The sequence below is a fragment of the Kaistella yananensis genome (genome assembly GCF_026107505.2).
Taxonomy (GTDB): Bacteria; Bacteroidota; Bacteroidia; order Flavobacteriales; family Weeksellaceae; genus Kaistella; species Kaistella yananensis.
Genome location: NZ_JAPCHZ010000006.1, coordinates 1 through 57,671, shown reverse-complemented (window position 1 = coordinate 57,671; position 57,671 = coordinate 1). Strand labels below are relative to the sequence as shown.

The 57,671-nt window shown below is 38.1% G+C and carries 47 protein-coding genes, 2 tRNA genes, 2 rRNA genes and 1 riboswitch (1 of these 52 running past the window's edge); of the genes, 21 read left to right on the top strand and 30 right to left on the bottom strand.

All coding sequences use genetic code 11. The annotated features are described in order from the left end of the window. Together OK344_RS11485 and OK344_RS11480 are read left to right on the top strand one after the other, a co-directional pair. Positions 1–149: the 3' end of a hypothetical protein gene (locus OK344_RS11485; protein WP_265144913.1), read on the top strand. 1,021 nt of this gene lie to the left of the window's left edge; the window shows 149 of its 1,170 coding nt (coding positions 1,022–1,170); the start codon falls outside the window, past its left edge; it ends in the stop codon at positions 147–149. Then, positions 133–717 (top strand): hypothetical protein, encoded by a 585-nt coding sequence (locus OK344_RS11480; protein ID WP_265144912.1) that lies wholly within the window; start codon positions 133–135, stop codon positions 715–717. The genes OK344_RS11485 and OK344_RS11480 overlap by 17 nt, the downstream gene beginning before the upstream one ends. On the opposite strand, the gene OK344_RS11475 is transcribed toward OK344_RS11480, so the two are convergent. From OK344_RS11475 to OK344_RS11450, 6 genes are all read right to left on the bottom strand, one after another. Then, positions 654–1,241, bottom strand: a complete 588-nt coding sequence (locus OK344_RS11475) for a 5-formyltetrahydrofolate cyclo-ligase (protein WP_265144911.1) — start codon at positions 1,239–1,241, stop codon at positions 654–656. The two genes, OK344_RS11480 and OK344_RS11475, sit on opposite strands and share 64 nt — an antisense overlap. A 1-nt stretch (position 1,242) precedes the next feature. Next, positions 1,243–1,473, bottom strand: a complete 231-nt coding sequence (locus tag OK344_RS11470) for a ferredoxin (protein ID WP_265144910.1) — start codon at positions 1,471–1,473, stop codon at positions 1,243–1,245. Further along, entirely contained in the window at positions 1,473–2,720 is a 1,248-nt protein-coding gene (locus OK344_RS11465; protein ID WP_265144909.1) for a peptidase U32 family protein, read from the bottom strand. The genes OK344_RS11470 and OK344_RS11465 overlap by 1 nt, the downstream gene beginning before the upstream one ends. Continuing rightward, positions 2,717–4,075, bottom strand: coding sequence for an oxygen-dependent tRNA uridine(34) hydroxylase TrhO (gene trhO, locus OK344_RS11460; RefSeq protein ID WP_265144908.1), 1,359 nt, complete (start codon positions 4,073–4,075; stop codon positions 2,717–2,719). The genes OK344_RS11465 and trhO overlap by 4 nt, the downstream gene beginning before the upstream one ends. Positions 4,076–4,147: 72 nt before the next feature. Beyond that, positions 4,148–5,308, bottom strand: coding sequence for a GlmU family protein (locus OK344_RS11455; protein ID WP_265144907.1), 1,161 nt, complete (start codon positions 5,306–5,308; stop codon positions 4,148–4,150). 95 nt (positions 5,309–5,403) lie between these two features. Next, a complete protein-coding gene (locus OK344_RS11450; protein WP_088469614.1) occupies positions 5,404–5,655 on the bottom strand; it encodes a type B 50S ribosomal protein L31 in 252 nt (83 codons plus the stop codon). A gap of 185 nt (positions 5,656–5,840) precedes the next feature. Here OK344_RS11450 and OK344_RS11445 point away from each other — a divergent pair, with 185 nt between their 5' ends. From OK344_RS11445 to OK344_RS11430, 4 genes are read left to right on the top strand one after another with little or no spacing between them, the layout of a single operon-like run. Further along, positions 5,841–7,226 (top strand): hypothetical protein, encoded by a 1,386-nt coding sequence (locus OK344_RS11445; RefSeq protein ID WP_265144906.1) that lies wholly within the window; start codon positions 5,841–5,843, stop codon positions 7,224–7,226. A 3-nt stretch (positions 7,227–7,229) separates the two neighbouring features. Then, positions 7,230–7,556, top strand: a complete 327-nt coding sequence (locus tag OK344_RS11440) for a nucleotide pyrophosphohydrolase (protein ID WP_265144905.1) — start codon at positions 7,230–7,232, stop codon at positions 7,554–7,556. A 15-nt stretch (positions 7,557–7,571) separates the two neighbouring features. Beyond that, positions 7,572–8,804: a 3-phosphoshikimate 1-carboxyvinyltransferase gene (locus tag OK344_RS11435; RefSeq protein ID WP_265144904.1), complete on the top strand. Its 1,233-nt coding sequence runs from the start codon at positions 7,572–7,574 to the stop codon at positions 8,802–8,804. 4 nt (positions 8,805–8,808) lie between these two features. After that, positions 8,809–9,597 (top strand): SDR family oxidoreductase, encoded by a 789-nt coding sequence (locus OK344_RS11430; protein WP_265144903.1) that lies wholly within the window; start codon positions 8,809–8,811, stop codon positions 9,595–9,597. A gap of 53 nt (positions 9,598–9,650) precedes the next feature. On the opposite strand, the gene metF is transcribed toward OK344_RS11430, so the two are convergent. Genes metF through OK344_RS11400 form a run of 6 tightly spaced genes read right to left on the bottom strand, consistent with a single transcriptional unit; the run spans position 9,651 to position 18,031 of the window. After that, positions 9,651–10,607, bottom strand: coding sequence for a methylenetetrahydrofolate reductase [NAD(P)H] (gene metF, locus OK344_RS11425; RefSeq protein WP_265144902.1), 957 nt, complete (start codon positions 10,605–10,607; stop codon positions 9,651–9,653). Between the two features lie 15 nt (positions 10,608–10,622). Continuing rightward, the gene (gene metH / locus OK344_RS11420) at positions 10,623–13,274 is read right to left on the bottom strand and encodes a methionine synthase (protein ID WP_265144901.1); all 2,652 of its coding nucleotides are present in this window, start codon (positions 13,272–13,274) and stop codon (positions 10,623–10,625) included. Between the two features lie 41 nt (positions 13,275–13,315). Beyond that, the gene (locus OK344_RS11415; RefSeq protein WP_265144900.1) at positions 13,316–14,326 is read right to left on the bottom strand and encodes a homocysteine S-methyltransferase family protein; all 1,011 of its coding nucleotides are present in this window, start codon (positions 14,324–14,326) and stop codon (positions 13,316–13,318) included. A 40-nt stretch (positions 14,327–14,366) separates the two neighbouring features. Then, on the bottom strand, positions 14,367–15,530 hold the full coding sequence (locus OK344_RS11410; RefSeq protein ID WP_265144899.1) for a trans-sulfuration enzyme family protein: 1,164 nt from the start codon (positions 15,528–15,530) through the stop codon (positions 14,367–14,369). Positions 15,531–15,552: 22 nt separating this feature from the next. Next, on the bottom strand, positions 15,553–17,091 hold the full coding sequence (locus tag OK344_RS11405) for an ACT domain-containing protein (RefSeq protein WP_265144898.1): 1,539 nt from the start codon (positions 17,089–17,091) through the stop codon (positions 15,553–15,555). After that, complete coding sequence (locus OK344_RS11400; protein WP_265144897.1) at positions 17,081–18,031, bottom strand: alpha/beta fold hydrolase; 951 nt, start codon at positions 18,029–18,031, stop codon at positions 17,081–17,083. The genes OK344_RS11405 and OK344_RS11400 overlap by 11 nt, the downstream gene beginning before the upstream one ends. A 53-nt stretch (positions 18,032–18,084) precedes the next feature. Next, positions 18,085–18,189, bottom strand: a riboswitch (SAM riboswitch). A gap of 110 nt (positions 18,190–18,299) precedes the next feature. Here OK344_RS11400 and OK344_RS11395 point away from each other — a divergent pair. After that, positions 18,300–20,912 carry an MGH1-like glycoside hydrolase domain-containing protein gene (locus tag OK344_RS11395; RefSeq protein WP_265144896.1) on the top strand — a complete coding sequence of 871 codons (2,613 nt, stop codon included), beginning with the start codon at positions 18,300–18,302 and terminating at the stop codon, positions 20,910–20,912. A 55-nt stretch (positions 20,913–20,967) separates the two neighbouring features. On the opposite strand, the gene OK344_RS11390 is transcribed toward OK344_RS11395, so the two are convergent. After that, entirely contained in the window at positions 20,968–21,387 is a 420-nt protein-coding gene (locus tag OK344_RS11390) for an OsmC family protein (RefSeq protein ID WP_265144895.1), read from the bottom strand. A 66-nt stretch (positions 21,388–21,453) separates the two neighbouring features. Here OK344_RS11390 and OK344_RS11385 point away from each other — a divergent pair, with 66 nt between their 5' ends. Further along, positions 21,454–21,780, top strand: coding sequence for a GNAT family N-acetyltransferase (locus OK344_RS11385; protein WP_330697470.1), 327 nt, complete (start codon positions 21,454–21,456; stop codon positions 21,778–21,780). Positions 21,781–21,824: 44 nt separating this feature from the next. Here OK344_RS11385 and OK344_RS11380 read toward each other — a convergent pair whose 3' ends face one another. From OK344_RS11380 to smpB, 3 genes are all read right to left on the bottom strand, one after another. After that, entirely contained in the window at positions 21,825–22,565 is a 741-nt protein-coding gene (locus OK344_RS11380; protein WP_265144894.1) for a YebC/PmpR family DNA-binding transcriptional regulator, read from the bottom strand. A 69-nt stretch (positions 22,566–22,634) separates the two neighbouring features. After that, positions 22,635–24,092, bottom strand: coding sequence for an OmpA family protein (locus tag OK344_RS11375; protein WP_265144893.1), 1,458 nt, complete (start codon positions 24,090–24,092; stop codon positions 22,635–22,637). A 77-nt stretch (positions 24,093–24,169) separates the two neighbouring features. Beyond that, positions 24,170–24,628, bottom strand: a complete 459-nt coding sequence (gene smpB / locus OK344_RS11370; RefSeq protein ID WP_088469597.1) for an SsrA-binding protein SmpB — start codon at positions 24,626–24,628, stop codon at positions 24,170–24,172. A gap of 164 nt (positions 24,629–24,792) precedes the next feature. On the opposite strand from smpB, the gene OK344_RS11365 reads away from it, so the two are divergent. Together OK344_RS11365 and recJ are read left to right on the top strand one after the other, a co-directional pair. Beyond that, positions 24,793–26,415, top strand: coding sequence for an ABC-F family ATP-binding cassette domain-containing protein (locus OK344_RS11365; RefSeq protein WP_265144892.1), 1,623 nt, complete (start codon positions 24,793–24,795; stop codon positions 26,413–26,415). Positions 26,416–26,524: 109 nt separating this feature from the next. Next, positions 26,525–28,234: a single-stranded-DNA-specific exonuclease RecJ gene (recJ, locus tag OK344_RS11360; RefSeq protein WP_265145126.1), complete on the top strand. Its 1,710-nt coding sequence runs from the start codon at positions 26,525–26,527 to the stop codon at positions 28,232–28,234. Between the two features lie 12 nt (positions 28,235–28,246). On the opposite strand, the gene OK344_RS11355 is transcribed toward recJ, so the two are convergent. Next, positions 28,247–29,398 carry a hypothetical protein gene (locus OK344_RS11355; protein ID WP_265144891.1) on the bottom strand — a complete coding sequence of 384 codons (1,152 nt, stop codon included), beginning with the start codon at positions 29,396–29,398 and terminating at the stop codon, positions 28,247–28,249. A gap of 80 nt (positions 29,399–29,478) precedes the next feature. Between OK344_RS11355 and OK344_RS11350 the strand changes: the two genes are divergently transcribed. After that, positions 29,479–30,000 (top strand): NAD(P)H-dependent oxidoreductase, encoded by a 522-nt coding sequence (locus OK344_RS11350; RefSeq protein ID WP_265144890.1) that lies wholly within the window; start codon positions 29,479–29,481, stop codon positions 29,998–30,000. Beyond that, positions 29,997–31,832: a monovalent cation:proton antiporter-2 (CPA2) family protein gene (locus OK344_RS11345; protein WP_265144889.1), complete on the top strand. Its 1,836-nt coding sequence runs from the start codon at positions 29,997–29,999 to the stop codon at positions 31,830–31,832. Before OK344_RS11350 ends, OK344_RS11345 begins: the two co-directional genes overlap by 4 nt. Before the next feature lies 1 nt (position 31,833). Here the strand turns inward: OK344_RS11345 and OK344_RS11340 are convergent, their stop codons facing one another. Then, positions 31,834–32,319: a hypothetical protein gene (locus tag OK344_RS11340; protein ID WP_265144888.1), complete on the bottom strand. Its 486-nt coding sequence runs from the start codon at positions 32,317–32,319 to the stop codon at positions 31,834–31,836. A gap of 71 nt (positions 32,320–32,390) precedes the next feature. Beyond that, complete coding sequence (locus OK344_RS11335) at positions 32,391–32,801, bottom strand: type II 3-dehydroquinate dehydratase (RefSeq protein WP_265144887.1); 411 nt, start codon at positions 32,799–32,801, stop codon at positions 32,391–32,393. Between the two features lie 187 nt (positions 32,802–32,988). Between OK344_RS11335 and OK344_RS11330 the strand changes: the two genes are divergently transcribed. The 3 genes from OK344_RS11330 to OK344_RS11320 are packed head-to-tail and all read left to right on the top strand — an operon-like array spanning position 32,989 to position 41,311. After that, positions 32,989–37,989 (top strand): translocation/assembly module TamB domain-containing protein, encoded by a 5,001-nt coding sequence (locus tag OK344_RS11330; RefSeq protein ID WP_265145125.1) that lies wholly within the window; start codon positions 32,989–32,991, stop codon positions 37,987–37,989. Beyond that, positions 37,989–40,334 (top strand): translocation and assembly module lipoprotein TamL, encoded by a 2,346-nt coding sequence (gene tamL / locus OK344_RS11325; protein WP_265144886.1) that lies wholly within the window; start codon positions 37,989–37,991, stop codon positions 40,332–40,334. Before OK344_RS11330 ends, tamL begins: the two co-directional genes overlap by 1 nt. Before the next feature lie 17 nt (positions 40,335–40,351). Continuing rightward, positions 40,352–41,311: a YihY/virulence factor BrkB family protein gene (locus tag OK344_RS11320; RefSeq protein ID WP_265144885.1), complete on the top strand. Its 960-nt coding sequence runs from the start codon at positions 40,352–40,354 to the stop codon at positions 41,309–41,311. Between the two features lie 378 nt (positions 41,312–41,689). On the opposite strand, the gene OK344_RS11315 is transcribed toward OK344_RS11320, so the two are convergent. The 4 genes from OK344_RS11315 to OK344_RS11300 all read right to left on the bottom strand — a co-directional run bounded on the left by OK344_RS11315 (position 41,690) and on the right by OK344_RS11300 (position 43,539). Then, positions 41,690–41,761 (bottom strand) — tRNA-Glu (locus OK344_RS11315). Between the two features lie 15 nt (positions 41,762–41,776). After that, on the bottom strand, positions 41,777–42,031 hold the full coding sequence (rpsT, locus tag OK344_RS11310; protein WP_265145124.1) for a 30S ribosomal protein S20: 255 nt from the start codon (positions 42,029–42,031) through the stop codon (positions 41,777–41,779). A 92-nt stretch (positions 42,032–42,123) separates the two neighbouring features. After that, positions 42,124–42,195, bottom strand: a tRNA-Glu gene (locus OK344_RS11305). 60 nt (positions 42,196–42,255) lie between these two features. Then, entirely contained in the window at positions 42,256–43,539 is a 1,284-nt protein-coding gene (locus tag OK344_RS11300; protein WP_265145123.1) for an N-acetylmuramoyl-L-alanine amidase family protein, read from the bottom strand. A 55-nt stretch (positions 43,540–43,594) separates the two neighbouring features. On the opposite strand from OK344_RS11300, the gene OK344_RS11295 reads away from it, so the two are divergent. Genes OK344_RS11295 through OK344_RS11285 form a run of 3 tightly spaced genes read left to right on the top strand, consistent with a single transcriptional unit; the run spans position 43,595 to position 47,076 of the window. Continuing rightward, a complete protein-coding gene (locus OK344_RS11295) occupies positions 43,595–46,186 on the top strand; it encodes a putative LPS assembly protein LptD (RefSeq protein WP_265144884.1) in 2,592 nt (863 codons plus the stop codon). 47 nt (positions 46,187–46,233) lie between these two features. Beyond that, positions 46,234–46,614, top strand: a complete 381-nt coding sequence (locus tag OK344_RS11290) for a RidA family protein (protein WP_265144883.1) — start codon at positions 46,234–46,236, stop codon at positions 46,612–46,614. Then, entirely contained in the window at positions 46,615–47,076 is a 462-nt protein-coding gene (locus tag OK344_RS11285; protein WP_088469587.1) for a hypothetical protein, read from the top strand. Between the two features lie 28 nt (positions 47,077–47,104). On the opposite strand, the gene OK344_RS11280 is transcribed toward OK344_RS11285, so the two are convergent. After that, positions 47,105–48,613, bottom strand: a complete 1,509-nt coding sequence (locus OK344_RS11280; RefSeq protein ID WP_265145122.1) for a trypsin-like peptidase domain-containing protein — start codon at positions 48,611–48,613, stop codon at positions 47,105–47,107. 305 nt (positions 48,614–48,918) lie between these two features. Here OK344_RS11280 and OK344_RS11275 point away from each other — a divergent pair, with 305 nt between their 5' ends. After that, positions 48,919–49,833 (top strand): dimethylarginine dimethylaminohydrolase family protein, encoded by a 915-nt coding sequence (locus OK344_RS11275; RefSeq protein WP_265144882.1) that lies wholly within the window; start codon positions 48,919–48,921, stop codon positions 49,831–49,833. A 13-nt stretch (positions 49,834–49,846) separates the two neighbouring features. On the opposite strand, the gene OK344_RS11270 is transcribed toward OK344_RS11275, so the two are convergent. After that, the gene (locus tag OK344_RS11270) at positions 49,847–50,509 is read right to left on the bottom strand and encodes a copper homeostasis protein CutC (protein WP_265144881.1); all 663 of its coding nucleotides are present in this window, start codon (positions 50,507–50,509) and stop codon (positions 49,847–49,849) included. Between the two features lie 72 nt (positions 50,510–50,581). Here OK344_RS11270 and ctlX point away from each other — a divergent pair, with 72 nt between their 5' ends. Further along, a complete protein-coding gene (gene ctlX, locus OK344_RS11265; protein ID WP_265144880.1) occupies positions 50,582–51,508 on the top strand; it encodes a citrulline utilization hydrolase CtlX in 927 nt (308 codons plus the stop codon). Positions 51,509–51,588: 80 nt separating this feature from the next. Here ctlX and OK344_RS11260 read toward each other — a convergent pair whose 3' ends face one another. The 3 genes from OK344_RS11260 to nadD all read right to left on the bottom strand — a co-directional run bounded on the left by OK344_RS11260 (position 51,589) and on the right by nadD (position 55,193). Continuing rightward, complete coding sequence (locus tag OK344_RS11260) at positions 51,589–53,880, bottom strand: TonB-dependent receptor domain-containing protein (protein WP_265144879.1); 2,292 nt, start codon at positions 53,878–53,880, stop codon at positions 51,589–51,591. Between the two features lie 359 nt (positions 53,881–54,239). Continuing rightward, positions 54,240–54,584, bottom strand: coding sequence for a DUF3817 domain-containing protein (locus OK344_RS11255; protein WP_265144878.1), 345 nt, complete (start codon positions 54,582–54,584; stop codon positions 54,240–54,242). 24 nt (positions 54,585–54,608) lie between these two features. Continuing rightward, positions 54,609–55,193, bottom strand: coding sequence for a nicotinate (nicotinamide) nucleotide adenylyltransferase (gene nadD, locus OK344_RS11250; protein WP_265144877.1), 585 nt, complete (start codon positions 55,191–55,193; stop codon positions 54,609–54,611). Positions 55,194–55,445: 252 nt separating this feature from the next. Between nadD and OK344_RS11245 the strand changes: the two genes are divergently transcribed. Further along, positions 55,446–57,005 carry a BamA/TamA family outer membrane protein gene (locus OK344_RS11245; RefSeq protein ID WP_265144876.1) on the top strand — a complete coding sequence of 520 codons (1,560 nt, stop codon included), beginning with the start codon at positions 55,446–55,448 and terminating at the stop codon, positions 57,003–57,005. Between the two features lie 307 nt (positions 57,006–57,312). On the opposite strand, the gene rrf is transcribed toward OK344_RS11245, so the two are convergent. Next, positions 57,313–57,420 (bottom strand): 5S ribosomal RNA (gene rrf / locus OK344_RS11240). 142 nt (positions 57,421–57,562) lie between these two features. Beyond that, positions 57,563–57,671, bottom strand: a 23S ribosomal RNA gene (locus OK344_RS11235); the annotation flags it as partial.

Here is a 57,671-nt window from a genome sequence, read left to right as displayed (position 1 = left end):
AAACAATGGACAAGCAGCGCTATATCAATTTGGTTACGCTGCCCTCGACGTCACTCGAAAAACTGGAAGTAATTGATACACAAACTGATAACTCAGGAAAAATAGTAATGATTAAATTTAAAATCGACAACGATGAAGAAAATAATTAAAACAGTTCCTCTGCTTCTGGCATTGGCTTTTATCGTTTTTTCGTGCAAGAAAGAAGTTACAGAACTTTCGGATCTGGAAAAAATTAGAAACAATAACAACACCGTATCTTACCCGGTAAATAAGATGGACAGTGCGCAGGCCATTTCATTCATTACAAAACAGAAAATCCAGGAATTGCTCGATCTTTCAACGCTTTACACGTCCGGAAACCGCGATACAGAAATCGATTCCGTAATTTATTCGCAAATGAAAAGCTACTTTTCAGAAGACGACTCTACTAAACTTCAGCCTTTACTCAAGAAGCTCGACAGCTTCAAGGTAAAAACAGCAAAAGTTGGGAACATCACCGTCTCAAAGGAAATTATCGGCACCGATACGCTGGATTTTGCGAAATTTGATGTTGAATATTTCGATCAGAAAAATAAATCGATAGGCACTTTTGAAAAAACCGCACAGTATATGCTGAAACTCTTTCCTGTAAAATTCAAAAAAGAATTTAAATTTTACTTTGTTGATTTTGATCCTGTTCCTAGAAAAGACAGCACTTCGGTGGGAGTCACCAAATAATCTAACGGAATATCGTTTTCCCTAAGATCAGCAATTTCTTCATAAGGACCGAAAAAATTTAATCCAATTTTCAGCGTTTTAGGATTTACGGTTTCAAAAAAACCGTCGTAGTAACCTTTACCGTAACCTACTCTATTTCCGTGCTGATCGCAGTAAAGCAAAGGGGTAATTACATAATCAAAATCAGTTTCGCCGGAATCCTCGTTAGATTCAGGCTCTGAAATTCCCCAGGAATTTTTGATTAACTGAGTTTCTGAAGTAATTTCCACCGAAATAAGTTTTTTACGGTAAATTTTTGGAACAAAAACGCGGATATCTCTTTTAAAAAATTCATTCAAAAACAACTTCGTATCAACTTCTCCTTTTTCCGGAATCGAAAGAAAACAGTGAACTTTCTGATTTTCGCTGAGCTTAAAATTATCAGTAAAATTTCTAAAAATTTTTTCTGATAACGACAAAACCTGTTCTTTCGAAAAGCTTTCCCGTTTTTTCAGATATTTTTCTCTGAGATCACTCTTTTTCATCTTAAATTTCTTTTACCGAAATAATCTTTACCGGACAGGCTTTCGCAGCCTTTTCACAAGGATCAAAGGCTTCGTAATTGGGAGTTTTCAAGGTGTAAAAACCTTTTTTATCTTCCGTCTTCAACAGTACAGATTTGCCGTCTTTCTTCGACATTCTAAAATAATCCGGCGCAAATTCGGCGCAGTAATTACAGCCAATACACTTGTCGCGCTGCAGGGTAATGATCACCATCAGTTATTCTCAACAATTTTGTACAGTTTGTCCGAAGGTCTGATTCTGAAATCTGTTTTAAAGGTAATGATATCAGATTTTGAAGCCTTTTCCGCATTTGGTTTTTCATCAACCAGCATCGCTTCAAGAATCATTTCCTGAGAACCGGTCGTAGGTCCCTGAATCAGAACTCTGTCGCCTACATTTACATCATAAGCTTCAATTAAAAACTCTGCAATATTGGATTTTGCGTAGAAAGTTCTCCCTTTTCCGACATAAACTTTTTTCTGGGTTGCATTTGAACCGGAAGTGTCAGACCATTCTCCCAACTTTTGACCCAAATAATAACCATCCCAGAATCCTCTGTTGTAAACGGTTTCCAGCTGTTTCATCCATTCCTCAACTTTTTGCTGACTGAAAGTTCCATCAGCAATCGCATCAATTGCTTCTCGGTAACATTTAGTAACCGTTGCTACGTATTCAGGCGCCCGTCCACGGCCTTCAATTTTTAAAACTTTTACGCCTGCGCCCACGATCTGATCAAGAAAACCAATGGTACACAAATCTTTTGGCGACATCATGTATTCGTTGTCCAGCTCAATTTCGAAGCCGGACTCCTGATCGATGACGGTATATTTTTTACGGCAATTCTGTTTGCACGCACCTCTGTTTGCTGAAGAATTGTGAGAATGTAAACTCAAATAACATTTCCCGGAAACCGCCATACATAAAGCTCCGTGACCGAAAATTTCAATTTCAACCAAATTTCCGGAAGGTCCGCGCACATCATCTTTAATGATCTGATCGCAGATTTTTTTGATTTGGGTAATCGATAGCTCACGACTCATCACCATCGTATCAGCAAAAAGCGCATAGAATTTTACCGTTTCGATGTTGGTGATATTGATTTGTGTGGAAATATGAACTTCCATCCCGATTTGCCTCGCATAAGAAATTACGGCCTGGTCCATCGCAATTACCGCGGTTAGATTGGCGGCTTTTGCCTTATCCAGAAGCGTTTTGATGATTGACAGGTCGTGATCGTAAACGATGGTATTTAAAGTAAGATAAGTTCTCACCCCTTTTTCAGCACATCTTCTGGAGATTTCAGGCAAATCATCGATCGTAAAATTCATGGAAGCTCGTGCCCGCATATTAAGCTGCTCAACTCCGAAATAAATGGAATCTGCACCGTTATCCAAAGCTGCCTGCATGGCTGTGAAGTCGCCGGCAGGTGACATCAGTTCTATTTTTCCGCTTTTTGTCATGATGCTAAAATTTTATAAAGCTTATCGGATAAACGAACTCTGAACGGAACCGAAAAAGTAATCTGGTCGCCGGCTTTGGCTGTTTCACATGGATTTCCGTTGGCGAAAATTTGTGTCAATGTAATTTCCTGCACGCCGGTTGTCGGCCCGGAAATCAAAACTTTATCACCTGCTGAAAGCTCACCATTTTCCAGTAAGAACTGGGCAATTTTCGAGTGCGTGAAATAATGTTCGGCTTTGCCAAGTAAAGATTTTTTCACAGCAATTTTCTGGCGGCTATTTTTGTTTTCAGTTTTTGCCAAAGGTTTATTTGGTAAATCACCGGAATTTTTAAATTTCAGCGCCGGAGATTTTCCTTTTCTGAAAATTTTGTTGCCTACATTAACTCCTTTTCTAATGTTAATTTGTTCTTCTAGAGGCAAATGGATAATATGCTGACATTCTTCTGAACAGCAGTTTTCCATGGCAGCTTTACATTCATCACACTGAATAAAAAGTAAATGACAGCCGTCATTCGCGCAGTTTGTATGATTGTCGCAAGGTTTTCCGCACTGGTGACACTGCGAAACAATATCGTCGGTAATCCGCTCGCCCAACCGGTGATCGAACACAAAATTTTTACCGATAAACTTGCTTTCCAGATTTTCTTCCTTGATTTGGCGCGTATATTCAATGATTCCGCCTTCGAGCTGAAAGACGTTTTTGAAACCCTGATGTTTGAAGTAAGCGCTGGCTTTTTCGCAACGAATTCCGCCTGTACAGTACATCAAAAGATTTTTGTCTTCCTTGAAATCCTGTAACTTTTCATTAATAATCGGCAAACTCTCTCTGAAAGTTTCCACATCGGGCGTAATTGCTCCTTCGAAATGCCCGACTTCACTTTCGTAATGATTTCTGAAATCCACAACAATCGTATTGGGATCTTCGAGTAAAGTATTAAATTCTTTTGCCTTTAAGTGGATTCCTTTATTGGTTACATCGAAAGTTTCATCGTTTAAACCGTCGGCAACAATTTTATTTCGGACTTTAATCGTAAGTTTTAAGAAAGAGTGATCATCATGCTCCACCGCTTCATTCAAGCGGATTCCTTTCATGAAATCATACACTTCCAGTGTTTCGCGGAAGGCTTCAAGATTTTCTTCAGGAATACTCATCTGGGCATTAATTCCCTCGGCAGCTACGTAAATCCTGCCTAATGCATCGAGGGCGTTCCAGGCTATAAATAATTCGTCGCGAAATTTTTTGGGATCTGAGATTTTGGCGTACGCATAGAAAGACAAAGTAAGACGCTGCTTACCGGCTTCATCAATTAACTGAGCTCTTTCTTCTGCGCTTAAAGTGTTGTACAGTTGCATGCTATAAACGGTTTAAGTGAGAAAATTTTTGCAAAGATAAGCAATTTGAGCTACGCTAAAAATCGTGTCGGGTTAATATTCGGTGTAAATATGTTTCAGAATATGTTTGTCTTCTTCGGTAAATGTAACTTTTCTTCGTGCCATTGCCAGTTCGGCAACTTCGTAGGCTTTCTCAAGTTTGAATTTTTCATCACCTTTCATTCCGCCCCAGGAGAAACTTTCAATGAGATTTGGCGGGAAGCCGCTTTTGAAAATATTGGCAGCAACTCCAACAACAGTTCCTGTGTTAAACTGTGTATTGATGGCACTTTTAGAATGATCGCCCATGATTAATCCCGCAAACTGTAAACCTGTGTTTGCGAATCTTTTGGTTCTGTAATTCCAGAGTTTTACCTCAGCATAATTGTTTTTAAGGTTTGATGAATTGGTATCTGCACCCAAATTGCACCACTCACCGATAACAGAATTTCCTACAAAACCATCATGACCTTTGTTGGTGTAACCGAAAATCACAATATTATTGACTTCGCCACCCACTTTCGAATGCGGTCCGACCGTGGTTGCACCATAAATTTTTGCGCCTAAATTAAATTTCGATTCTTCACAAAGGGCGATTGGTCCGCGAAGATTACACCCTTCCATAACTTCCGCATTTTTACCGATGTAAATTTTTCCGGTTTTGGTATTTAAAGTTGAAAATTCAACTGAAGCACCTTCTTCGATAAACAAATCCTGCGCTTCACCCAGAAGTCCGTTGGTGTTAGAAAGTTCAGCGGAAGTTCTTCCTTTGGTAAGCAAATCAAAATCGAAATTTATCGCTTTTTCATTGAAAGAAAATAAGTCTGTAGGCTGTTTAAAGAAAAGTACATCTTCGTGAATATCAGTCATTTTCTCGATCTGATTAAGGGAGAAATTCTTCATATTGATTCTGGCGACGAGCAGCTCGTTTTCATAAACCAAAGCTTCACCCAATTTCAATCTTTTAATTTGCTGCAAAACACTTTCGTCCGGCAGAAAATTGGGAACAATAAACAGACTTTCGATACCTTCCGGTTTCCTGTATTTTTCCTGCAGATAATCTTCTGTAAGGAAAGAGACCTGGTTTATCTCCAATAATTTCTGCCATCTTTCGGAGAACGTAAGGATTCCGCAGCGCATTTCGGCGACAGGTCTTGTAAAAGTAAGGGGTAAAAAATCTTCCCAAAACTGGGCATCAGAAAAAACGATTTGCATATTTCAAGTGCTTAAATTTCTATATTTTCAAAATTACAATAAAAAAAGTCTTTCAGAAACCTGAAAGACTTTAATATTTTCTTAGTCCGCAATAATTATTTTGCGAATTTTTTATATTTGCTCATGAATTTGTCAACTCTACCAGCAGTGTCAACCAATTTCACTTTACCAGTGTAAAAAGGGTGAGAAGTTGAAGAGATCTCCATTTTTACCAATGGATAAGTTTCTCCTTCATATTCAATAGTATCTTTGGTATCTGCAGTAGATTTGCAAAGAAACATCTCGTCGTTACTCATATCTTTGAAAACAACAAGTCTATAGTTTTCCGGGTGGATTCCGTTTTTCATAATAAAAATTTTAATAAATTAAAGTTTTGCTTCAGAAGTAGTAATGGATATTCCTCTGCTAATTTTTTAGACCGCAAAAGTACAATTAATTTTTTAATGTACAAACACTCAATATGATAATTTTAAAATTTTTCCGTTCGACTATTTTAATTAAATTTGAAACTTATATCTATTCAACCTCTTCAATGAACAAATTAAAACTCATATTGGCTTTATCATTTTGGTGTCTTTTAACAGCAGTTTCCTGCAACAGAGACGAAATCAGCTTTGATGCGCCGTCGGAACTCCTGCGTTTTTCTGCGGACACCGTTTTTCTGGATACTGTTTACAACCAGGTAAGATCCGAAACTTATGCCGTTAAAATCTACAACGACGAAGATAAAGATGTGATGATTCCTAAAATCTCTCTGCAAAACGGTTCGTCTTCTCTCTATAGAATCAATGTTGATGGCAAAGCCGGGACCGATTTTACCAACATTCCTTTAAGAAAGAAAGACAGTCTTTATATTTTTGTAGAAATTGCGCCGGTTGCCAACGCACCGGAAGCGATTGCCGAAGAACGTATACAGTTTCAAACTCCGGCAGGAAGCCAGCATGTAACACTGTTTTCCGTAGTTCAGGATGCTGAATTTTTTATCCAGACCGATACCAATCCGAACATTTTAAGCAACAATACAAACTGGACGAACGAAAAAGCCAAAATAATCTTTGGAGATTTAACACTGGAAGAAGGCAAAACCTTAGATATACAGAAGGGAACCAAGATTTATTTCCATAAAAACAGTGGTTTGAATATTTCTAAAAATGCAAAACTCAATGTTTTTGGCGAATTGAATCAGGACGTTATTTTCCGTGGCGACAGAAACGACCCAAGGTACGACACGATCCCGAAAAACTGGAACGGAATTAAATTCGAAACCGGCTCTACGTTAACGATGAACTATGCAAAAGTTTTCGGCGGAACAAGAGGGCTGGAAATGAATGAAACGGAGGCAACAATCAACAACACCATCATTCACACCTTTCAGGAATTCGGAATTTTTGCGGTAAAATCGAACCTCAACGCTTCAAATTTAGTGATGAACAACTGTGGTGAGGCGGCTTTAGGAATATTTAAAGGCGGAACTTATACGCTAACCCACGCAACTTTAGCGAATTACTGGGATTTCAATTCGGCACTTCCAGGACTTGGGATTTACGCTACTAATGAATACCAGAACGGAACTGCTCTGGAAAACGGTCCGTTATCTTTAAAAGTGAATAATTCAATTATTTATGGTTCTGCTGAAAACATGGTTGAATTAAAACCAATTTCCGGACAGACTTTTACGACAGAATTTAACTATTCGTTGCTAAAATATGGTACAAAAGCAACTTACGCAACCGCTAATTCCATTAAAAACCAGGATCCGAAATTTGTAAATTATTTCACGCAGAAAATGAATTTAAGGGTGCAAGAAGATTCGCCTGCAAAAGGAAAAGGAAGCTCAAGTTATGTATCTGGCTCAACCCTAAAAGATATTGTGGGTGTTACCAGAACCAATCCGCCAACTATAGGCGCTTACCAATAAATTATGGAAATTACCCAGCTGCAGCAGGAAGTTGATGAATGGATAAAAACCGTGGGCGTACGTTATTTCAACGAACTCACAAACATGGCCATGCTTACCGAAGAAGTGGGCGAAGTTGCCAGAATTATCGCCAGAAGATACGGTGAACAGAGTGAAAAAGAAAGCGACAAAACCAAAGATCTCGGTGAAGAGCTTGCTGATGTTTTATTCGTAACACTATGTTTGGCCAACCAAACCGGAACCAATCTTCAGGAAGCTTTCGACAGAAAAATGAAACTGAAAACAGAAAGAGATCAGAAAAGGCACCTAAATAATGAGAAACTAAAATAATCTTTAATCCGTACAATGTTTTTAGAACACTCGCAATTAAAAGAAAATACAACCATAGAAATCAGCGGTTCGAAAAGCATTTCGAATCGTTTGTTGATTTTGCATCAGCTCTTTGAAAATATTCTTATCGAAAATCTTTCAAATTCTCAGGATACGCAGCTTCTACAAGCCGCTTTGCAAAGCGATTCACAAATCATCGACATTCATCATGCCGGCACTGCGATGCGATTTCTTACTTCTTATTATGCCATCCAGGAAGGCAAAACCGTAATTTTAACCGGTTCTGAGAGGATGAAACAGCGTCCGATAAAATTTCTGGTCGATGCATTGCAGGATTTGGGCGCAGAAATTTCTTATCTTGAAAACGAAGGATTCCCACCATTGAAGATTACGGGAAAGAAGATTATAAAAAGTACAGTGCGGATTCCGGCTAATATTTCGAGCCAGTTTATTACTTCATTAATGCTCATCGGCGCAAAACTGGAGAACGGTCTGCAAATTAAATTGGAAGGTACAGTTACCTCAAAACCTTACCTCGAAATGACGCTGAAAATCCTTAGAACGGTAGGAATAAACAATTATTGGGAAGGAAATGTCATTAAAATTCAGCCCAACATTCACACCGAAAAGCAATCGCAAAGTATTCCGTTCGTTGTTGAAAGCGACTGGAGCTCTGCCTCATATTATTATTCTCTCGCAGCGATTTCGCGAAAAACGATAAACTTAAAATGGTTTAAACCATATTCCCTTCAGGGCGATTCGGTAATTAAAGAAATTTACTGGAAATTTTTCGGCGTAAATACCATTTCCGAAGGCGCAGAATCCAGAATTTCTCTGCTTCCGGAGCATTATTTTCAGTTTCCGGAAAAAATTGTTTTAAACATGAATGATTGTCCAGACATTGCCCAAACCCTTTGTGTTACTGCAACAGCATTGAAAATCCCGTTTGAAATCACCGGCTTGGAAACTTTAAAAATAAAAGAAACCGACAGACTTCTGGCACTAAAAAACGAACTTTTCAAAATCGGCTGTATTGCAGAAATTACCGATAACAGTATTGTTTCTCAAAAATTTTTCGAGCCTAATGAAAATATTTCGATAGCAACATACAACGATCACCGAATGGCCATGAGTTTTGCTCCGTTTTGCCTTATAAAAAATTTAACCATCGAGAATCCGGAAGTTGTTGAAAAATCCTACACCAGTTTTTGGCAGGATTTCGCTCAAATAACTGAAAAAACTAACTAAAACAATGACCATAATTATTACAGGAACTTCTACAGGAATTGGTTTCGCTTTGGCTGAATTTTTCGGAAAGAAAGGCCACCGGGTTTTCGGACTGAGCAGAAAAAATGTGGAATCCCAATATTTCAAGACGATTCCGACCGATATTACTGATCATCTGCAGGTTCAGCATGCCGTTTCAGAAATTGTAAAGACGGAAAAAAAGATTGATGTCCTTATTAACAATGCCGGTATGGGCATGGTGGGCGCGGTGGAAGATTCGACAAAAGAAGACATTTTAAAGTTATTTAACCTGAATTTGGTGGGCGCTGTACAAATGATGAGCGCAGTTTTACCCACGATGCGCGAGCAGAAATCAGGCAAAATCATCAACATCTCGAGTATAGGAAGTGAAATGGGATTGCCGTTCCGTGGGTTTTACTCCGCCTCAAAATCCGCGTTGGATAAAGTGACTGAAGCGATTCGTTATGAAGTTTCTCCCTGGAACATCGCTGTCTGTACGCTTCATTTAGGCGATATCAAAACAAAAATCGCGGAAAACCGAGTGAAAACAAAAGTTTCTGAACCTTACCAAAAGACTTTTGAAAAAATATATTCCATCATGAATGCTCATGTAGATGATGGCACGGAGCCTTTAGAAGTGGCTGAGTACATTGATAAACTGCTGACCAAAAAATCGTGGAAAGCCCATTATTATTTCGGGAAATTCGGGCAAAAAATCGGTGTTCCTCTCAAATGGATTTTACCACAGAATTTCTATGAAAACTTGATGCGGAAGTACAATCAGATGGATTAAAACAACAAGATTAGATTGAAACAAAAGGTGAATAAATTTTCACCTTTTATCTTTTAAAACAATTCCCGCGCAATTTTCTTAATATTATCACTTTTCCCCATCGAATAAAAGTGAAGCACAGGAACGCCAAAATCAATCAGTTCTCTGCACTGCTGTATTGCCCACTCAATGCCAATTTGTTTTACCGCTGTGTTGTCTTTAGCTTTTTCTACGGCAGAAATCAGTTCTTCCGGCAAATCAATTTTAAAGACTTTAGGAAGCATCTGCAGATGGGCTTTCGTGGCGATTGGTTTAATTCCCGGAATTATGGGAACATTAATCCCCATATCACGGGCCTGCTTCACAAAATCAATAAACTTTTTATTGTCGAAAAACATTTGCGTCACCACATAATCTGCACCTGCATCAACTTTTTCTTTTAGCCATTTCAGGTCGTAGTTCATGGAAGGAGCTTCAATGTGTTTTTCTGGATAACCGGCGACACCGATGCAGAATTTATTGTTTTCATCGCAGGCTTTCTCGTCATGAAGATATTTACCTCTGCCCAAATCGTTGATTTGATGAACCAAATCCACCGCATTTCTGTGACCGCCAACTGCAGGTTCAAAATATTGCTGCCCTTTCATCGCGTCACCGCGCAGCGCCATTACGTTTTCAATTCCAAGATACATACAGTCTACCAAAAGATATTCGGTTTCTTCCATGGAAAAACCTCCGCACAAAACATGAGGCACTGTATCTACATTGTATTTATGCTGTATTGCAGCGCAAATTCCTAAAGTTCCGGGACGCATTCTTGTAATTTTGCGTTCCATTAATCCGTTTCCTTTGTCGAGATAAATGTATTCTTCACGAGAAGTTGTAACGTCGATAAACGGAGGTTTAAATTCCATCAGCGGATCGATGTTTTTGTAAAGATCTTCAATACCTATGCCTTTTTGTGGCGGTACCACTTCGAGTGAAAAAAGGGTATTACCTTTTGCGTTTTTTATATGATCTGTAATTTTCATTCTTCAATATATTTATTAAGCAAGATTAGGACTCAACCATTTTCTGGCAAATTCTGTTTCGATATTTTTTCTGGATGCAAAATCTGCTAACTGATCTTCCGTAATTTTGCCGACACCGAAATATTTGGATTTCGGATGCGCAAAATAATATCCCGAAACTGCTGCAGTTGGGAACATGGCCAAACTTTCTGTAAGTTCTACGCCAATGTTTTCTTTCACCTTTAATAAATCCCAGATGGTAATTTTTTCCAGGTGATCGGGACATGCAGGATAACCGGGCGCAGGCCGGATTCCGGAGTATTTTTCTGCAATCAAATCTTCGTTCTGCAGGTTTTCGTTTTGAGCATAACCCCAAATACGGGTACGCACTTTATGGTGCAGAAATTCTGCGAAAGCTTCTGCAAGTCTGTCGGCTAAAGCTTTTACAATAATCGCCGTATAATCGTCGCCCTGGTCGTAATATTTCTGAGCGAGTTCTTCAGTACCGAAACCTGTGGTTACACAGAACGCTCCTACGTAATCCTGGATGCCGGAAGATTTTGGAGCGATAAAATCACTGAGTGCCAGATATTCTTTTCCATCAGATTTTTTGTGCTGCTGTCTAAGGGTGCGGAATGCAAATTCCTCATGGCCATTTTGCAGAATAATATCATCGCTTTCGTTTGAATTGGCGGGGAAAATTCCAAAAATGCCTTTCGCGGTGAATAGTTTTTTATCCAGAATCATTTTCAGGATTTTCTGAGCATCATTGAAAAGTTCAGTAGCATGTTCGCCCACAACCTCATCAGTTAAAATCTGCGGATATTTTCCGTAAAGTTCCCAGCTTCGGAAAAAAGGAGTCCAGTCTATGAAATCAAGCAATTCATTCAGATTCTGATTTTCGATGATTTGAATACCTAAAGTGTTTGGCTTTACAGGAATTTCATTTTCCCAATCGATTTTATAGTTTTGTTTTCTGGCTTCTTCAATTGGAACATATTCTTTTTCTACCTGCCGGTTCAGGAATTTCTCTCTAAAGTCTTCATAATCGGCTTTAAGATCAGCTTTAAACTGTTCTCTGTTATGATCCAAAAGCTGTGAGACCACGCCCACCGCTCTGGAAGCATCATTCACATGAACAACCGGCTGCGAATATTTAGGAAAAATCTTTACGGCGGTATGCGCTTTGGAAGTGGTTGCACCGCCAATCATCAACGGAAAGTCCAAATTCTTGCGCTGAAGTTCATCCGCAACATGAACCATTTCGTCCAGACTGGGCGTAATAAGGCCGCTTAAACCAATGACATCCACTTTATGATCAATGGCAGCCTGGATGATTTTTTCCGCCGGAACCATAACGCCCAAATCCACGATTTCGTAATTATTGCAGCCTAAAACCACACTTACAATATTTTTTCCGATGTCATGAACATCACCTTTTACTGTAGCCATAAGGATTTTTCCGTTGGCTTTCTGGGTTTGGTCTTTTTGCGCTTCAATGAAAGGTTGCAGATATGCCACCGCTTTTTTCATCACACGCGCCGATTTCACTACTTGCGGGAGAAACATTTTTCCGCTTCCGAAAAGATCTCCAACAACGCTCATTCCGGACATCAGATTCACTTCAATCACATCCAGCGGTCGCTGGGTTTGCGTTCTGGCCTCTTCTACATCTTCAATAATAAACCGGTCGATTCCTTTAACTAAAGCATGCGTAATTCGCTCCTGAAGAGGATTTTTACGCCATTCCAAGTCTTCAACGGTTTCTTTTTTGGTTGATTTATGTTTTTCAGAATAATCTAAAAGACGTTCTGTAGCATCATCCCGGCGATCGAGCATTACATCTTCTACCAATTCGAGCAAATCTTTGGGAATTTCATCGTAAACTTCAAGCATCGATGGATTAACGATTCCCATGTTCATTCCGGCCTTAATCGCGTGATATAGAAACACCGAATGCATGGCTTCACGCACATTATCGTTGCCCCGGAAAGAAAACGACACGTTGGAGACGCCACCGCTTACAGAAACATGTGGTAGATTTTCGCGCACCCATTTTGTTGCTTCTATAAAATCAAGCGCATTCCTACGGTGTTCCTCCATTCCGGTTGCAACGGGGAAAATATTTAGGTCGAAAATGATATCTTCCGGTGGAAAGCCTACAATTTCGGTAAGAATTTTATAGCTGCGTTTACAGATTTCGATTCTGCGATCGTAATTATCAGCCTGTCCTTCTTCATCGAAAGCCATTACAATAACCGCGGCGCCGTAACGCTTTATTTTTTTTGCGTGATCGATAAATTCCTGTTCGCCTTCTTTAAGACTGATGGAATTCACCACACACTTGCCCTGAACGACCTGTAAGCCGGCTTCAAGAATTTCCCATTTAGAGGAGTCTATCATGATTGGAATTCGGGCAATATCTGGTTCTGAAGCAATCAGGTTAAGAAATTTTACCATACAGTATTTTCCGTCAAGAAGTCCGTCATCAAAATTAACATCGAGAATCTGTGCGCCACCTTCTACCTGATGTCTCGCAATATCGAGCGCTTCACTGAACTTCTCTTCTTTAATGAGCCGGAGAAATTTTTTAGATCCGGCCACGTTGGTTCTTTCGCCAACATTAATGAAGTTGGATTCTGGTGTTATAATTAAAGGCTCCAGACCGGAAAGTTTTAAATATTTCATAAATTGAATTTGAAAATTAAAAAAATAAGATTTGGAAACTTTTATCTCAAAACATTAATTCTCCGGGGTTCATAACTTTTCACCAACTCAGCGATTGCTTTGATGTGAGGCGGCGTGGTTCCGCAACAACCACCGATGATATTCACAAGTCCTTTTTCTGCATATTCACGGATTTGGGATGCCATAAATTCGGGAGATTCGTCATACTGCCCGAAGGCATTAGGAAGGCCCGCATTAGGATAAGCAGAAATATAGTAATCTGAATTGTTTGCAAGCGTCTCCAGATAAGGCGTAAGCTGTTGCGCACCTAACGCACAGTTGAATCCCACACTCAATAAATTAAGGTGCGAAACAGAAATCAGGAATGCCTCTGCGGTTTGTCCGCTCAAGGTTCGGCCGGATGCATCGGTAATTGTACCCGAAACCATGGTGGGAATCTCAATTTTGCGTTCTTCCTGAATTTCATCGATTGCAAAAAGGGCGGCTTTGGCATTTAATGTATCGAAAATAGTTTCTACCAGAAGAATATCTGCTCCACCATCCAAAAGCGCCTCAGCTTGTTGCCTGTACGCAACCCGTAACTCTTCAAAAGTAATGGCGCGAAAACCAGGATCATTAACCTCTGGGCTTAGACTGGCAGTTTTGTTAGTTGGCCCGATTGATCCTGCAACAAAACGTGGCTTTTCAGGATTTGCTGTAGAAAATTCATCACAGACTTTTCTGGCAATTTTAGCAGATTCAAAATTAAGTTCGTAAACCAAATCTTCCATATGATAATCGGCCATGGCAATGGTGGTTCCAGAAAAAGTATTGGTTTCAATGATATCGGCGCCAGCTTCGAGATATTTTCGGTGAACTTCCTCAATCGCCTGTGGCTGGGTTAAAGACAGCAAATCGTTATTTCCCTTTAATGGATATTCCCAATTTTTAAATCTTTTTCCTCGGTAATCTTCTTCTCTGAATTTGTAGCGCTGAAGCATCGTCCCCATCGCCCCGTCGAGGACAAGTATTCTTTCGCTTAAAGCTTTATATAATTTATCTGAATTTTTCATTTTTCGAGTTTATTTTTGAAGAGAGAAAATGTCCTTGCAATTAGCCAAGTGCCTGTTTAAGATCTTGAATGATGTCATCTACATTTTCCAATCCAACTGAACACCTCACCAAACCGGCGGTAATTCCCACCTCGTTTCTTTCTTCCTCCGAAAGTTTAGAATGCGTTGTGGAAGCGGGATGAGTAACAATTGTTCTGGTGTCACCAAGATTTGCAGACAAGGAACACATCTTAATGCGGTTAAGAAAATTTCTGCCGCCTTCGATGCCGCCTTTTACTTCAAAAGCGACGATGTTACCGCCCATTTTCATCTGTTTTATGGCAGTTTCGTAGTTGGGATGGGATTTCAGGAAGGGATATTTTACGAATTCAACTTTTGGGTGATTTTCAAGAAACTCAGCAACTTTCAAAGCATTTTCGCAATGTTTTTCAACCCGTACCGCAAGCGTTTCAAGGCTCTTACTTAAAACCCACGCGTTGAAAGGCGACATGGCAGGTCCTGTATTTCTGGCGAAAAGATAAATTTCTCTGATGAGATCTCCTTTCCCGACTGTAACGCCTCCTAAGACCCTGCCCTGCCCGTCAATCAGTTTTGTCGCCGAATGTACCACCAGATGGGCACCAAATTTTATCGGCTGCTGCAGATAAGGAGTGGCAAAACAGTTATCTACTACAAAAATAAGATTGTGTTTTTCGGCAATTTTTCCGAAAAATTCAAGATCTAGAACTTCGATCGCCGGATTTGTAGGAGTTTCGAGGTACAAAATCTTTGTGTTTGGCTGAATAAGCTGTTCAACATTTGCTGCATCTTCGGCTTTGAAGTAGGTTGTATTGATGTTCCATTTCGGAAAATATTTTGTAAATAAAGTATGTGTAGAACCAAAAACCGATTGGCAGCTAACGATATGGTCGCCCGAACTCAGCAGTGCTGCAAAAGTGGAATAAATTGCTGCCATGCCTGTAGCAAATGAATATCCCGCTTCAGCACCTTCGAGATTCACCATTTTTTCGGTAAACTCGTTGACATTGGGATTAGAAAAACGGCTGTATAAATTTTTGGATTTTTCTTCAGCAAAACTTGCGCGCATATCTTCAGCATCTTCAAATACGAAACTTGAAGTGAGATACAAAGGCGTGGAATGTTCGTCAAAGTGAGAACGCTGCGACTGAATGCGGATGGCGTTGGTTTCAAAATTATCTGACATATGATTGTATTTGAATTAAATATTATTTATTTTCCGAAAGTCTTAAAATATCACCAAAAACGCCTCGAGCGGTGACTTTTGCACCAGCTCCGGCTCCCATGATGACAATTGGATTTTCGCCATAACTTTCGGTATAGATTTCGAAAATAGAATCTGAACCTTTGAGCTGTCCCAAAGCAGAATCAACGGGAACGGATATAAGCTTAACATCCAGCTCGCCTTTTTCCTTCTGCAGATCACCGTGCAGATCTCCAGTAAATCTCAGCACATGGCTTTTCTGTTGTGATTTTTTCACCTCATCAAAAACTACATCAAGTTCACTTAAACGCGATATAAAATCATCTTTAGTGAGATTTCTTAAATTTTCCGGAACCAGATTTTCAATTTTAATATCACCGAATTCATTTATCAAATCCAGTTCGCGCGCAAGAATAAGCAGCTTTCTGGCAACATCACTTCCGGATAAATCTTCGCGTGGATCCGGCTCAGTAAATCCCTTTTCCATCGCTTCTTTCAGAATTGTTGAAAACTTCTCGTCGCGCACGGAAAAATTGTTGAAAATATAGCTCAGCGATCCTGAAAAAACGCCTTTGATGCGGGTAATGTTCTCTCCGGACAAATGCAGCAGCTTAATCGTATCAATGAGCGGCAATCCTGCGCCTACATTGGTTTCGTAAAGGTATTTTTTGTTTTTCTTGTTAAGAATATGACGGAAATTCCGGTACTCGGAAATGGGTAGTGTATTGAAGATTTTGTTGGATGACACCAAATCGAATCCGTTTTCTGCAAGAACCGGATAATTTTTTACGAACTCTTTACTTGCGGTATTATCCACCACAATAAGATTTTCCAGCTGATTCTGCTGAGAAAAAGCAATAAGTTCTTCTACTTTTGACGGCCGTTCTGCCACCAGAATTTCTTCGTTCCAGTTTTCGCTGAATCCTGAACGGTTAAGCGCAATTTTCTTGGAATTGGCAACAGCAACAATCTTCAAATCGATTTTTTTTCTGTTCCTGATTTCTTCGGAACTTTCCAAAACCTGATCTATCAAAGTACTTCCAACATTTCCGTGTCCAATGATTGCGAGGTGAACAGTTTTTGGTCTCGCAAAGATTTCAGCTTCAATGATATTCTTCGCTTTTTCGTCCTGAGAAGAAGTCACTACAATATTTACTCTGTTTTCTGCGGCCACCTGATTAAGAATCAACGGAAAGATATTGTTACGACCAAGTTCAGACATTATTTTATTGAAATCTTTAGAAACAAAACCAATGACCGAGACATTATTTATGCTGTAAATAAGGCTCACTTTTCCGGATTTTCTTTCCTGCTCAAACTCATTAATCAAACAGTTTACTGCTTTTTCTGCATCTGCCTCGCTCACCAGGACCGAAATCCCATTTTCGATCGCCTGTTGCGAAATAACGCCTACACTTATTCTGGCATAGGTAAGGGCTTTAAAGATTCTTCCGTCAATTCCGATTTCTCCCAGAAAATTTTTGCCTTCAAACTTAATGATGGCTCTATTTTTAATGAGTTTTACCTCTGTTTTATTTTTCATTAAATACTTTTTTTAAAATGTTTGTAAGTTGTTCATATTCCATAAGGAACGCGTCATGACCGTGAATGGAATTTATCTCGTGATAAAAGACATTTGGCTTATTTGAAATTAAAAACTGATAAGTTTCCTTCATTTCTCGTGCGGGGAAAAACAAGTCTGAATCTACCACCACAAGATGGATATTTGCAGAAATAAGATGCAGTTGGTCTCGATCAGCCCGGATACTCATTAATAACTGATTCATCAGTTTATATGCCTGTAAACTAAATCTCTCGGCCAGTTTTTTTCCATGGAAATTAAGCCAGTCTTCGGATTTTCGGAGTTCCTTATCAATGACACATTCATTTTTGAAACGGGAATTGAGTGATTCCGGCGTGCGGTAACAGAGCATCGCGTGAGCACGTGCTTTTTGCAATGGTTGTTCTTGCTGCTCCAAAAGAAATTTCTGCACCAAACATTGCGAAAAAAGCCAGTCTGAAGTTTGAGAATCGCAGGCAACAGGAATGAAGTTTTCGGTAAGTCCGGGGTTTACTGCCAGCATTTCCCAACCGATGCCGCCCCCCAGTGAACCTCCGATGATGGTGTGAAGTTTTTCAATTTTTAAATACTTTAAACCTTCAAGAAAAATTTTGGCGACATCTGATGTGATAAAATCCTGATAATTTTCTATCATATTTCCGTCATAACTATTTCCGGGAATATTAAAACACAGAACGGTAAATCGGTCGGTATCTATAATTTTTTCTTTACCAATAAGATCCTTCCACCATCCTTTTTCACCTGAAACGTTAGAATTTCCTGTTAGCGCATGATTCACGAGAATTACCGGCGCAGAAAATAATTCAGGCCCGAAAATTTGATACGACAAACTAATATCAAGAATTTTTCCTGAATGTAATTTAAACTGATAAAGAGTGATAAAGTTTAGCTGGTTTTCCAATTTTTAAAAAAAATAAAAATTGAAAATGCTACCGAAGAATGGTAAAAAAGTTTGTGTTATCTGCATCGCCTAAGCGAATAGAATGTAGCACCTTCTCCGTTTCCGAAGGGTTGCCAAGGTTTCTCTGAGTCTAGTCTCTCCACCTTTCTTGATAACATTTTCAATATGTAAATGAACAAATCTGTTGCAAAAGTAGTTATTTTTTCTAAAGTATCCCTAAAAACCGAAAAGATTTTTATTTCATAATTTCGCACCTGAAATTTGAATTATGACAGCTGAAAGACAAAGAATGCTCGACGACCAATGGAAAAAATGGGGGCCTTATGTGAGCAACAGACAATGGGGAACGGTTCGTGAAGATTACAGCCACAACGGAAATGCGTGGGGACACACCACTTATAATGATGCCATCAGCAGGGCTTATCGCTGGAATGAGGATGGTATTGCTGGGATTTGTGATGACAAGCAATTGCTTTGCTTCGCATTTTCTTTCTGGAACCGAAAAGATAAAATGATCAAAGAAAGATTTTTCGGTTTAAGTAACTACGAAGGAAACCACGGCGAAGACATAAAAGAAATATTTTACTATCTCGACAATACACCTACACATTCTTACATGAAGATGGTGTACAAATACCCGATCGCGCGCTTTCCTTACGAAGAACTGATTGCAGAGAACGCCACACGCTCCAAAACAGAGCCCGAATATGAACTGGTTGATACCGGAATTTTCGACGATAATAATTATTTTGATCTCTTTATAGAATATGCAAAAATCGCTCATGATGATTTTGCCATACGTGTAACAGCCGTAAACAGAAGCAGGAATAAAGCACCGCTCGTGATTCTTCCAACGTTGTGGTATAGGAATAACTGGAGTTGGGGATACGGAACTTATGAACCATCACTAAAATCTTCGTCAAAAGGAACTATCGACATTTGCCACGATTCTATACCTCAGAAAAAGTTTTATTCAAGAAATTCAGATACTCAATCATTGTTCTGTAATAATGAAACGAATCCGACAAAAATAAATGCTCATCCTTCCGATCATAAATTTTTTAAAGACGGCATTAATGATTTTATAGTTCATCAGACAGAAAACACCTTAAATCCAGATCAAACAGGTACAAAAGCAAGCTTCTATATCACTACAGAACTTGAGGCCGGCGAAAGTAAGACTTTCGATTTCAGGCTGAGCCCACATGACATGGAGAACGCCTTCTTTGATTTCGACGAAATTTTTAGTCTTAGAAAACAGGAAGCCGAAGAATTTTATGCTGAACTGCAGTATGACATTTCTGATGAAGACGAAAAAAACATTCAGCGGCAGGCTTTTGCCGGACTTTTATGGAATAAACAGTTCTATTATTACAACGTTTCGAAATGGCTGAAAGGTGATCCAAAATATGAAGCTCCAAGAAATTTCGATCATTATGTCCGCAATAAAGAATGGAAGCACATGCAGAACAAAGACATCATTTCCATGCCTGATAAGTGGGAATATCCTTGGTTTGCAACTTGGGATTTGGCTTTTCACTCCGTTCCGTTTGCGTTACTCGACCCGGAGTTTGCCAAATACCAGCTGACACTTCTCACGAAAGAATGGTATATCCACCCGAACGGGCAACTTCCGGCGTATGAATGGGATTTCAGCGACGTCAACCCACCGGTTCATGCCTGGTCTACCTTCAGGGTTTATAAGATCGATGAAAAAATGAATGGCAAACCCGATATTCCGTTTCTTGAGAGTGTTTTCCAGAAACTACTGCTTAATTTTACGTGGTGGGTAAACAGGAAAGATAAAAAGGGAAACAATGTATTTGGTGGAGGCTTCCTCGGGCTTGATAACATTGGTGCATTCGACCGAAATATGCAGTTTAAAAACGGAGATCATCTGGAGCAGGCCGACGGCACCAGCTGGATGGCGATGTTTGCACTCAATATGATGCGGATTTCCATGGAATTGGCACTTTATAACCCGGTATACGAGGATATGGCCATCAAATTTTTTGAACACTATCTATACATTGCAGAAGCGATGGAGAATATCGGTGGAGCCAAAGGCGGTCTCTGGAACGAAGAAGATGGCTTTTTCTACGATGTTTTACAGTTAAATGACGGTGATTCCATCTCCCTGAAATTAAGAAGTATTGTGGGGCTAATTCCGATGTTTGCTGTTGAGATTATCGAACATGACACTTTGGAAAAACTTCCGAATTTCACAAAAAGAATGGACTGGATTCTTAAAAACAAACCGGAACTTGCCAATCTAGTTTCTCACTGGGAAGTGGAAGGCAAAGGCGGCAAGCATCTGATGAGCATCCTCAGAAAAACCAGACTCACAAGAGTGCTGGCGAGAATGGTTGATGAAAAAGAATTTTTATCCGATTACGGAATCAGATCGATGTCGAAAATTTATGAAGAAGAACCGTTTAGATTTACTGTTGATGGGCAAAATTTTACCGTAAAATATACACCTGCAGAAAGCGACAGCCGCATGTTTGGCGGCAACAGCAACTGGCGTGGCCCCATTTGGTTCCCTATCAACTTTCTGATTGTTGAGAGTCTGCAGAGATTTCATTATTACTATGGCGAAAGTCTTCAGATTGAATTTCCTGCAAATAGCGGTGAAATGAGAAATCTTGAATTTGTTTCAGACAATCTAAGCCACAGATTATGCAGTATATTCCGTAAAAACGAAAATGGTGACCGTCCGTTTAATGGAGGAAATTACATGCTTAATCATAATGAGCATTTTAAAGATTACATCATGTTTAATGAATATTTTAACGGAGATACCGGGATGGGAATTGGCGCATCGCACCAAACAGGTTGGACTGCAACGGTAGCAAAACTTCTAAAACCCCGTGTTTCGTAAAAAATCCTTCAAAACAAAAAAACTCCGTATGTTTAAATTACATACGGGGTGTTTTTTATGCTTTTTCTTTATTCACAAAAACCTCATAGGAAACGGTGACATTCGGCTCAAATGTTTTCGAAACCGAACAGTACTTTTCAAATGACAGGTCTGCAGCCTTCCGCGCTTTTTTCGGATCAATAAATCCCTGAAGGAAAAATTTCACATGTATGCTTCTAAAAGGTTTTGCTTCATCAACCTGAATTCTCTCTCCCTCTACTTCTGCAGAAAAGCTTTCAATCACCTGACGCTGTTTTTTAAGGATCGATACGATATCAATACCACTGCATCCTGCAACAGCCATTAGAACGGTTTCCATTGGAGAAACTCCTTTCGCATCGGGTTGAGAGGTATTGTCGATTATAATCTTATTTCCTGCCGCGTTGGTGCATTCAAATAAGTAATCATCGTTAATTCTGTTTAGTGTAATTTTCATTTATAAAATTTTTTGAGATTAAAGATTTATTGAGGCGTAATAAACTTAAAAAAATAGAATCATTTTATTTTTACTAAATTTAGATATCCAAAATTACAAAAAATGAATTACGAAAATCATAAATCCGGAAACGGCGGTGTTATTACTTTAAAAAATGACTCCGAAGAAGTCGGAAGACTCACCTATACGATCTTCCCTGAAGAAAACAAACTTATTATTTCATTCGTATTGGTTCATCCTCAATTCGAAGGACGCGGAATGGGGAAATTTCTTGTGGAACATGCAATAGCGTTCGCCAGGGAAAATAACTGGAAAATCTACCCGCACTGTTCTTACGCACGAAGCGTAATGAACCGAATGAATGATGTAGGAGACATTTTATTACAACGCTAAAAAACAAAAAACTCAAAGAAAATCTTTGAGTTTTTTTATTTTAATTAGATACTTTCCAGAAGTTCATCTGTTATTTCCATATTGTGGAATACATTCTGTACGTCATCATCTTCTTCAAACCGGTCGAGCATCTTCATATTGGCTTTAAACTGCTCCTGATTTACTTCTTTGGTGTTATTCGCAATTCTTTGCAATTCTGCACTTTTCACTTCAATCCCAAGACCATCAAGCTTATGTGAAAGCGTACCAAAATCTTCGAACGCTGTAGTAATCATTACTTCTTCATCGTCGCTTTCTACATCTTCGGCTCCTCCATCAATCATTTCCATTTCGAAATCATCCCAATCCATTTTAATTGAAGATTTATCAATGGAAAAAATTCCCTTACGGTCAAAGATAAAAGCTAATTCTCCGTTCTTTCCTAGATTGCCATCAAATTTGTTGAAAATTGCCCTTACATTAGCTACAGTTCTTGTAGGATTGTTTGTGGTACATTCAACAAAAAACGCAACTCCGCCCTGCCCGTATCCTTCGTAAGTTACTTCCTCGTAATTTTCTGCATCCGCACCACTGGCTTTTTTTATAGCCCGTTCCACGTTATCCTTCGGCATATTGGCACCTTTTGCGTTCTGAATGCACCTGCGAAGCGTAGGATTAGTGTCTGCATCTGGTCCTCCAGCTTTCACAGCAAGTGCGATATCTTTACCTATTTTTGAAAATGTTTTAGCCATCTTATCCCAACGGGCCATTTTAGATGCCTTTCTATACTCGAATGCTCTTCCCATACTTTAGTTTTTTTAATCAATAAACGCTCTTCTTGCGAAGAGCGTTTATAAGATATTAGTTATAAGAAATTATTTCTTTTTAACGGTTTTCTTTTTTACCACTGGTAAATCAGATTTTTGCATTGCTTCCCAAGCATCAGCATCAGCTGCAATAACTACAACTTTACGGTCTGCCATTCTTTCTTCATTAGAAGCGTTTTCAGCAACCTGAGCTTTTTGCTCACCTACACCAATTGACTTAAGTTGGTTATCGTTAACTCCTCTTGCTTCAAGTGCTCCAACTACGGCTGCAGCTCTTTTCCTAGATAGTGTTAAGTTGTAAGCTTCTGAACCTTTTTTATCAGTTTGACCTTCTACGATAAATTTACCACCATTAGAAGATTTCACGATTTCTGCAGCTTGATCTAGCTTAGTATTAGATTCTGGTCTGATAGTCGCTTTGTCGAAATCAAATAGAATACCTTGTAATGCACCTGTAGCCTCTTCAGCGTACGCAGATTGTGGTTTAGGACAACCGTTGTATTGAGCAAGACCTGGAACTGTAGGACAAGCATCATCTTTATCTAATACTCCGTCACCATCAGTATCTGGCCAAGGACATCCGTTATTTTCAGCTGGACCAGCAACTTCTGGACAAGCATCGTCTTTATCAACTACACCGTCGCCATCAGTATCTGGCCAAGGACATCCGTTGTTTTCAACTGGACCTGCAACATCTGGACATTGATCATCTTTATCTGGAACTCCATCTCCATCAGTATCAGGACAACCCTGGAATTCAGCTAAACCTGGAGTATCTGGACATAAATCATCTTTATCTAAGATACCATCTTTATCTCTGTCTGTATTTCCGAATCTGAACAATAAAGATGCAGAAGCTTGCCAAAAGTTAGCAACATCAGATTTATCAACAGGAGTTGATACATAATCACCTTGGATACCAAGACCGAAGTTTTTCGTTAACCAGAAGTTAGATCCTAAACCTGTAGCAACAGTAAAATGATCTTTTCTTCTTTGAGTAAAAGGTTCGCCAGAAAATCCGCTGTAACCAACACCATTAACATCAGTTAACGGGAAATTAACTCCTGAATAATCATGTCTTAAATAATTCGCACCTACTCTTAAATAAGGGTCAAACCAAGAATCTTCATTCCAAAGTCCATTAAATTTGAACTGAAGACCTAAACCTGTCATAAGGAAGAATTCTTTCCCCATTCCGATTCTCTTATTGTCAACATTCCCTACAGAAGTTTGCCAATCAAGAACTAAATACTTGTTTAAGTTTCTTGCAACTGTTAATTTTGAAAGCGGAGGTGTAATTGTAAAGTTGTCGATATTATACAACTCACCACCTTCACCACCACCGAATGCGCGTGGAAAGAAGTCTCCAACTTGTCCTCCAGCTGCAACGTGATTTACTCCGTGAGCACCAACACCGATAAGCCACGGGTTGCTGGTCGTTTGAGCGAAAACAGTAGAGGCAACAGTAAGTGCCAATGCTGAAATTCCTAATTTTAGATTTTTCATAGAATTAAATGATTAAATAATTGATAATGCAAAATAAATATAATTTTTCCTTATAAACAAAGAATTTAAGAGAATTTTTAACTTTTCTTTAATAGTCGGTCGAGATTTCGTTTGTTTTCTCTATCTTTTATACTTTCCCGTTTATCAAAGAGTTTTTTACCTCTTCCGAGTGCAATAAGAATTTTAGCTTTCCCTTTTTCGTTAATATATAACTTAAGAGGGATTATGGTATTGCCAACATCTTTCAGCTTTTTTGCGAACTTTTGCAACTCTCTTTTATGCAGAAGCAATTTCCGTTCCCTTTTTGTTTTATGGTTATAAAATGTTCCCAATTTATACTCATCAATCATCATATTAATGATGTACAGTTCACCATCAATAAACTGGCAAAACGCTTCCGTGATACTTGCTTTTGAAGATCTCAAAGATTTTATCTCTGTCCCTGTAAGCACCATACCAGCTTCAATTTCCTCTAAAATTTCATATTCGAACCTGGCTCTTTTATTGAAAATATTAACTGTTTTTTCAATCTTCATTTCTCTGGAAAATATACTGAATTAATAATCTGTTAATTTTAAGAATTTTTAACGAAATTTTACATAACAACAGCAGAAAACAGACTCAACAATTGCCGGAAAATAGAAATGAAGCACAAAACCCAATTTCTTTTCGTAATTTTGCAGCAAATTTACAAAACTATATGTTAACAGTATCTAATTTATCTTTACAATTCGGGAAAAGGGTGCTTTTCGATGATGTAAACATCATGTTTACCAAAGGAAACTGCTACGGAATTATCGGTGCTAATGGTGCCGGAAAGTCCACTTTTCTTAAAATACTAACCGGACAACAGGACCCTACAACAGGAAGCGTATCTTTGGAGCCAGGCAAAAGAATGTCGGTTTTAGAGCAGGATCACTTTGCTTACGATAATTTCACGGTTTTAGAAACCGTATTACGAGGAAATAAAAAGCTTTTCGAGATAAAGGAAGAAATGGATGCTTTATATGCTAAAGAAGATTTTTCTGATGCGGATGGGATTAAAGCCGGCGAATTGGGTGTACTTTATGACGAAATGGGAGGCTGGAATTCAGAATCTGATGCGATGACGATGTTATCGAATGTAGGAATTAAAGATGACATGCATTACCAGATGATGGGTGAGCTCGAAAATCAAAATAAAGTAAAAGTACTTTTGGCTCAGGCGCTATTCGGAAACCCTGATGTACTGATTCTCGATGAACCTACCAACGACCTTGATATCGATACGATTTCATGGCTTGAAGATTTCCTTTCAACTTACGAAAATACCGTGATTGTGGTATCGCACGACCGTCACTTTTTAGATGCAGTTTGTACCAACATTGCGGATTTAGATTATTCTAAACTAAATCTTTACACTGGGAATTACTCGTTCTGGTACCAAGCGTCTCAGCTAGCCACAAGACAGCGTCAACAAGCTAACAAAAAGGCAGAGGAAAAGAAAAAAGAGCTTCAGGACTTTATTGCAAGATTCTCTTCTAACGTTGCAAAAGCCAAACAGGCCACTGCAAGAAAAAAAATGATCGATAAACTTAATATTGATGACATTAAGCCGTCGTCAAGAAGATATCCGGCGATTATATTCGATACCGAACGAGAAGCCGGCGACCAGATTTTAGAAGTAAAGGACCTTGAAAAAACCAAAGACGGCGAGCTTTTATTCTCAAATATTGATCTCAACCTTAAAAAAGGAGATAAAGTAGCGGTACTTTCTAAAAACAGTTTAGCAATTACTGAATTTTTCGAGATATTAGGTGGCAACAGTAGTCCAGACAAAGGAACTTTTAACTGGGGAATTACAACCACACAATCGTACATGCCGCTCGATAATACCTCCTTCTTCCAGGAAGACATCAACTTAGTAGATTGGCTGAGACAATTTACTAAAAATGATGAAGAGCGACACGAAGAATTTATGAGAGGCTTCTTAGGAAAAATGCTTTTCTCCGGAGACGAAGCTTTAAAATCCTGTAAAGTACTTTCCGGAGGTGAAAAAATGCGTTGTATGTTTTCGCGAATGATGCTACAGAAAGCAAATGTACTTTTGCTTGATGAGCCCACAAACCACCTGGATTTGGAGAGTATTACCACGTTAAACAACTCTTTAACCAATTTCAAGGGAACAATATTGCTTGCTTCACATGACCACGAAATGCTTGAAACTGTCTGTAACAGAATCATTGAGTTAACTCCAAAAGGCATTATCGACAGAGAAATGTCTTATGACGAATATTTAGCCGACAAAAAAGTGAAAGAACTCCGCCAGCAAATGTATTCCTAATCACAAAGAAATTAAATTTCAAATGATAAAAAAACCGTTCAGTAAACTGGGCGGTTTTTCATTTGTTCCTTCATCACGCTACCATCTTTTTTCGTATTTTTGTGAGATTATGATTCAAAAGTGGATATACAAACCAGAACCCGATGAAGATATTGTTGATAGCATAAGCTCCTCACTTGGCTTTGGCACATTTGAGTCTAAAATCCTCGTTCTCAGAGGAATCGACAATTATCAGAAAGCAAGAGAGTTCTTCAAACCCAATCTCAGCGATATTCATAATCCGTTTTTAATGAAAGACATGCAGATTGCGGTAGACCGTATTGCGACTGCTATAGAAAACGGCGAAAAAATTCTGGTGTATGGAGATTATGATGTAGATGGCACAACTGCTGTGGCTCTCATGTATCTTTACCTAAGCAAAATCGTCGACAAAAAGTATCTCGATTATTATATCCCCGACCGAAATTCCGAAGGATACGGAATCTCGACCAAAGGTATTGATTTCGCCAGAGAGAACGGATTTTCACTAATTATCGCTCTGGATTGCGGGATTAAAGCCATTGATAAAATTCAATATGCCAAAAACCTTGCCGTAGATTTTATCATTTGTGATCACCATTTACCAGGCGACGAAATTCCACAGGCGGTAGCTGTTCTCGATCCAAAAAGAAAAGACTGCAGGTATCCTTTCAAAGAACTTTCAGGTTGTGGCGTAGGTTTTAAACTTTGTCAGGGTCTGAATACCATCTATAAAATTCCCGAAGCCGAACTTTTCGAACTCACGGACTTACTGGCCATATCAATAGCAGCAGACATTGTTTCCATGACCGGAGAAAACCGGGTTTTGGCAAAACAGGGACTTAAAGTTCTTCGAAAATCCAGAAATCTAGGTTTAAGGATGTTGATCCCCGAAGATAAACTGGCCACTTTTGAAATCTCGAATATCGTTTTCGAAATCGCACCTAAAATAAACGCTGCCGGCAGAATCTCCCACGGGAAAGCTGCCGTTGAACTGATGGTTTCCGATAATCTGAAACAGGCTCAGCAGATCGTCAACGATATTATTACACTCAACGATTCACGCCGCGAAATGGATATGAGCAGTACAACTGAAGCACTTCTGCAGGTGGAAGAAACTGGCCAGGTACAAAATTTCACGACCATTGTTTACGGATCCAATTGGAACAAAGGTGTAATCGGAATTGTCGCCTCACGCCTTATTGAATCCTATTACAAACCTACCTTGGTTTTTACCGATGGAAATAACGGGGAAATGGTAGCTTCTGCCCGCTCAGTTGCCGATTTCGACGTACACGACGCATTGGAAAGCTGCTCAGAATTTTTCCTGAAATTTGGCGGACATCCAGCTGCTGCAGGACTTTCTATGGAAAAAGATAAGTTTGATCTCTTCCGTGAAAAATTTGAAAAAATAGTTGCCGAAAAAATACAGGAACACCAGAAAGAACCAAGTATAAAGATCGATTCTGATGTTCACATCGACGATCTGAACAAGGATTTTTTTAATTTCCACAGGAAATTGGCACCATTTGGACCACATAATATGAAGCCGGTTTTGGTTCTGAAAAACCAGAAAGTTGCGGGTTATGTAAAAACAATGGGAAAAGATGCAAGCCACATAAAATTCTACATCCGACAGGAATCTACAGGAAGAAATATTGAATGCGTAGGCTTTAAATTAGGGAAATACGCAGATAATTTCCGGGAAAAATCTTTTGATATCGCCTTTACCGCAGAAGAAAATCACTGGAAAGGAAATGTAACCTATTACCTGAATATCCGTGACGTAAAATTTAATTAAGAACAGACGGAATCACAGCATTTTATGCCTTTCGAAAGCTTTGTTGCGGTCGAATATATAACGGTAGGTTGCGAGTTTTCTCGTAACTTCTGTTTCCAGATTCTCGGCAATACGAATCATTTTAGGATTAAAGTCGCCAATCCACTGCATTTCGTAATCTTCAAAATCTGTCGTTTTTCTGAAATGTTTTGTTCCTTCCCAAATCATATAACCATCGATCCCTTTTCGCTGCCATTCGGGAACAATACCAAAAACCAACCCGACCATCTTTTTATTTGTTTTGAATTTTTTTACCAAAAGAAACTTCAGTTTCTGCCATAACCCAAACTTTCCATCGAGATATTTAAACCATTGGTTTAGATCCGGGATATTCATCCACATCGCGATAGGTTTTTCATTTTCGTAAACAAACCAGGAAATATGCTCGTTGATGACCGGCTTCAATGTTGAAAAAAGCTTCAGAGTGTGGGCTTTTGAAATTTCTTTTCCTTCCCCATGATTTGCCCAGGCTTTATTGTAAACTTCAGTAAAATCTGCAGCGTATTTCTCCAGATCCTTTATCTTCATTCTTCTGGCTGAAATTGCCGGATTCTTTGAAATCCGTTCATGCATACGGAGAAAATTTTCATTAACACCGTCATAAACTTTTCTGCCAAAACACAATTGATTGAAATAAATTTTAAACCCGTAATTCTCGAACAGTTCTTTGTAATACGGCGCGTTATAATTCATTGCATACAGCGGTTCAGAAAAACCTTCAATCAGCAGACCCCAGAATTTATCTCTTTCACCAAAATTTATGGGTCCGTCCATCGCTTCCATTCCTTTTTCCTGAAGGCGCTTTTTTGCAAAATCGAATATAAAATTTGCGGTGGTCTGGTCGTTAATACAGTCGAAAAAACCAATCCCACCTGTCGGTTGGGCCTGGCGGTACTTTTTATTGATGAAGACTGCAATTTTTCCTACCATTTCATGTTTATCATTCAGAAATATAAATCTTTCACATTCACCAGATCTGAAAAATTTATTTTTTTTAGGATCAAAAACCGTTTCAATATCCTGATCAAGCGGTCGGATATAGTTTTTGTCATTAGCAAAAAGCAACGATGGAAAATTCAGGAATAATTTTATATGATGATCTGAAACGACTTGTACTGCCTTCATTTCTCAAAAATAAGAATTATTTCTGTTGGTACTGAGGATTGATTTTGATTTTTTAATTAATTTTATGCAAACATATCCCCGTGAAAAAAACGCTTGTTGTTTTTGCACATCCTCATTTTGAATACTCCCACGCCAATGCGGAGCTTATAAAAGCATACGGCGATTTTCCTGAAGTTGATTTCAAAGACCTGTATGAAGAATATCCGGATTTTCACATTGCCAGCTTTCGTGAGAGAAAAAGAATCCGGGATTATGAGCGGCTGGTTTTTCATTTCCCTCTAATTTGGTTTGCCTCTCCGCCTCTTCTAAAACTTTGGATTGATGAAGTTTTTGATTTGAAATGGTTGTCCGAAGACCAAAATCCCTTAAAGAATAAAGACGCTGTTATCATTGTCACCGTGGGAGGCAAAGAAGAAAATTATTCTGAAAACGGACTTTACGGAACTACCATTTCTGATTTGATGAAATTTCTTACGCTTTCACTAAAAGTGAATTCCATTGAGGTAAAAGAAATTCTTGCAATTCACAATGCGGATGATCTCACCAAAGCTGAACTCACAAAATTTACCGATAAAATTAAGCACATCTTACAGATCCCATGAGCGATAATTCACTTGCAATGACCAGCCTGATATTTTTGGGTGCCGCGATTATCATGGTTCCTCTGGTTCGCAAGCTGGGATTAAGTTCCGTGATTGGATTTATTTTGGGTGGAATTTTAATCGGACCTTTTGGATTAAAGTTGACGGGAAATGATTCTGATGACATCATGCATGCCACAGAATTCGGTGTAATTATGCTTCTTTTCTTGGTTGGTTTGGAATTTGAGCCGAAAAAATTTTGGAAAATCCGGAAGAAAATCTTGGGAATGGGTTTAAGCCAGATGCTGATTACTATTGCTGTTTTATTCTCCATCTTCTATCTTGCAAAATGGCAAACAGATAAGGCTTTGGTTACTGCCATCTGTTTTGCATTGTCTTCAACAGCGATTGTTTTGCAAACATTAAAGGAAAAAAATATCTTCCGGACCGATGCGGGAGAAGCTTCTTTTTCGATTCTACTTTTTCAGGATATGTCGGTAATTCCCATTCTGGCATTACTGCCTGTTTTAGCAAAACGACCCGAGGAAACCGAACATCAAATCCTTCTTCAGTACCTTCCGGACTGGCTGCAGCCGTTTTCTATCATTTTAGGCGTTTTGGCTATCATTTTTCTCGGCCGGTATGTCTTTGTACCGTTTCTCCGCTATGTTTCCCGGTCGGGAATGAATGAACTTCTTACCGCTTCATCATTATTTTTAGTCATCGGAGTCTCGGAACTGATGGCTTCTGTGGGTTTAAGTCCTGCTTTGGGAGCTTTTCTGGCAGGCGTAATGTTGGCCACCAGCGAATTCCGTCATGAGCTGGAAAGCCAGATCGATCCTTTCAAAGGTTTGTTGCTGGCTGTATTTTTTGTGAGTGTAGGCGCCACGATCAACTTCTTTGTAATTATGCAGGACCCGATGTTTATTTTTACAACTACAGTTGTGGTGCTGGCAGTAAAATTTTTCGTGCTTTTCGGGGTTGGGAAGTTTTTCGGATTGAAAACTGATCAGAATTTAATCGTTGCATTTGCACTTTCCCAAATCGGGGAATTTTCTTTCGTACTGGTGAATTATGCAACAAAATTATATCTTTTAAATCCTGAACTTAACGCACAACTGATGGCGGTTACAGCAATTACGATGTGTGTTACCCCGATACTTCTCATCATCAATGAAAAAATTTTAGAACCAAAATTCATTACTATTAGAAACGACTCTTTTGATAATACTGAACCTATAAAACAACAGAAAATAATTATTGTAGGTTTTGGCCACTTCGGAAGCACCGTTGGGCGGCTCCTGAGAGTAAACGGAATACAGACAACGATTTTGGATAATGATCCGGAACGGGTAAATTTACTGAAATCAAATCATTTCAAAGTATATTTCGGCGATGCAACCAAGCAAGGAATATTGCGCTCTGCAGGTGCAGAAACCGCTGATTTGCTTATCCTCTGTCTTGATGATCCGGAAAAAAATAAATTCATTCTTGAATATGCGCGCAAAAAATATCCACAGCTGAAAATCTTTGTACGTGCAAAAAACCGTCTCGATGCTTATGATTTTTATAATAACGGAGTCGATAATATTTACAGAGAAACCCTAGGAACTGCAGTTGATATGGCAGTTGACATCCTGAAAGCAACAGGCATGCGTTCGTATGCCGCAAGAAGGCTTGGGAAAAGATTTATGTTGATCGACAAAGCGATGGTGAGGAAACTTGCAAAAGAACAGCTTAAAGATAAAATTACTTTCACCATGAAAGAATCGCTTGAGCGTGAAGCAGAACTTCTTGCTGAAGATAGCCATTCCTTTGACGAATCCCAGTGGAATAATAACGAAGAAATCTAAATCAGTACGCTGGGCAATCCTGTAAACTGATATTCGTTAGATTAAGAATCTTGCCATCCATTGTCACTTTTACCTGTGGAAAGATTCCGTAAACACAGTCGCTTACCATATCCTTAAAATCTCCATTACTGGCTTCAATGGATACACCATTGCCGGAAAGCGTATAATTATTCTCGTTAAAATCAAATCGGGTCAGGTCATAATTTTTTCCGTCGATATTGATTATTCCTTTATTTGAGTTCTGATCGAAATAAAATAATGTTTTCCCATTTTGAGTAAAAACCGATCTTCCCTTTTCCGGAGAAATATCCTGAGGAGTAATTTCGAACGCCGGTGAATAATCTGGGTTTTTTATAACTGCCGTTTTCGCGCTGTCAGTTGCGGAAAGTTCTACATTTTGTGTAATATTCTGTGAACTGATTTTATCGTTTTCTTTAACGCAGGAAAACAAAACCGCAAAAGTAATGAAGTGAAGCGTGTTTTTCATAGCTGGAATTAATGAATGACCAGAAGCAAGAACTATTCCTTCAAATAATTTTATTTGTAATTTCCTAAAAATCATTTTCCGAAACTCATAATCGCGAGTTCGTAACCTTTGAGCCCGAAACCGCTCAAAACGCCATCTGTATTGGCTGCGGTAACAGATTTCTGACGAAAATCTTCCCTTTTATATATGTTACTGATGTGAACTTCAATTTTCGGTTTAGAAATATTTTTAAGACAATCTGCTATTGCATAAGAATAATGGGTAAAAGCACCGGGATTAATTACCAGCGCATCAAAATCATCTTCCTGTAACCGGTTGATAATCTCTCCCTCTACATTGGATTGGAAATCATTGATTTCATGCTGAGGAAACGCTGTTCTTAGTTCGATTAAGTAATCATCCATAGAAATAGTTCCGTAAATCTCAGGCTCGCGCGTTCCTAATAAATTCAGATTCGGACCATTTACAATTAAAATTTTCATGATACAATTTTTACAAATATAGCATGTTTACTTAAAAAAATTATTATTAAGTTGCAAAATCATTATTATGAATACGTAATTTTGATTAATATGATTTAAAAAGATTGATAATCTGCAACTTTGATGGTCAATATTAAATAATAATGTATTTTTGTGCTATCTATTAATTTAAATTTTCCATGTGAACATCTATCAAAAGATTTTAAAATATACAGGAATTGTTCTTGCTTCGATCGTTGTGCTGCTCATCCTTCTGGTTTTCAGTCTTCGTCTTCCTGCAGTTCAAAATTTCGCTAAAGGAAAACTCGTGAATTATCTTGAGAATAAAATTCATACTCAAGTAAGTCTGGAGCGGGTTTATATCGATTTCCCTAACAGTCTTGTGATGGAGAATCTCTACTTAAAAGGTCAAAAAGTCGATACCCTTTTATTTGCCCGAAAATTAGATGTCGGTTTAAATATTCCCAAACTTCTGAAAAATACGGCCGATATTACCTCTGTTGATCTACAAGGCGTAAAAGCAAATGTAGTAAGAAACGAAAACGGCACCTTTAATTTCGATTATATTATTGATGCTTTTGCAACGAAAGACGCAGAAGCAAGTCCTTCGAAACCTTTTATTATTTCCTTGGATAAGATCAATTTAAAGGATATTGGCATTTCTTTTATCGATCAGCAATCCCGTAACGACCTCAATGTTTATTTTAAATCATTTGATACCCGCGTAAAAACCTTTGACCTTCAAAATAATTCCTACGCGGCGAATGACATTAATATGGATGGACTTCGTCTTAAATTGAAACAGGATTTTCTGGAAGAGGTTACTACCAAAGTTGAAGAAAAAGTAGATTCACTGAATCAGCAGAAACCAATGAAGCTGGGTTTAAACAAAGTAAAACTGACCAACTTCAATATTGATTATGGTGACGATAATACGAAAACTTTTGCCAAAGTTATTTTTAAAGAATTCAGTACGAAAATCAATCAGCTGGATTTAGAGAAAAGTAATTTCGGAATTGATAACCTTTATTTAAAGGGCGCTGACATCAATGCTAAATTATATTTACCCGCCCAAAATGCCAATCCGAAAAACACGGATAACGAAGCAAACAAGACTTCATCGGACCAATCGCTGGCGCTATTGCTGAAAAAATTTGTGTTAGATGATGTAAAAGTAGTGTATGACAACACCGCCATTTCACCGACGAGAAGCGGAATGGATTTTAATCATATGAATTTCTCTCAAATGAATTTGGAAGTCCGGAATTTTAAAATGAAAGACGGGACTTTTGCGGGCACGGTAAATTCTGCTGAAATAAAAGAAGGCCGTGGATTAGACATTCAGAAGCTGGAAACCGATTTCGTGTATGAAAATCAACAGGCTTATTTGAAAGATCTGTATTTACAGACTTCAAAAACCGTCTTGCGTGATGAGGTCATCCTAAACTACAATTCAATTGAGCAACTTTCTGCCAATCCGGGTGCAGTGAAAATTCAGGCCAATATTCGAAATTCAAAAGTTGGATTTGCAGATATTTTAATGCTTGTTCCTTCTTTAAGAAACACGGCTCCTTTTAATAAATATCCGAATGCGATATTAAACGTAAACACAAGACTCAAAGGAACAATTAATGATTTAAACATTCAGAATCTGCAACTTTCGGGACTGGATCAATTAAAAGTAAATGCTTCAGGAATCGTGAAAAACGCGATGGATCCTGATAATTTATATTTTGATTTAAATGTTCGGGAAGTGTCTTCGTCGGCAAAAACTATTTTCAATTTGGTGCCGAAAAATATAATTCCAAGTACTATTTCACTTCCCTCCTATTTTAAAATTGCAGGAACGGCAAAAGGTACCACGAAGATCGTGAACGCAAATCTTAAAATGACTTCTACTTTAGGAAATGCTGCAGTTCGTGCCTCTGTAGATCTGAAGCGCAAAAATCAGGAACGCTATAATATTCTGGCAAATCTGCACAACTTACAAATAGGAAAAATTATTCAAAATAAAGATCTGGGTTCCATTACGGGACAAATCTCTGTTAAAGGGCAAAGTTTTGATTTGAAACAAGCCAATGCAGATCTTAAAGGTGATATTTCATCTGTGTATTACAATGGTTACACTTATCGAAACATGGCGTTGGATGGTAAAATCAACCGTGGAGCATACGTCATAAACCTCGATTCGAAAGATCCAAATGCAAACTTAAAATTATTCGCTTCCGGCGTTTATAATGAAAACAACCCAACCATTAAAGTAAACGGAACGATTCGAAAACTGGATTTAAATAAACTGGGCTTTTACGACGATCAAATGATTTTAGCCGGAGATTTAGATGGAGACTTTACGAGTTTAAATCCGGATGCTCCCAATGGTTATCTTCAATTAGAAAATTTCGCCATCTCCGACACGAAGGAAGTTTTCCCAGTACAGGAAGTTTTATTAACAGCCCTTTCCACAGCAGACAGTAACCGGATAACTTTAAAATCTCAAATTGCAGATGTTGATCTAAAGGGAAAATATAAACTGACGCAGATTTTTGGCTCACTTCAAAATACCATTAACCAATATTATCAGTTTCAAAAACCCGGGACAAAAACCGTAAAAGTAGATGCTAATCAGTTTTTTACCTTCAATGCTAAAGTTAAAGACGATGATCTTCTTAGAAAATTTGTACCTGAATTGACGGAGTTTGAACCCATCACTTTGGTTGGAAATTACGATGCCGATTCCCGAAAACTGGAGGTTAACGGACAAATTCCACAAGTTACTTACGGTGCTAATAAAATTTCGAATGGTGTTCTAAACATCAATAATACAAATGATGCGCTTGTTTACGATGTAAGACTGGCAGAATTTAAAAACGAAAGCATTGCAGTGCAAAAAGTGGGTCTGAATGGGGACGTTAAAGACAATCTCATTACCTATAATGCCTCCACAAAAGATGGAAAAGACGAAACCCAGTTTTTAATTGCAGGAAATGTAGAGAAGTTAGGTGATCTCACAAAAATAAGTCTGAATCCTGAGGGTTTAAAGCTAAATTATGACAACTGGTTGGTCGCCCCGGATAACTTTATTCAGATTGGGAACCGAGGAATATTAGCCAATAATTTCACCATTTCTAATAATGGAAGTGAAATACAGGTTCAATCTGAAAGTGCTGTTCCAAACAGTCCACTGAATATTTCGATTAAAGATTTCAAAATTGAAACGATTACCGAATTAATAAAAAAAGATTCCTTGCTCGCAAAAGGAACCATTAATGGAACGGCACAACTTCGGGATTTAAAAAACAATATGACTTTTACCTCCGATTTAGATGTGACTGATTTATTTGTTTACGGCAGTCCTGTTGGAAAGTTAGACGTGAAAGTGAATAATGAAAACGCGCAATTAATCCGTGCAGACATCGCACTTTCGGGGAACAACAATGATTTAAAATTACTTGGAACCTACAACACGAAATCCAGCGCGCTGAATATGAATTTGGATATGAACCAGCTTCAAATGCAGACCGTACAAGGACTTTCTATGAATGCCATTGAAAATGCAGAAGGGTATGTTTCCGGAAATCTAAAAATTGCGGGAACAGCAAAAGATCCGAGTATCTTGGGTTCTGTTAAATTTAATGAGGTTGGTATGGGTGTAACCCAATTGGGAAGCAAGTTCAAAAACATTAATGATGAAATAAGGTTCACGAGCCGTGGAATGGATTTTAATGATTTTAAAATTAAAGATGAATCTGGAAACGTAATCGTTATTGATGGCTCTGTTCTGACGAAAACTTACAGAGATTTTGCCTTTAATTTAGATGTAAATGCCAAAAACTTTAAAGTTGTAGATTCTGAAAAAGACAATGACAAAATCATGTATGGTGTTCTGGCAATAGATGCGGATCTGCAAATTCGTGGAGATTTGGATCTGCCACAAGTAGATGGAAGCTTGGGCGTAATCGATAAAACGAACTTTACTTTCGTCTTGCCACAGTCAACTCCCTCTCTGGAAGAGCGAGAAGGCATCGTAGAATTCATCGATCAGGATCAAATTGCTTTACAGAAAACCATCAAAGCAGATTCACTAACGGATCAAAGTAACATCAAAGGAATGGATGTGAACGTGAATATTACGGTAAATAAAGAAGCCAAGATCTCTTTAATTATAGATAAAGCGAATGGTGATTTTGTAGAACTTCAGGGAGATGCACAGTTAACGGGCGGAATAGATCCGTCGGGAAAAACAACCCTCGTTGGCGTTTATGAAGTAGAAAAAGGAGGTTATGAAATGTCGGTTAGTTTACTGAAAAGAAAATTCGAAATCGAAAAAGGAAGCACCATCACCTGGACGGGCGAACCGATGACAGCCAACCTGGATATTACGGCCGTTTACAAGACAGAAGCAGCCCCATTGGATCTACTGCAACAACAACTGACCGGAGTTACAGGAAGTCAACTGAACCAGTATAAACAAAGAATTCCATTCAATACCTTACTAATAATGAAAGGTGAATTGTTGAAACCGGTCATTACTTTTGATATTACCACCTCCAAAGAAAACAATTCGGTGTCTTCGGAAGTGATTGATAATACAACGGCGAAACTGGAACAGCTGCGTCGTGAAGAATCCGAAATGAACAAGCAGGTTTTTGCTTTGCTCTTACTGAACCGATTTATTGGGGAAAATCCTTTCCAGAGTGAAACCGGTTTATCCGCTTCAACGTTAGCGAAACAAAGTGTGAGTCGTATTTTATCGGAACAGCTGAACAATCTAGCGAAAGATTTAATCGGCGGTGTAGAATTGAATTTCGATCTTGAATCTACAGAAGATTACTCCACCGGAAATAAAAATGAAAGAACCGATCTGAATGTTGGCTTGAGTAAAAGACTTTTCGATGACCGTTTAAAAGTGACCGTTGGAAATAATTTTGCTTTGGAAGGTGATGCCAGACAAAATGAGGAGATGACGAATATCGCGGGCGATATTACTTTGGATTACAGTTTATCTAAAGACGGTAGATACATGTTGCGTGCCTATCGTAAAAACGATTATCAGGTGGCATTGCAGGGACAGATTATTGAAACCGGACTGGGCTTTATCATCACATTAGACTATGATAAATTCCGGGAGATCTTCGAAAGATCAAAGAAAAACAGAGAACAGAAAACACAAAATACGTCTTCAAAATAATGCAAAAATTTAATACAGGCCATTATAAAACATTTGCAGCATTTTCCTTCATGTTGATGATCTCCTCGTGCAGCAACACGAAGTTTTTACAGGAAGGTCAAATGTTGTACACCGGTGCTAAAATTACAGTTAAAAATGATACGCTTTCTAAAAAAGAAAAATCAAACTTAAAAGATGCGTTGCAGGAGCAGCTGCGTCCGAAACCCAATTCTTCTTTTTTGGGATTGCGACCAAGATTGTACGTTTATAATATCACCAAAGAACCAAAAAAGCAAAAAGGAATTGGGTATTGGCTAAAATATAAAATCGGGGAAAAACCAGTTTTACTGGGCGATGTTGATCGGGAATTCAACAAAAAAATCATTGTTAATTACTCAGAAAACAAAGGCTTCTTCAACGCTAAAGCTTCGTCTGACACCATTGCGAAAAACAAAAAGGCCCAGGTTCTTTACACTGTAAAACCCGGCGCGCGATACCTTATCAGTCAGGTGAATTTCCCTGTGGATTCTTCCGTTATCAATTCAGAAATTCAGTCCATCAAGGACAAATCATTTTTAAAGGCAGGAAATCCTTTTGATCTAGATGTGATCAAAGCCGAGCGGGAGCGCATTGATGATCACTTGAAAAATCGGGGCTTTTATTATTTCAGTCCGGATAATATTATTGTTCAGGCAGACAGCACCGTAATGAAAGAGCCGAAAGTAGAGCTGTTTGTAAAACTGAAGAACAATACGCCTCCTATTTCGAAGGAACCGTATACGATTGATAAGACGATTGTTTTTGCAGACTATAATTTAGCTGATGTAAAACAGGGGAAATATGGCATTCCTTATATTACAGATTCAGTGAAAGTTTATAATGATCTTTATATCATTGACCCCGAAAATAAATTCAAACCGAAAATTTTCGACCGTGCTCTCTACTTTAAACGTGGGGATCTTTATAACCGAAAAGACCATAATCTTTCCCTGAACAGACTCATTAGTTTAGGTGTTTTTAAATTTGTGAAAAATGAATTTGTGGTTTCAGATTCCCTAAACCATAAGTTTGACGCCTACTATATTTTAACACCGAGACCTTTTCAATCATTAAGGTTAGAAACTTTAGGAAAAACAAATTCTGCAAATTACACCGGTGGTGAAGTTAATTTAAACTGGACGCACCGTAATTTCTTCCGCGGTGCCGAACAGTTAAAAGGAGCAATCTATGGAGCTGCAGATGTTCAGGTCGGTGGTCCAAAAGATGCCAACAATATTATAAGAATCGGGGCAAATGCGCAACTTTCGATTCCAAGAATTGTGGCGCCTTTCAGATTTCATTCTTCAAGTGCGTATGTTCCCAGAACAAATATTAATTTAGGTTATGAATATCTGAGCCGAACGCAATTGTATACGCTTCATAATTTCAATACGTCTTTTGGATATGTCTGGAAAGAAAATGAGCGAAAAGAACACGATTTAAAAGTGTTGGATGTTACGCTGGTTGCACCTGAAAAAATAACTGAAAAATATCTAGAACAGATCTACGGAAATACCGCAGCAGGAATTTCCGCAAATCCATCTCTGCAGAGAGTCGTAGAAAAACAGCTGATCTTCGGACCAACTTACAGTTATACGTATACCAATACCATGCTTCCCAAAAAGAATACCTTCTATTATAAAGGAAGTGTAGATTTAGCCGGAACGATTACCGGTTTGGTCAGCGGAGCTGATGCAAAGGCAGGCGATCAAAAAGAAATTTTCCAGATTCCTTTCAGTCAGTATGCAAAAATGGAACATGATTTCCGCTACTACAGAAAAGTAAATGATAAAAGTACGATTGCCACTCGATTTATTGCCGGCATGGGTTATCCATATGGAAACTCCACGACCATGCCTTATGTAAAACAGTTTTTTGTGGGTGGTAGCAACAGTATTCGTGCCTTTCGGGCGAGAACTTTAGGACCTGGCAGTTATGATCCACGAACGGAAGAAGCTTCGTTCTTTTTTGATCAGTCCGGAGATATTAAATTAGAAATGAATGCCGAATACCGTGCGAACATTTACAAATTTTTAAATGTGGCCGTTTTTGCAGATGCCGGAAATGTTTGGTTGGTTAATGAAGATGACAATAAACCGGGCGGAAAATTCTCCAAAGATTTTCTAAAAGAAATTGCAGTAGGTGCGGGCGTTGGATTAAGACTGGACTTTTCAATTCTTATTTTAAGACTTGATTTGGCCATGCCTCTGCGTATTCCTTACTACGAAGAAGGTGATCGCTGGACTTTTGACCGGATTGACTTTGGCAGTGGAGCGTGGAGAAAAGACAACATGATCTTAAACATTGCGATCGGCTATCCATTCTAACATCAATATTTAACACCATGAAAAAATTAGTATTTTTTTGGGAAACCTTAAAAGAAGCCTTCGCGGAATGGAATAGTTCATCCGCGACTAGGGATTCTGCAAGTTTAGCATATTATGCTATTTTTTCAATTCCGGGTTTATTGATCATTATCATTTGGATTGCCGGATCGTTATTCGGCGAAGAAGCTATCCGCGGAGAAATTTCGAGTCAAATTGGTACGCTCATGGGAAGTGATGCAGCCAGCAGCATCGAGGAAATGATTGCCAGCGCACTCATCGACCGCGAAAATATTTTCATGAAGGTAGTGGGGATTTTTTCACTTATCTATGGAGCCACGACCATATTTTTTCAGTTACAAAAATCATTGAACAGTCTTTGGGATATAGAACCTGCACCCAAAAAAGCAATTATTAAATTTATTTTAGATCGTGCGAATTCGCTGGGAATGATTCTGGTCATGGGTTTTTTGTTAATGATTACTATGATTCTTTCCTCAACCATCAGTTTATTCAACAACTACATTACGGTACTTTTGGGCATGGAAACTTACATTCTGATGGAATTGGTCAATTATGTGATCGGATTCTTTTTAGTTGTTCTTGTTTTCGCGTTTATGTTTAAAGTTCTTCCGGATGTTGAAATCTCCTGGAAATCGGTCTGGGTAGGTGCAATTTTGACGGCCGTTTTATTTACTTTGGGTAAATTCCTTTTGAGTCAATACTTTGGACATTTTAAACCTACGTCTACTTTTGGTAAAGCCGGGACCATTATTTTAATTATGATGTGGATCAATTATTCCTGTATGTTGGTTTTCTTCGGTGCAGAGTTCACGAAAGTATATGCTGAGAAAAAAGGATATAAAATTACACCTTCCAGACATGCAAAATGGAGTACACAGAAACTTTATGAGCAAGAAAAGAAAGCTGCTCTGGAAAATTTAAAGTCCCTGCAGGAGAATGATAATATTGTTGCGTAACCTTTTGAACAGCAGTAGAAATTAAACAGAAGCGACCTTAACAAAGGTTGCTTTTTTTATTCTCCTGTTCTCTTAGTGCGTTGAAAAGGATGGTATTATAATCAATCTACCCCTTTCTAAACTAGCCTTATTATGGCACAATGCTTATTAATATGTACATCTCATGGTGTGGAAAGAAGTATTATATTCTTTATTGAGGGAGCGAATTCTACTGAATAGTGGTATCTAATGATCCGGTATATTCCAAAGAAGTTCATGTAAGGATATTTTCCGGTCACATTAATCAATATAAGTATTTTCTTTCCTAAACAAGTCTTAGATTGACACCTTAAAATAAGTACATAAAAAACTTCCGAAAAACTAATTTCGGAAGTTAAGTAGCCCGTAGGGGAATCGAACCCCTCTTACCAGAATGAAAATCTGAGGTCCTAACCGATAGACGAACGGGCCAGACTCTTTATTTAATTAAGCCAGTTTGTTAACGTGCTTAGTTAATTTGCTTTTTAAGTTTGCAGCTTTGTTTTTGTGAATGATGTTTTTCTTCACCAATTTATCTAACAAAGAGATCACTAAAGGCAACTGCTCTGTTGCAACTTTTTTATCTTCTTCATTTCTCAGACCTTTCAAAGCTGTTCTGGCAGTCTTGTGATAGTATCTGTTTCTTAATCTTTTCTTTTCGCTTTGTCTGATTCTTTTCAGAGCTGATTTATGATTTGCCATATCGTTTCCTAAATGTGGGTGCAAAGATATAAAATATTTTTATCGCACCAAATAATTTTTATATTTTTTTTAAAAAAATTTTCAATCTTTTGTAGCCTATAGGGGAATCGAACCCCTGTTGCAAGAATGAAAATCTTGAGTCCTTACCACTAGACGAATAGGCCTTTGTTTGAGGACTGCAAAAATATTAATTAAGTTTTAATCCTGCAATACCAAACCCATGTTTATTTTGAAACTTTTTGAATTACTGAATCATCAATACCTTTCAACTCTATGGCTTTCTGTGCTTTAACAGCTTCCTCCAGACTCGAAAATTTTCCGTAGGTATAATAAAATTTACCGTTTTCTTTTACCCGGTTCACATCCTTCAGTGTATTCAGCACTTTTGAATTGGAGCTGAGCTTCTGTGAAGTTACAGCAATTTCCAGAGTATAATACCCAATTCCCAGCTTCTGGTTCGGCACAAATGAGATTGAAGTTGCGTTCTTGAAGCCAGCATCTCGCGCAGTTTTCAGGTTATTATCTCTTACTGATGCTAAATTGGTGGTGCCGTAATAATATTTGTACAGGCCATTCTCTTTAATCGGAAGGATATAGTTCAAGCCTTTGAGCGCAGGATCTGTACTGTTATATTTTGATGGAGATGACATCAGTAAAATTCTGAAATCATTTTTAAGCGGTTTTTCTTCAGGCACAGGCTCGGGTTTAGGAGCCGCGGTGGCATTTCTGTCAAATGTTTTTTTATAATCGATAATCGCATCGTATATACTTTCTGCAATTTCATTTTGTCCTTTTTCTGAAGCCAGATACATGGCATCATCATAATTACTGATGAAGCCGGTCTCAATCAGAACTGATGGCATCGCATTCAAGCGTAGCACGTGAAGGTTCTGCTGTTTTACCCCTCTTGAAAATCTTTTGTCCTTTTTTACGAAATTGCCTTCTACAAAACTCCCGAAAAGCAGACTGCTTTCCAAATACTTGCTTTGCTGAATTTTCAGCGCGATTAAGGATTCTGGTGATTTGGGATCATAAGACGCAAACATTTCACGGTCTTTCTCGTCCAGATAAATTACGTCGTTCTCAGCTTTTGCCACCTCAAGATTGGTTTTATTCTGGTCCGGTCCCTGTACAAACGTTTCAGTGCCGTAAGGGCTTGTTTTCGTGCTGGCATTGCAGTGAACAGAGATAAAAAGATCTGCTTTACTTCGGTTTGCCAAAGTAGTACGTTCGGTAAGCGACGGATATTCGTCGATTTTACGGGTATAAATTATTTTGAAGTCTTTATTTTTCTCCAACATTCGCCCTACCTTCAGTACAACGGAGAGGGTTACATCTTTTTCCCGTAAAGTGCCAACTTCACTATAATAGCGGTTTGCACCATGATCCGAACCGCCATGTCCCGCATCAAGAACAACGGTGAATTTTTTTTGTGCTCCGATAACTGAAAAAAGAAGAAGAAAAAAGAGGTGAAAATATTTTTTAAAAGAAAAACTATAGTTAATCATCATTACATTTTAAAAATTATGCTAATTTTGACCACAAATTACAGAAAATATCGCTTTGGCCAAAACGAGCTTCAAAAATATATTACATATTCTAATTATCCTAATTTTTAACAGTTTTTTAGCACATTCTCCCGCTCAAATTCTGCCTGAAAATAAGATAGTTAATGATACCATTCCTAAAGTTGACACCATCATTATTGCACAGGAACAGCTTGAGGCAGTGGTGGAAACCAAGGCCGACAATATCCGAAATGATATACCAAAAAAAATGACTTACCTGAACAAAAAAGCTCAGGTAAAATATCAGGATATGCAGATTGATGCAGATTATATTTCGATCGACTGGAATAAATCGATGATTTTCGCAAGGGGTGAGCTCGATTCTTTAGGAAGAATAAAAAATCCGGCGGTTGCGGTGCAGGGAGGTAAAAAATATGAATACGACGAGTTTTCTTACAACATCAAAACCCGTCAGGCCATAGCTTTCAATGCAAGAACTGAAGAAAGTGAAGGGGTAATTATTGCTGAAAAAACCAAGAAATACAACGATTCTGTCTTCTTTATGCGTCGCGGGAAATATACAACCGACGAATATTTCATTAAGAAAAAAGACACAATTGCCGATTATTATCTGCTTGCGCCAAACATCAAATTAATTAAAGGGAAAGACAAATCGCAGGTTATAACCGGACCGATACAGATGTATATCGAGCAGGTTCCTACTCCGCTGATCATGCCTTTTGCGATACTTCCTTTTTCAGATAAACGGAGCGCAGGAATCCTGATTCCGAGTTTTGGTGAGAGAGAAGATGTCGGATTTTTCCTGAACTCTCTTGGATATTATCAACCCATCGGAGAACATTTTGATTTGAAAATTCTAGCCGACATTTATACTAAAGGAAGCTGGAATCTCCGGCCGGAAATGAATTACAAGAAAAATTACCGCTACTCCGGGAACTTTTCTGCAGATGTGGGGAACACTGTACGTGGAATCAAAGGTTTATCAGATTATTCGAAAAGCCGCACCTACAGAATTGCGTGGCGCCATCAGCAGGATAGCAAAGCGAATCCCTTCCTTACTTTTTCTGCTTCTGTAGATGTGGTAAGTAATAAATTCTATAACAACACAGTAAATAATAATTACGCGTTCAACCAAAATAACCTGAATGCTCAGCAAAACTCCAGTGTAAGTGTTGTAAAAAGGTTTCTTACGCTTCCGATTACGATTACCGGAACTTCATCTTACTCCCAAAACTTCTCAACCGGACTGGCTGATCTAAAATTACCGGTACTGAACGTAGCAATCAATCAGTTTTATTTATTTAAACCTAAAACCGGAGTAAGACAGGGCCTTTTAGAAAACATCACCGTAAATACCGGTCTGAATTTTAATAACTATGTACAAACCAATGAAGGCGAACTTTTCACCCAAACGATGTGGGATAAAATGCAGACCGGACTGAAAAACAATATTACACTGGGCACCAATACAACAATTGCCAAGTATTTTACATTCTCACTATCAGCCAATATTGACAATGCTTTGACAACCAAAACATTGACTAGGACTTACAATCCGATTACGAACCGTGTCGACGACATTCTGAATAAAAAAATCGCCGGATATTCTTCCTTTTCTACCGGAGTAAGTTTACAGACTGTACTTTACGGGATGCTGAACTTTAAAAAAGAATCTTCAATCCAGGCAATCCGTCACATGATGACTCCACAAATTGGCTTCAGTTACTCTCCGGATTTTTCGGCAGCCAGTTTCGGGTACTATAAAACCTACGCCAATGATCGGGGCGAAATGACACCTTATTCCATTTTCGACCGCGGAATCATCGGTTCTCCAAATTCAGGACTGGTTCAGGCGCTGAGTTTTTCAGTGAATAATAATTTAGAGATGAAAGTACGGTCTAAAAAAGATTCTACAGGCATCAAAAAAATAAAAATCTTCGAAAGTTTAAATTTCAACACGAATTATAACTTCGCGGCGCCAACCCACAAATGGTCAATCTTCAGTTTCAGCGGGCAGACCACAATATTTGAAAAGCTAAACCTGAATACAGGATTGAATCTGGAGCCTTACCAAATTATTTTTGCGCCAGGTGAAGACACCGGAATCCGGACCGAAAATTTTGGGCATTTCAGTGTTCAGGGTTTCAACGCGCAACTTTCATATCCTTTGAGCAGCGAAATTTTCGATAAAAAAGACAAAGAAGACCTGTCTAAAAAGTATAGTAAAAAAGGAGAAATCCGCAACGAAGATTATTACTTTGATGATGATAACTATGCACGTTTCACCCAACCGTGGACTTTAAACATCAATGCCCAGTACAGCTACACCAGAAGCCTGACACGTTTTGGGAACAAAATGGCATCTATCGGATTAGATGGGAGTATAAAACTTACACCGTTCTGGAACATTACCGGAAACCTTTATTACGACGTTATTACAAAAGAAATTGCCAATACACAGCTTGGTTTCTCACGGGATCAGCGCAGTTTTACCATCAATTTCAACTGGATTCCCTATGGACAGTACAAAGTGTATGATTTCTTTATCGGAATTAAAGCGAATATCCTGCGCGACGCCCTGAAATATAAAGACCGCAGTTTTACACAGCCAAATGCACCGTTTTAAATTTTAAAGAATTAAACATTAGTTTTATATTTGCCAATATTATCAATATGAAAAAAATAATTTCCACTTCTAATGCGCCTGCAGCAATTGGTCCTTATTCACAGGCTAATTTTGCCAACGGGATTTTATACATCTCCGGCCAGATTCCACTGAATCCCCAAACCGGAAAACTTGAAGAAGGCATCGAAAAAGAGACCCATCAAGTCATGAAAAATCTTGAAGCAATTTTGAAGGAAGCAGGAATGACTTTTAAAAACGTGGTGAAAGCAACGATTTTTCTAAAAAATATGGATGATTTCGCAGTAATGAATGATATTTACGCATCATATCTGGATCCTGAGAGTTTTCCGGCAAGAGAAACCGTACAGGTTTCCTGTCTGCCCAAAAATGTAGATATTGAAATTTCAATGATTGCACATCAGTTTTAAATGAATTTCATTAGGAATACGATTGCGGTTTTAGTAGGTCTCGCTGTTGCAGCACTCATCATTTCATTGGGAGTGAGACTTAATTCATCATGGATTACCTATGATGAATATTCGCCGTTCGGGAATTGGGAACAGCTTCTGAAAGCGATGGAAAACAAACCGTATTTCTTCGTCGCATTGCTTATTTCTTCGGGCATTGCAGCTACTGTGGGTGGTGTTGTTACTGCAATCATCGTGAAATATGCCAAAGTTGCCTACGCGATTTTAATTGGGTTTATTTTACTCTTTATCGCGATGCTCGACATTATTATTTTCCCGTATCATCCTACTTTTTATAAGATTTTAATATTCCTGACATTCTTCCCCTTTTCATGGATTGGAGGAAAAATTACAGAAGTGATTTACGAACGGAAAAAGAAAAGATTGAAGAAAATTCAGCATAAAAAAAACGCAGCTCAATAAAAGCTGCGTTTTCGGTTTTTAAAATGGGTTAAGGCATTTTAAAGCCTCTTGTTGTTATTCTTCCGTATTCGTCCACATATTTTACCTGAACGTTTCCGTTGTAACCCTGAAGGATTTTTTCCACATCTTTCTGCGAGTTTACAGGCTTTCCATTTACTTCAATAACGATATAATTATCAACTACGCCAATTTTCGACATTTCGCTGCCTGCCACAACGTTTTTAGCAATTACTCCGCTGTTGAGCCCATAATCTGTCTTAAACCGTTCGCTTAAAGGTTCGAAATCAGCACCAATTTTTTCGGTTACTGTAAGATCAGCTTTGCTTCTGAATGAAGTTCCACCCTTTTCGTCTCTCAAAGTTACATTTACAGTATTGGTTCTGCCGTTTCTTAAATACGTAACGGCTACTTTGTCGCCTGGTCTTTTGCTTCCGACAGCGAAAGAAAGATCATAATAGTTAGAGACAAGCGTTTCATCAACTTTGGTAATGATATCTCCAGGTCTTAATCCCGCGGCTTCAGCACCGCCTTTATCTACAACTTCGATGAGATATACGCCATCGCCAGATTTAATATTGGTTTTATTCTGCTGGTTATAAATTGAAACCTGACGTGTATCCGATAAATCCAGAGATTTTACGCCAAGGAAACCACGCTGTACCAATCCGAATTTCTTGATATCTTCCACCACTTTTCTGGCAAGATTTGATGGAACTGCAAAACCGTAACCTTCATAATAACCGGTTTTCGATGAAATTGCAGAGTTAATTCCGATCAGTTCACCATTAGGATTCACTAACGCTCCTCCTGAGTTTCCTGGATTAATTGCCGCATCAGTCTGAATAAAACTTTCAATCGGTGTTCTGGATTGCTGGCTAAGCAAATCAATACTTCTACCTTTTGCCGAAACAATTCCTGCAGTTACTGTTGAGTTTAAACCCATCGGGTTGCCGACAGCCAAAACCCACTGGCCTACTTCCACATTGTCGGAATTGGCAAAATTCAGGTAAGGCAATCCTTTTTCTTCAATTTTTAAAAGTGCAATATCTGTAGTTGGGTCGGTCCCTACCAAATTAGCTACATAAGATTTTTTATTGGAAAGCACCACCTCCAGCTTACTGGCTCCTGCAATAACGTGGTTATTTGAAATAATGTAACCATCCGGCGAAATAATGACTCCGGAACCCATTCCCGAAGGCATGTCTTTCGGTGCCTGCTGCTGTTTTGGCTGTCCGCCAAAGGGATTGCCGAAGAACTGATCAAACAAATCCTGTTCGCTTCGTTGAGACGTTCTGTTTGAATAATTTTTAATACTAACTACCGCCGGAACAGTCATTTTAGACGCTTTCACAAAGTCGTCACCAACGCCGGTCATATTAAATGATGCGTACTTGGCATCATTATTTTTGGGTGCGAAATAGGAAAACTCGGAATCGGAATTATTATCACTGAAATAGTGAATTGCTCCAAAGGTGGTAGCCCCGGAAATTACACCTACAAAGGTGTAAGGAATCAGTTTTTTTAATGTATTATTTATGTCCATAATCTATTAACTAAATTTATTTTTAGTAGTTCAAATTTAATACTAGATGAGTATTATTTAAAAATGCTTTGTTTCAACTTTAACGATAAATTAACAAGAATTATAAAATTTTAATGATAATCCTCTCTATAGCGATAAATTTAAGCAAAATTATACCAATCAATTGATAAATAACTCATCAGGATCTATTGTCATAAAATCAATAAAATCATCTGCCAAATCGACATCAAACCCAAATTACGGAAAAATTTCTCCACCTCAATTGCTTTGTTTAAATTTGTTACCATCACTATTTTTTTATGAAACTTAAAATTACCAACGAAACATCGAAACTAAAATCCGTTGTACTTGGCTTGCCAAATTCTATGGGTCCGGCCCATTCTTTAGAAGACAGCTATGATGCAAAATCCTATCATTCCTTACAAAACGGGATTTATCCTCAGGAAAAAGATATCGTCGATGAGATGACTGCCTTCGAAAAAGTTTTGAAAAAACACGATGTGGAGGTCTACAGACCGCACCTTATTGAGAACTATAATCAGGTTTTTGCGCGCGATGTCGCTTTCGTGATTGATGATAAAATGATCATTTCAAATATTATTCAGGATCGCTATGATGAGCAGGATGCCTACCGTAAAATTTTTGCGCGGGTAGGCTGGAAGAAGATCATCAATCTTCCGGACTCTGCACATATTGAAGGTGGGGATGTAATTGTGTGGAATGATTTTCTGTTTATCGGAACCTGTTTCTCTGAAGATTACAGAAATTTTAAAACTGCCAGAACCAATGAATATGCTATTGAAATTCTGAAAGAATATTTTCCCAAAAAAAGAATCATCGATCTGGAGCTGAAGAAAAATGATACCGATCCTTATCAGGGAATTCTGCATCTGGACTGTACTTTCAATCCCGTAGGAAAGGATAAATGCATTATTTACAAAGATGGTTTTGTTGATGAAAGTGATTACAGACTTTTAATCGACATTTTCGGGGAAGAAAACTGCTTCCATGTAACGCAGCAGGAAATGTTCGAAATGAATCCTAATATTTTTTCGATTTCTGAAGAAATTGTAGTTTCAGATTCTTCGTTTACACGACTGAACAATCATCTCCGGAATGAATGGGGAATTTCAGTTGAGGAAATTCCGTACCGGGAAATATCAAAAATGGGTGGTTTACTCCGCTGCTCTACTTTGCCGCTGGTACGTGATTAAGAAAAAGCAGAAGTTAAGAACTCAGCATTTTAAGTTTTTTAATTTCTTCCTCACTTGCGAAAGTATCATATTTAAGAATTGCAGAAGAGTGAAAACTCGTTGCGCCGGTAAATTCTTTGAGCTGCTGAACATTTTCGGAGCGAACGCCGCCACCGATTAAAATTTCGATCTGGTTACCGTATTTTGAAATGAGTTCTTTCAGATTCTCTTTCCCTTTCATAGCATCAGGTTTTCCGCCTGAGGTTAAAACGGTTTTAAAACCCAGGCTGATCAAGGTCTGAATTGATTTATCCAAATCCGCAGTCCGGTCGAACGCACGGTGGAACGTGCATGGTCTGTCTCCTGCAAGTGCAATTAACGCTGTATTTTTTTCTTCATCAATTTCATTATTTACATCCAAAACACCAAACACAAAACCATCTGCTCCGGCTTCGCGGAAACTGATGATACTGCTTTTCATTTCTGTAAATTCGGCTTCCGAATAAAAAAACGAACCGCCTTTTGGCCGAATCATCACGTAAATTGGCGTTGCATAATTTGATTTCAGATACCGGAATTCGTAGAAATTGGGTGTTGTGCCGCCAAGGTCGATATTATCGCAAAATTCGATTCGGTCTGCCACGCATTTCAGGGCAGTTTCAGCAGAGGTTATTTCAAAGCAGGCAATTTCTAACATGATTTCTTTATTGTCTATAAATTTAAGTATTTTTGTTCAACCACAGATTAATACTAATAAAAACAATATTTCATGCAAACAGCCAGCACGGTTCTGATGGTGGAACCTATCGCTTTCGGTTACAACGCCCAAACCGCACAAAACAATTACTTTCAGGTCGAACAAAAAGATGCTGACATCCAGACAAAAGCTCTTGAGGAATTCAACAGTTTTGTAGATAAATTAAAGAGCAAAGGCATCAACGTTATCACCGTTAAAGATACTTTGGATCCACATACTCCGGATTCTATCTTTCCGAATAACTGGGTAAGTTTTCACAGCGACGGGAAAGTAGTACTCTATCCGATGTTTGCCCCAAACAGAAGAGTTGAACGCAGATCCGATATTTTAGAAATCATTAAAGACAACGGTTTTGAGATTACCGAAATCGATGATTTATCACATTTTGAAGATCAGGACAGGTTTCTTGAAGGTACAGGAAGCATGATTTTCGATCACGAACACAAAATAGCTTACGGTTCGGTTTCACTGAGGTTAGATGAGGAACTTTTCCGCCAGTTTTGCCAGAAATTCGGTTTCAAGCCTGTTGTATTTCATTCTTACCAAAATGCCGGCGACCAAAGACTTCCAATTTACCACACCAACGTAATGATGTGTGTTGCCGACAAATTTGTAGTGATTTGTCTGGATTGTATTGATGATGAATTGGAGCGTGAAAAAGTGCAGGAAGTCATTAAATCGACCGGAAAAGAAATCATAGAAATCTCGGAAGACCAATTGCAGCAGTTTGCCGGAAACATGCTTCAGGTACAGAATGAAGCCGGGGATAAATTTTTGGTTATGAGCGAAAGTGCCTATAAATCTCTAACTCCCGCACAAATTCAAAATATCGAAAAATATTGCGAAATCATTTACTCAGATTTGAATACGATTGAAACCAACGGCGGCGGAAGTGCAAGATGCATGTTGGCTGAAGTGTTTTTGCCGAAGAATATTTAATCGGAAATTCATAAAAAAATCAATAATCCCCGAAAAATTTCGGGGATTATTTTGAAAAATATAATTAAGTATAGAAAAAATTATTTGGTTCTCGATTTTATTTCGTCGGAAGCACTTTCGATGTTTCTCACCTTTTTCACCTTTTGATTTCCGAAGCTGTATACGATACTTGCGCCAACACTTTGTCTGTACATGTTGTTCTGTACGTAATTGTAATTGCCGTTTTCCTGATAATCCTCCACTTCTACAATGTTTGTTTTCAAAATATCGTTTACATTTACGGTAAAGGTCCAGTCGTTCCAGATTTTTTTGAGACTCAAATCCAGACTTGAAAGGTTTTTAAGCATTCCCAGTTCAATCTGCTGTTTGTCTACATAAAAGAAATTCACGCCGGCAAACCAGGTTTTCTTCTCGTCCAAACGGATATTGTTATTGGTTTGCACCACAAAACTTGTAGAGCTGGTATTATTTGTGTACAGCGGAAAAATATCGCCAGTGGTAGGATCTACACTTAAACTTCCATTATTTTTGTTATGCTGCACCCCGATGTTGAAATTGGTCGTCCATGCCTGTTTGAAAAAAGACTTCTGAATCCCAAACATTGCAGACATTTCCTGTTTGTCGCCGAAATTGGTTCTTATATAACGCAGCTGATTCTGTGTGCCCACGCTTCCGTCCGCATGAACCGGAATTCCCTGTAAAGGAACCTGCGTGATAATATCTTTCTCCAAAGAATGATTCAAAATCAGGAAATATGAATTTTTGAACATATAGGTAAGTTCCTGATTATAGCTTGAAGACGCCTTTACAAAAGGGTTGTTCTGCACATAATTATTCTCGGTAAGAATATTTTTAACCGGATTGATTTCCCAGAAACTCGGCCTTCTCATTCTGCTCGAAAATGCATACGAAACATTGTTTTTTTCATTAATCGCATAGTTCAGACTGAGATAAGGAAGAACATTGCTGTAATTTCTTTCAATGTTTCGCAAATTCACATCCTGTGCGTTATCCGAAGTACCTGTACTTTTCGTCATTTCGTAACGGGTTCCGATTTTTCCGGAAAATTTATCCGAGAATTTCTTCTCAACCGTAACGTAAAGCCCGTAGATATTTTCGTCATACAGAAAATGGTTCGGCGTGCTCAAAGGATTATCTATTTTAATGCCTTCTGCGTTATATACTTCTGCCAAACTGCCATCTGCATTGAAGATAGAAGTTACACTCTGGGTGTCGTTATCGGTTTTTGTTTTATTATAATTTCCGCCGACGGAAACCGTTAAATCATTTTTAAATTTCTGAATATAATCTGCCATTCCTGAAAAATTATTGATAAGCTGCGGTAGACTCTGGGACACATAACGCGATCTGTACAAATCAATCCCATCGGCTGTAGATTCATAGGTATTATTATCTGTACCCTGGAATCTTTTAAAATTCAAATAAGCGGCATTCAGATTTAATTTACTTCCCAGACTGTCCGTTTTCAGTTCATAATTTAAGTTTACACTGTTATTGTAAGAACGTGCGTCTTCTTTATTTTTAGATCTGCTGTATTTTGTTTCCCACACATTTCCCTCCTTAAGCGTTCTGATGGTATTAAAAAGATTAACGGTTGAATTATAACTTTTATTTGCCCAGGTATTCCAGGACAAAGCCATATTCGATTTTTCGGTTAACTGGTAATCAATATTCAGGTAGCCGCCCAAATTTTTGTTAGGGTCAATGATATCACCAACAGATTCATTGGTTGCCTTACTGTTACCGTTTCGCAGAACATAACTTTGAGGTTGTATATTTTCGCTGCCTGTTAAATTTGCAGAAATGCCTAATTTATCTTTTCTGTAATTTGCGGAAAAACTTGAGGAATTGCTGCTGTAAATATTTGCCGAACTCGCCATTCTGATGTTTCCGTTCAGTCCGTTGGTCATTTTCTTTTTCATCACGATATTGATGATTCCGTCCGAAGCTTCCACCTGAAATTCACTTCCCGGCATTGTAATCACTTCGATCTTCTGAATATTTTCCGCCGGCGTATTTTTAAGAAACTGCGCTAAAGACTGTGCATCCATATTGCTTTTCTTACCATCGATGTAGATGATTGCATTATTCTTTCCCGCAATTTTCAGGGTGCTTTCGTCGGTGGTTGAAATAAGAGGCGTCTGTTTAAGAATGTCAAAAGTTGTACTTCCTTTTGCAACAGGCGCATTGGAGATGTCGTACACGAAACGGTCGCTTTCTTTTTTGAAGACTTTTTTGGTCATTAAAACTTCCTGAATGTTGTGAACTTTTGCTGAATCATTCTTGACGGTTGCCTGCCCGAAAGCAATTATTCCGGAAAGAATTGAAAGTGAAATAATGAGTTTTTTCATGGTTAAAAGTTTTAAAAGAAAAAGAAGGAAGATGGGTTATTAGTTTTTGATTTGGTTATCAGTTGTGGTTGGTGATTAGTTTTTTCTTCCCTCCTTTTCTTAATTGGTTATTAGTTTTTTGCCTTATTAGTTTTGTATTGCAAAGATATATAATTATTTTAGTATCATGCAATACAAAGTAGTAGATAAATAATTTTCCAAAATTAATTACTTGATTATCAGTAATAAAATTTTATAAGAAGATCTATCTTTATACAATTAGACAACTTGGACCAAAGAATTGTTACATTGGAAAATAAAAAAGTGGAAAAAATTTCCACTTTGCGATTATAATGATGTATTAAAAAAGTATAAGGTGTTTAATTTTCTTCCCTGTTAAATTTGGCAAGTTTTGTATCTGCCCAAACAGTTGCGAACGGAAAAAATGCGGCAAGAAGCGCAAAAACGGTGTCTTCGTCATCCCAGTTATATATTTTTCTTGCGGGAAGCAGAAGAAGAAGATAAAGGGTGAAAAATAATCCGTGAATATTGCCTACAATAATAATATATATCGTTGGTAAAAAGCCGTCGCGGTCATACCTTATCCAGATCATTGCAGTGAAGAGAAAAAACCACGAAATCGCTTCTGCAATGCAGATTTTCTTAAACCAACCGATTACTTTTTCCTGAGGATATTTTGAGAAAAATTTTTCTATGATATTCATTATATTCATTATTTAAACCTACTATTACCTGTAGAACGCGCTTCCGTCAAGATAATCGAAAACTTCCGGCGGCAACATTGGGCGCACATTTTTTCCGTCTTTAATCATCTTTCGTATCTGTGTGGCCGAAATCTCGATAATAGGTGCCTGGATAAGGGAAATGTTTTCATGCTGAAGATATTCGTGATCTTTCTTTTCACCTTCAAAACTTCTGGGATAAACAATAATCTGATGATTTTTCACGAGTGTTTCTGAATTTTTCCATTTCGAAAGTCCTTCCAGATTGTCTTCTCCCATAATTAAAGCAAAGGAATAATCGGGATATTTTTCGTGCAGATAAGTTAGTGTATCGATTGTATAGCTTGGTTTCGGAAGAGAAAACTCAACATTCGAAGCTTTCATTTTCGGATAATTTTTAATGGCGAGTTGCACCATATCGAGTCTGTTATGGTCGTTCAGCAGCGATTTTTTTTCTTTGAAAGGATTCTGCGGACTTACAACAAACCAAAGTTCATCCATATCAGAATTCTCTATAATATAGTTCGCTAAAATTAAATGCCCAATATGAATAGGATTAAAACTCCCGAAAAACAGCCCGATTTTCTTCATAAAATCAACTTGCAATTGTATTAATTCTTACTTTACTTATAAGTTGATAAAGGTAAAGAATTAATTTTTATAGCCGAAACAAATTACCGCAGATACAGAGAATTTCACATACAATAAATTTTTTTTAAGATCATCAAATTGAAAAAATATAATTTCTAAAATATAATAAACTTGCGTAAATTGAGTTCAAATTCTGAAACTTCTTTTTTGAAATCCTTTTTCCACATACTTCTGATATTTTTTTGTATTTCCTTGCAGGCGCAAGAGAAAGAATTTTGGCTGATTAATATACAGACTGACGAGAAAACTTTGGTTAAAGATTCGGTTTCTGCGGTTAAATTTCTCGATTCTCTTACCCAAAACAACTATTACTTAACTGAGCTGCGGAATGTAAAAAAAGAAGCAAACAGAACCGAAATCTATTTCGACACAGGGAAAAACTTTAATGAAGCAAACGTAAAACTAACTGAAGAGATTGCTAAAAACTTAAATCTTAAACAAGAGTTCTTTACCAAAAATCTGGATTCTCTTAAAAAAGAGATTAACGCGAGTTACCGGGCCAGAGGTTTTACATTCAATAGAGTAAAATCTAAATTTCTGGGAATGCAGCAACATATTCCTCACATTGAAATTTCGGTAGTAAGCGGTGAGCAGCGAAAAATAAACAGTTTTGTTATTAAAGGTTACGGTAAAGTTCCGAAACGGTTTGTAAAAAATTTAGAAAAAGATTTTCAGGGAAAAATTTATGCAGATGAAAACCTAATCCGGATTAATCAGTCTTTACAAAATCACCCTTTCATTTCGCTTGAAAAACCTGCACAAACACTTTTTACAAAAGATTCTACCCAGGTATTTCTTTTTCTGCAAAAAAGAAAGTCTAATTCTTTCGACGGAATAATTGGGTTTGGTAATGACAAGACAGAGAAATTTACTTTCAATGGAAGTTTAAATATGAACTTCCGGAACATGTTCAACAGTTTCGAAACAGTAAATATCTTTTGGCAGAGAAATCCCGACAAAGGTCAGATTTTCGATCTGAAAACCGATATTCCTTATCTTTTTAAATCGAACCTGGGACTGGATCTTAATGTTAACATTTATCGTCAGGATTCAACGTTTGCTAATGTTAAATTTCTACCCAGTCTTTATCTTCATCTCAGCAACCGGCAGAAATTGGGACTTAGAGGAACTTTCGAAACTTCTTCTGTAATGGATTCCTTATATATTCAGGGTAAAGATTTTGGGAAAAAAGGTATCGGAATTTGGTATGATTTTACCGAACCGTCTGAAATTGAACTTTTTATGCATAAAACAAAGATTCGTGCGTCCGCAGATTATATTTCGACATTATATTCGAAGGATAACACCCAAATATCTCAAAATAATTTTTTCTTTTACGGGGAACGGAATTTCTATATTTCCGGCAATCACTATTTAAATCTTAGAGCAGAAACCGCACTGATAAACTCAAAAAATGAGTTGGTTGCAAACGAATTGCTTCGTTTTGGTGGCTGGAATTCCTTTCGGGGTTTTAATGAGAATGCTCTTTTTGCAGATTTTTACTATTTCGGGACTGCAGAGTATCGCTTTCTGGCAGGAAATCAGGCGTTCTTTGATGTCTTTGGACAATATGGGGAGCTGAATAACAAGAGCCTTTCCCTTAAACCTAAACTGTACAGTTTCGGGCTGGGATTCAACTTTTTTTTGCCGATAGGTTTAATGAGCTTTCAGATCTCCAACGGAAACGAATTTGGGAACCCTGTAAAATTTGGCGATACTAAAATCCACTGGGGTATTTTAAGTAAATTCTAAATAGCAGATTAAATTAAATACGTAAACCCTTAATTTTATACTAAACTATTACGTAACTCACATTACAAACCTATCGTTTCCGCTCCTTATTTGCGTTGCAACTAAAACAATTAATTATATTAAGTTTATTGAAATAAAGAGCTGCGTTGAAATCCTCTTCCACTATTTTCCTGTCGGATATTCGTAAGCGATAAAGATTCTGGTAATTTCTGTACCGTTAGGAAGTATTTAAACTGTATAACAGTCGTAAATTGAGTTGTATAAACACAAAAAATCCTCAATCAAATACATGAATGAGGATTAAAAAAACTGGCGGCGACCTACTCTCCCGCTTTCGCAGTACCATCGGCGCTAGAGGGCTTAACTTCTGTGTTCGGAATGGGAACAGGTGAGCCCCTCTGCTAAAACCACCCTAAATATGGTTTAATATAACAATGAAGGCAATATAACAGTATAACAATTGGTAAACTGGTACATTGATAAATTGTTAAATTATTTTTATCGATAAAAACTTTCACAAAGAGTAAACCTTTGATGCACTTACGGGGCGCCTTATTAGGCTATAAATCTACGGGTAATTAGTACTACTCGGCTATGCCATTACTGACTTTACACCTGTAGCCTATCAACGTTGTCATCTCCAACGACCCTTAAAAGATGTCTCAT

Excerpts from the sequence above, each read along its gene's own strand:
- smpB (WP_088469597.1), bottom strand. The coding sequence starts at position 24,628 with ATGAAGATTGAAAAAACAGTTAATATTTTCAATAAAAGAGCCAGGTTC.
- OK344_RS11470 (WP_265144910.1), bottom strand. The coding sequence starts at position 1,473 with ATGGTGATCATTACCCTGCAGCGCGACAAGTGTATTGGCTGTAATTAC.
- OK344_RS11395 (WP_265144896.1), top strand. The coding sequence starts at position 18,300 with ATGACAGCTGAAAGACAAAGAATGCTCGACGACCAATGGAAAAAATGG.
- metF (WP_265144902.1), bottom strand. The coding sequence starts at position 10,607 with ATGAAAATTACAGATCATATAAAAAACGCAAAAGGTAATACCCTTTTT.
- OK344_RS11405 (WP_265144898.1), bottom strand. The coding sequence starts at position 17,091 with ATGAAAAATAAAACAGAGGTAAAACTCATTAAAAATAGAGCCATCATT.
- OK344_RS11275 (WP_265144882.1), top strand. The coding sequence starts at position 48,919 with ATGAAACTTAAAATTACCAACGAAACATCGAAACTAAAATCCGTTGTA.
- nadD (WP_265144877.1), bottom strand. The coding sequence starts at position 55,193 with ATGAAGAAAATCGGGCTGTTTTTCGGGAGTTTTAATCCTATTCATATT.
- trhO (WP_265144908.1), bottom strand. The coding sequence starts at position 4,075 with ATGCAACTGTACAACACTTTAAGCGCAGAAGAAAGAGCTCAGTTAATT.
- OK344_RS11355 (WP_265144891.1), bottom strand. The coding sequence starts at position 29,398 with ATGAAGGCAGTACAAGTCGTTTCAGATCATCATATAAAATTATTCCTG.
- OK344_RS11390 (WP_265144895.1), bottom strand. The coding sequence starts at position 21,387 with ATGAAAATTACACTAAACAGAATTAACGATGATTACTTATTTGAATGC.
- OK344_RS11290 (WP_265144883.1), top strand. The coding sequence starts at position 46,234 with ATGAAAAAAATAATTTCCACTTCTAATGCGCCTGCAGCAATTGGTCCT.
- OK344_RS11300 (WP_265145123.1), bottom strand. The coding sequence starts at position 43,539 with ATGATTAACTATAGTTTTTCTTTTAAAAAATATTTTCACCTCTTTTTT.
- OK344_RS11465 (WP_265144909.1), bottom strand. The coding sequence starts at position 2,720 with ATGACAAAAAGCGGAAAAATAGAACTGATGTCACCTGCCGGCGACTTC.
- OK344_RS11375 (WP_265144893.1), bottom strand. The coding sequence starts at position 24,092 with ATGAAAAATCTAAAATTAGGAATTTCAGCATTGGCACTTACTGTTGCC.
- OK344_RS11345 (WP_265144889.1), top strand. The coding sequence starts at position 29,997 with ATGAGCGATAATTCACTTGCAATGACCAGCCTGATATTTTTGGGTGCC.
- metH (WP_265144901.1), bottom strand. The coding sequence starts at position 13,274 with ATGAAATATTTAAAACTTTCCGGTCTGGAGCCTTTAATTATAACACCA.
- OK344_RS11450 (WP_088469614.1), bottom strand. The coding sequence starts at position 5,655 with ATGAAAAACGGAATCCACCCGGAAAACTATAGACTTGTTGTTTTCAAA.
- OK344_RS11475 (WP_265144911.1), bottom strand. The coding sequence starts at position 1,241 with ATGAAAAAGAGTGATCTCAGAGAAAAATATCTGAAAAAACGGGAAAGC.
- OK344_RS11365 (WP_265144892.1), top strand. The coding sequence starts at position 24,793 with ATGTTAACAGTATCTAATTTATCTTTACAATTCGGGAAAAGGGTGCTT.
- recJ (WP_265145126.1), top strand. The coding sequence starts at position 26,525 with ATGATTCAAAAGTGGATATACAAACCAGAACCCGATGAAGATATTGTT.
- OK344_RS11340 (WP_265144888.1), bottom strand. The coding sequence starts at position 32,319 with ATGAAAAACACGCTTCACTTCATTACTTTTGCGGTTTTGTTTTCCTGC.
- rpsT (WP_265145124.1), bottom strand. The coding sequence starts at position 42,031 with ATGGCAAATCATAAATCAGCTCTGAAAAGAATCAGACAAAGCGAAAAG.
- OK344_RS11445 (WP_265144906.1), top strand. The coding sequence starts at position 5,841 with ATGAACAAATTAAAACTCATATTGGCTTTATCATTTTGGTGTCTTTTA.
- OK344_RS11380 (WP_265144894.1), bottom strand. The coding sequence starts at position 22,565 with ATGGGAAGAGCATTCGAGTATAGAAAGGCATCTAAAATGGCCCGTTGG.
- OK344_RS11270 (WP_265144881.1), bottom strand. The coding sequence starts at position 50,509 with ATGTTAGAAATTGCCTGCTTTGAAATAACCTCTGCTGAAACTGCCCTG.
- OK344_RS11430 (WP_265144903.1), top strand. The coding sequence starts at position 8,809 with ATGACCATAATTATTACAGGAACTTCTACAGGAATTGGTTTCGCTTTG.
- OK344_RS11480 (WP_265144912.1), top strand. The coding sequence starts at position 133 with ATGAAGAAAATAATTAAAACAGTTCCTCTGCTTCTGGCATTGGCTTTT.
- OK344_RS11440 (WP_265144905.1), top strand. The coding sequence starts at position 7,230 with ATGGAAATTACCCAGCTGCAGCAGGAAGTTGATGAATGGATAAAAACC.
- OK344_RS11285 (WP_088469587.1), top strand. The coding sequence starts at position 46,615 with ATGAATTTCATTAGGAATACGATTGCGGTTTTAGTAGGTCTCGCTGTT.
- OK344_RS11320 (WP_265144885.1), top strand. The coding sequence starts at position 40,352 with ATGAAAAAATTAGTATTTTTTTGGGAAACCTTAAAAGAAGCCTTCGCG.
- OK344_RS11335 (WP_265144887.1), bottom strand. The coding sequence starts at position 32,801 with ATGAAAATTTTAATTGTAAATGGTCCGAATCTGAATTTATTAGGAACG.
- OK344_RS11435 (WP_265144904.1), top strand. The coding sequence starts at position 7,572 with ATGTTTTTAGAACACTCGCAATTAAAAGAAAATACAACCATAGAAATC.
- OK344_RS11260 (WP_265144879.1), bottom strand. The coding sequence starts at position 53,880 with ATGAAAAAACTCATTATTTCACTTTCAATTCTTTCCGGAATAATTGCT.
- tamL (WP_265144886.1), top strand. The coding sequence starts at position 37,989 with ATGCAAAAATTTAATACAGGCCATTATAAAACATTTGCAGCATTTTCC.
- ctlX (WP_265144880.1), top strand. The coding sequence starts at position 50,582 with ATGCAAACAGCCAGCACGGTTCTGATGGTGGAACCTATCGCTTTCGGT.
- OK344_RS11255 (WP_265144878.1), bottom strand. The coding sequence starts at position 54,584 with ATGAATATCATAGAAAAATTTTTCTCAAAATATCCTCAGGAAAAAGTA.
- OK344_RS11410 (WP_265144899.1), bottom strand. The coding sequence starts at position 15,530 with ATGTCAGATAATTTTGAAACCAACGCCATCCGCATTCAGTCGCAGCGT.
- OK344_RS11455 (WP_265144907.1), bottom strand. The coding sequence starts at position 5,308 with ATGCAAATCGTTTTTTCTGATGCCCAGTTTTGGGAAGATTTTTTACCC.
- OK344_RS11415 (WP_265144900.1), bottom strand. The coding sequence starts at position 14,326 with ATGAAAAATTCAGATAAATTATATAAAGCTTTAAGCGAAAGAATACTT.